Raw genomic sequence first — 57,671 nt, 5'->3', positions numbered from 1 at the left:
CCTTTTTGAAGTGGGATACTGCCAATCCCTATCGCCAATGGTTTACAATTAACAATAGCCATCCGCTAATGGGCGATCGCATCGAACGCCTCTGCCAAATAGCCCGTCACTGGCATCTAGACACCGAACTACATTTTCCTAGTGAACCATCAAAGGTTAAGCGTCAGTCTTTCTTATTACAAATCGCTCCCTGGTTAGGAATTCCTCTAGGGGTTGTGTTTGCAGCTTTGGTCTGGCTAACGTGGCAACTAGCATTCGCACTCAAGTTTTTAAATCTAAAGTGGATATATGAAGATTGGTCTTTCATTACAGGCTGCCTTCTAATTGGCTTTAGCATCGGTACAGTGATGCGGATTAATTCTTTTTTCCCCGATATTAAACCTGCCACGGTGCAAACTGACTGCCTGCCCAACCTGTTAGCTGACCCTTGTGCCTTACCGATTGACAGTATCAGTGTGCGGATTGCGGGTAAACTATTAGGTCGTCAAGGCACTAGCAACTCTCTAGCACAAGATTTAATCCTCCAGTCCAGTGCAGGTTTAGTGAAATTACATCACGTTTCTTGGCTAGGACAGTCAGTCAATCACCAGGATCTGATTGGTCGGCAAATTATCGTCACAGGTTGGTTCCGACGAGGAGCAACACCTTGGATCGATATCCAAACCCTGGAAACTCAAAGTGGTAAAACCATTCATAGCCCTCATCCCATTTGGTCTATTTTTTTGGCAGTTGCAGCACAGGCTTGGGGCGCATACGTTTTTCTCAGTGGTTAGTCATTGGTCAGAAGAAAATAAACAACTGACAAAGGACAAACCGAAATGTAAACAAAAATTGCAGGTTTTCTGGAAAAGTGTTACATTTATTTACACAAACAATAGCAACGGACATAACTCAGCATTACAGCTTAGTTATGAACTCGGATGCTTTTCCCCACTCCATACCTTTTTATCCTCCCAACACAGCAGGAAATTAACCAGCCACTGGCTGGTTTTTGTTTCAAAATATTCTCCCTTGAATAAAAAAATGGGTTTTATGTTATGTTACGATGCAATAATACTAACGTCGCAAAAGTATGCGCTAAACTAGCTACCTAGAAAATACCGTGGTAATGTAAGGAATGGTATTTGATTCTGCAAAAAAGGCATGGAAGAAAGCGTGTACTTTAGCAGGCACTAGGCTATTAAATTTACAATTCTTAGAATTAAGGTGTTATTAGCTCACAATAGTGTGAGCCTTTGGATTAAACAAGCTTGATCCCGACGAAAAACTGTATTGTATAAGTTGACAGTTTCGAGCAAAAAAATTGGTTGATGGCAGTCTTTGTCAATAGCATCTATTTAAAAGCCAAAGCCAAGTGATTGTTTTCTCCCCTTGCCATGTTCATTTAACTCTGGAGGTATAGTTCATGCCCGTTCGCCTATATATAGGTAATTTGCCTAAAGAAGAAATAGATCGTCAAGATCTGCAAGCAGTTTTTGCAGCAGAAGGTGATGCTGTAACTACTAAATTAATTAAAGACCGCAAAACTGGCAAATGCCGTGGTTTCGGTTTTCTTACCGTCAACAACGACGAGCAAGCTGACGAAATCATTGAAAAGTACAATGGTCAGATGTTTAAAGACACTCCTATTAAGCTAGAAAAGGCATTACCTCGGACAAAGGGTGAGGAGAGCGAGGAGCAAGCTCCTAAAGCAGCTACTGTTGCTACTACGAGTACCCCCATTCCTAGCGTTAATAGAGAAGGTAGAGAAGGTAGCCGTCGTGAGAAAGGTTCTAAGAAGCCTCGTCGTGGCGGGGGTGGCGGAGCTTCTCGTGAAAGTACCACTACGACTACAGATTCAGACGCTATTCGTCCAGATCCTCGTTGGGCTTCAGAATTAGAAAAGCTGAAGCAGATGTTAGCTGCACAAACTACAAATTAATCCCTAAGGGAGAGAAATTAAAAATTAAAAATCAGAATTTTTTTTGATTTTTAATTTTTAATTATAGATTATTACCTAGCTGCTTAGTTAAAAACTACTTGCAGCTAATTTTGTAAGTATGATCGCATAGTTAAATCAAACGACACATAAATTTCACTTATTTCCCAGACTTACGTAATAGCAATAAGTCTATACTGATACAACAGTAACTTCTATAGAGTTACTGTCAAAACTTGCTTATAAAAAAATTAAGTTTTTGTGATTAGGCGCATTCAAAAACCTGACCGAAGTGAATGCGATGCCTACGGCGGGCTGCGCCTACGCAGTAATTATCTGGATTTGACAAGTTATAGTCAGTAATAGCTAGCTTCATACTGCCAAGTGAACGGTCGGCGCAATCGCTCTAAAGATAATTTACACTCAAAGTGATACCGATCATTTGCAGCTTCTGTTATGTCCTCAACTCTAGATTCTTTGCCACCTGCGCTCGCTAAAATTGTCCAGCGCTTTCAACGCGCTTCCGAACCGAAGCGACGCTATGAACAGCTAATCTGGTATGCTCAGAAGCTCAATGAGTTTCCAGAAGCTGAAAAATTACCCGAAAATAAAGTTCCTGGTTGCGTGTCTCAAGTTTATATCACAGCAGCCTTGAATGATGGGAAAGTTGTGTTTCAGGGCGATTCCGATTCCCAGTTAACCAAAGGATTAGTAGGGCTTCTGGTTGAAGGATTGGATGGACTAACGCCAACTGAGATTGTCCAACTTACTCCAGATTTTATTCAAGCAACAGGTTTAAACGTTAGTCTGACACCTTCCCGTGCTAATGGGTTTTACAACATTTTTAAAACCATGCAAAAAAAAGCATTGGAATGTAAGTTAGATTTGCCCAACTAAACAGATAAGTGCAAATAAATCTCAAAAGTGAAGAGTTATAAGTTAAGAGTGATAAGTTTTGAATTCCTAACTCTTATACAGACGCGATTAATCACGTCTTTACTCCTAACTCCTCACTCCTAACTCTGTATAATAAATTTAATCAAATGTCAACAAATTTATTATCTACCTCTGCTGCTATTGGCTTTGGTGGAGTAGTTCAAGAATATCTCTGGAATTGGGAAAATCAGCAATTGCGCGTTGTTTATGAAACCCTCGGAAAAGGTTCACCGCTATTGCTACTACCAGCTTTCAGCACTGTTTCGACGCGTTTGGAAATGGGCGAACTCGCCAGGCTACTAGCTCCCCATTTTCAAGTTGTAGCCATAGATTGGCCTGGATTTGGACAATCTTCTCGCCCTAGTTTGAATTACCGACCGGAAATATATCAGCAATTTCTGGAAGATTTTGTCAAAGCTATTTTTAATACCCCAATTACTGTGGTAGCGGCTGGTCATGCTGCTAGTTACGTTTTACAATTAGCTGTGAAGCAGGCTGCTTTCTCACGGATTGTGTTGTTAGCTCCTACTTGGCGTGGGCCTTTGCCGACCATGGGAGCAAGTCAACAGATAGCTGGTATGGTGAGAGAATTGGTGCGATCGCCTATACTTGGTCAAACTCTCTACAAACTCAACACTACCCAATCTTTCTTAAGTTTTATGTATCGCCGCCATGTGTTTACTGACGTGGCGAAAATTACACCCAGTTTCATTGAGAAGAAGTGGCACACGACTCAACAACCAGGAGCGCGATTTGCATCTGCTGCTTTTGTAACTGGTAATCTTGATGCTGTACACGAACAATCTGATTTTTTGGAACTTGTGCAGTCTTTAACCGTACCGCTCATGGTAGTAATTGGAGAATCCAGCCCCCCGAAATCACGAGAAGAAATGAACGCTTTGGTAGCCTTACCAAGAGTGAGAAGCGTTGTCATTCCTGGTTCTTTGGGACTACATGAAGAATATCCAGCAGTTGTTTTAGAAGCAGTTCAAGATTTTTTGTTCTCCCCAGAAAATTAAATTTTCACACCAAGACGCAAAGAATCATTTTGCACCTTGGTGCGAAATTAAGATTTAAGATTAGTTCAAGCTACTGCAAGTAAGTTTTTGCAAGCAAGAAAAAACGCTAAACCTGCTATAAAAAGAGTATTAATTAAATCCGGTAAGAAGATAATGAAACAGTGGTATGAAGAATTATTTGATAATTATGCAGATAACTATGATCAGGAGGGGTATACCTCTGGAACCTTGGGTGAAGTTGATTTTATTGAAAAAGAACTTGATTATGATAAAAATAAGTTAATCCTTGATGTTGGCTGTGGAACCGGAAGACATTCACTAGAGTTGGCCAGGCGTGGTTACAGTGTTACGGGGATCGATTTATCAGAATCTATGCTCGAAAAAGCCATAAAAACTGCTGCTGAAGAAAAACTAAAAATTGATTTTATCAAAAAAGATGCCCGTAATTTTTATTTTGAAACACAATTTTATCTTTCAATTATGCTTTGTGAGGGAGCTTTTCCTTTAATGGAAACAGATGAAATGAATTTTTGTATTTTAAAAAATATTTATGCCTCCTTAAAATCTCCAGGTAAGCTGATATTGACTACCTGCAATGGTTTATATCCTCTGTTTAATTCTATTAAGGATTTTCTTAACTCCAATCCTGGTGAAGCAAAAAGCCTGGAAGGTTATTTTGATTTGATGACTTTCCGCGATAATTCCGTTTATGAAATAACTGATGATTCAGGTAATAAAAAACTTCTTAAATGTAATGAAAGATATTATACTCCCCCGGAAATTAACTGGCTGCTGAAATCGATTGGTTTTACCAAAACAGAAATTGTTGGCTGCCATTTAGGGGCTTTCAGCCGTAATAATAAACTAACTACTGAAGATTACGAAATGCTTGTTATTGCAGAAAAGTAGCTAGAATAAAATAATGAAAATCGCTAATAGATAGACTATATCAAAGCCAAGAACAGTTGAGGTTTCAGCGGCTTGGATGCAATATTTATACTAGGCTACGCCAATTTGCGAATATTTATTACTTATTAAAGATGCATAAAAATAAAATATTTCTTAATGAAATTATGTGATGATTTTGCTGAAACCCAAAATAACAGCAAGTTCGCACAAAAATATAAAAAGATTTATCATAGGCGATAATGATTATCTACAAAGTGAGACAAGGGGAATTTAAAGTATGGTGGACGTAATCAACAATTCAGTTCCCGTTACTGTTCTTACAGGCTATTTGGGAGCAGGTAAAACGACTCTACTCAATCACATCCTCACCTATGAACACGGCAAAAAAGTTGCTGTGATTGTCAATGAATTTGGAGAAGTGGGTATTGATAATCAATTGATTATCGATGCAGATGAAGAAATTTTTGAAATGAACAATGGCTGTATCTGTTGTACAGTCCGCGGCGATTTAATTCGGATTATCGGCAATTTGATGAAGCGGCGCGATAAATTTGACCATTTAGTAATTGAAACGACTGGATTAGCCGATCCAGCACCAGTGATTCAGACATTTTTTGTTGATGAAGATTTGCAAAGTCAACTGTCTCTAGATGCAGTGGTGACAGTCGTAGATGCCAAGCATATCTCGCAGCATTGGGATGCAGACGAAGCACAAGAACAGATTGCTTTTGCCGATGTAATTTTACTTAATAAAACAGATTTGGTAGCACCAGAAGAATTAGATAAATTAGAAAAACGGATTCGGGCGATGAATGCGATCGCAAAAATCTACCGTACCCAAAATTCTGAACTAGGAATGGATGCTTTATTAGGTGTAAAAGCCTTTGATTTAAACCGAGCATTAGAAATTGATCCAGATTTCTTAGGCGAAGATGCTCATGTACACGATGAAACTGTCTTTTCTGTGGCTTTAGTAGAAGCAGGCGCAGTCGATGGAGAAAAATTAAACGCTTGGATTTCCGAGTTACTACGTACCCAAGGCCCAGATATCTTTCGGATGAAAGGCATTTTAAATATTGCTGGAGAAGATAATCGATTTGTGTTTCAAGGAGTGCATATGATATTTGATGGCAAACCTGATCGCCCCTGGAAACCAAGTGAAACTCCCAAAAACGAACTGGTCTTTATCGGTCGCAATCTGGATGCAGGCCAACTCAAGCAAGATTTTCTCGCGTGTCTTGTATAAAAGCGAGTTAGGAGTTATCAGTTAAAAATTCAAAACTCCTAACTTCTAACTTCTAACTTCTGTAGAAAATATGAACTCCACAACCAGCAAATCCAAGGAATTTGAACAACATTATTCGGGGACACTTTCAGACTATGTAACTGCGATCGCTTGGTCGCCACAAGGTAAGACTTTAGCAGCAACTTCCGCCGCTGGAGAAGTCGTTCTGTGGAATGATGGCGAACTCACAACCTTACAAACTGGTAACAGTAAATCAGTAGACTGTCTTGCCTTTTCGCCAGATGGAAAATTTTTAGCTGTTGGTGGACAGAATGGACAAGTAAAAATTTGGCAGAATAGTGAATTAATCGCCACTTTAGAAAATGCCCCCGCATGGGTTGACAAGCTAGCTTGGAATTACACTAGTAACCAACTGGCTTTTAGTTTAGGGCGTTACGTCCAAGTCTGGGATGCAGATACTGATGAAATTGTCGTGACGCTGAATTTCGACAACTCTTCAGTATTGGGTATAGATTGGCGCATTGACGGACAATACTTAGCTATTAGTGGTTATAAAGGAGTCAAGATTTGGCATAGTCAAAACTGGGATGAAGAACCATACAGCCTGGATACGACTACTGTTAGTCTAGCGATGGCTTGGTCGCCCGATGGCAAATTCCTGGCTTCTGGCAACATGGATCGTAGTGTCACCGTTTTGGAATGGAACAACCCTGACCCTTGGGTAATGCGTGGCTTCCCTGGTAAAATTCGCCAATTGGCATGGTCAGAAGCTACAACCAAAGTGGGTGCCCCGATACTGGCATCTTCTAGTGTTGAAGGTATTGTGGTGTGGGAAAAGCTAGAGGATGATTCCTTAGGTTGGGAAGCGCGAGTCTTAACTAATCATGTAGATGTGATCAATGCGATCGCCTTTGCACCCAAAAGCTTCCTTCTCGCTTCTGCTGCTGCTGACGGCTGGTTGTGCTTGTGGAACCAAGCCAAGGAAGTATCCCAAATTATCACAGGTGTCTCAGGAGGCTTTTCTAGCCTAGCTTGGCATCCCCAAGGTAAGTTATTAGCCGCAGGTGGTGAGAAGGGCGAATTAGTTGTTTGGTCGAAGGTTTTGCGGGGTCAAGGATTCGGGCGTAGTTAAGCAATACTCACTACTTGTTGAAGTTGAACCCCGGTAATTTATTAGCTATCCTGTATCAGCAAAGGTATCTTTGTGAGAATTATGAACATAGTCAAACTGATTTTACTTGCCTGTCCTGCCCTTCTGGCATTTATGCTGCTGGTAGTCAATCCAGCACATGCATCCAGCCTGAAATCTGCATATGCTACACAAATTATTACGGTAGCATCTACACAACAAATTCCTGATTTAGTAACACCAAAATTGACTCAAATATCTAATCCGATTATTGATCAACTTGGTTGCAATTGTGCAAACTGTGTTCAAGCTAAATTTCAGTCGCTACAAGGCAAACTGCCATCTGTCGATTTTTAGTTAGGAGTTATGAATACTGTAGGGGCACAGCATTGCTGTGCCCTGATTAATTTTAATGAGCTTTTTGTCCGTGGCGATTGCGCTGGCTGTGGCATGATTATTTATGTAATCAAGATATTCACTGAAGGTCACACCTTAAAAAGAAGTAGGGAAGCTGTTCAGTGAATTCCTAGATACTGAGAAAGGCACTGAAGTTGGTGCAATCGCGTATCTCTACCCAAGCTGTTAAGCTCTTGAATAAAAGAGCTAGTCCCGGAATTGGAAAACTTGCTAGAGTGAACAGAGTTAGCCTTAATGTCTAATCGCCAAAACCTATACATCTCATGGATTTTGCTAATATTGCATCCCAGTTAAATGCTGGAACGATTTTGCCAGAGGGGATTGTTATTCTCACCCTCTTGGGGGTTTTGATTGTTGATTTGATTTTGGGGCGTACATCCGCACGCTGGATTGGATATCTAGCGATCGCAGGTTTGCTGACTTCGATCATCGCCCTATACTTCCAATGGGATGCGCCAAATCCCATCTCTTTTACTGGTGCTTTCATTGGTGATGACCTCAGTATCGTCTTCCGCGGCATCATTGCTTTGTCTGCCGCTACCACTATACTGATGTCAATCAGCTACATTGAACAGAGTGGCGCTGCTTTAGCAGAATTCATTGCTATTTTGTTGAGCGCTACTCTAGGAGGAATGTTTTTATCCGGGGCTAGTGAGTTGGTAATGATTTTCATCTCCCTAGAAACCCTGAGTATCTCCTCTTATTTATTGACAGGTTATACCAAGCGTGACCCTCGCTCCAATGAAGCGGCGCTGAAATACTTGTTAATAGGAGCTTCCAGTACGGCAATATTTTTGTATGGCGTATCACTGCTGTATGGACTATCTGGAGGACAAACGGAACTGAGTGCGATCGCTAATGGTATTGCCACAGCTAAAGTCGGTCAATCTTTAGCTTTAGTGATTGCCCTGGTTTTTGCGATCGCAGGTATTGGCTTCAAAATCTCTGCTGCACCCTTCCACCAGTGGACACCAGACGTTTACGAAGGCGCTCCCACCCCAGTAATTGCCTTTTTATCAGTTGGTTCCAAAGCAGCTGGGTTTGCCCTAGCCATCCGCTTACTGACAACAGCCTTCCCCCTTGTTGCTGACGAGTGGAGGTTTGTCTTTACTGCTCTAGCCGTTCTCAGCATGATCTTGGGTAACGTAGTCGCCTTAGCCCAAACCAGCATGAAACGGATGCTAGCTTATTCATCCATTGCCCAAGCCGGGTTTGTGATGATTGGTTTGATTGCTAGTACACAGGCAGGGTATGCCAGTATGATATTTTACCTACTGGTTTACCTGTTCATGAACCTATGCGGCTTTACCTGCATCATTCTGTTCTCACTACGGACAGGAACCGACCAGATTGCCGAATATTCTGGTTTATACCAAAAAGACCCACTCTTAACATTGGGGTTGAGTATCGCCCTGCTTTCCTTGGGTGGTATTCCACCATTGGCTGGGTTTTTCGGCAAGATTTACTTATTTTGGGCTGGTTGGCAAGCAGGACTTTATTGGTTAGTCTTACTGGGCTTAGTTACCAGCGTCGTCTCCATCTACTACTATATTCGCGTAGTCAAGATGATGGTAGTCAAAGAACCCCATGAAATGTCCGACGCGGTGAAGAATTATCCACAAGTGCGTTGGGACTTGCCTGGGCTGAAACCTTTGCAAGTTGGGTTGGTGGTAACATTAATTGCTACTTCCATAGCAGGAATTTTGTCAAATCCACTGTTTACATTGGCTAACAATTCCATCTCCCATACCCCAATTTTGCAAGCAACAATCAACAGTAATCTAAAAGCACAAAATCTGCTGCTTTTACCAAAGTTAGATTCGGTTAGTCAGTCTCAACCCTCAGTTGATTCTACTACCAAGATTTAACCGAGTCTCACTCAATAGAACTTTGTGCTACAGGACACGCCTGTTCGCTAATTAGCAGACAGGCGTTTGTTATATCTTTTAACTTAATATTGAGAAAAGCTTGAAACGACCAATTTTCGTTAATTCATATTCCTGGAGTAGAAAAACACCTAAGTTGTTTTTTTGGCTAAAATAGAGCGAACTTGCTGCCGTAACTGCTGAGGGAATAGCCACATAGTTAAGTACAAGTATATGTCAATCGGTCGGAGCTTGCCCCATCGTATAGCTTCCCCCAACAAAGGAAAGAAGGCTTTCCAATCACCTACAAAGGAGGCAGAAGGAGCGATAATTGTTGCAATGAAGCCTGAATAAGCCTTTGGTGTTACTAAATTGCGGTTGTAACGAATCCAATCCAAAGAATATTGCCAGTCCTTGATGTTGCTTAAGCGCTTGATTCCCATTTCTGAATGCCAGATTGACATAGGCTCAGGCACAAACTCTATTCCTACACCTTCGATAGCACTAACCCGAAGCAACCACTCCCAATCCTCATGTCTGTAAAATTTTTCTTCTAGAGGCATTTTTTGCATTAACTCTTTTTTCACGAAAAGAGTTGAGGTTTGTATGCAGCCCTCTCCTTTAAAAAAGGAGTTACGCGCAAAAAGATATTCACTTAAATGTTCCGAGAGGTTAGGTAGCCTTCTCGGACAAACAAACTTACCTTTATGAGTATGGGAAATGAAACGACTGGCGACAACTGGAAAATCATAATTGGAATTATTTGCTACTTCAAGTTGACGCTCCAATTTTTCTGGAAGCCATTCATCATCGTCATCTAAAAAGGCTATCCAAGTGCCTTTAGCCTCTCTCACGCCAGTATTTCTAGCCCCTGATGGCCCAACATTTTTTGGTAGTTCTATTACTCTCAATCTTGGATCAGCTATCTGAGATAGTCCATTGACTGTTTCCTGATCGGGACCGTCTATGATCACAATCACTTCAATTGATTCCAGCGTTTGAGTTAGTGCAGTCATGACACTCTTTGCAACAATTTGTGGTCTATTGCGTGTAGGAATCACGACACTGACTATTATTTGGTTAGTTTCATTTACCATTGCTAATTTTTTGGGTAGTGATTAAGATGTAATGATAGATAGAGTAGAAGTGATTGCTATTACTCTTTACCCATGCCTGTCTGCCCAAACTGTGCTTCTTGTAAAACAGTTAAGAATGGTCGCATCCACAACGGGAAACAACGATTCAAGTGTCATGAATGCGGACGGCAATTCCTTGAGCATTCGCCAAAGAAAGTCATTGATTTGGGGACACGAGAATTGATTGACCAACTGCTGCTCTCACGCATCTCACTTGCAGGAATTGCTCGTGCCACACAGCTTTACGAGCCAGGGCTGGAAACTACGTGAATGAGAAATATGCGTTAATCCCCCGAAGCGTACAAGTGGCATCCAAAAAAAAGGGGAGTTTAACGATTCAATGCGATGAATTGCGGTCATTTGTGGACAATTTGAGTAACAAGCAATGGGTTTAGTTAGCGCTCGATGCAGACACGCGCGAAATTGTTGGTATTTATATTGGCGCGGAACCAAGCCTCTGCCCGTCAGTTATGAAATACCTTACTATACGGTCTATCGCCAGTGTGCGATATTACATCGATTTTTGTTTTGTGTATGCGGCAGTGTTACCGAGCAAGCGGCATTGAACAGTGAGAAAAAAGACGGGAAAAACGAGCTACATTGAGCGATTTAACAATGCAACATTGAGACAATGTGTGTTCCAATTAGTCCGAAAAACCCTGTCCAATTCTTACGTCGTTAGAGAATCACATTGGTGCCATTTAGTATTTCATTTATTACTACAATACATCATTACTTGTTTAGTAATTTCACAGTCCTAATCCTGATGTGATTCGGATTGTTAGAGGTTGTTTGAAAAGTGTTTTACTGTAACTTTAGGCACTTTTATATCCCCTATACCTCCTAAAAAAGAGGTTACCGGAATCAAAATTCCCCTTTTTAAGGGGGATTTAGAGATAACTAGAACTTTTGATACCGACAAGAGGACTTTTCAAACATCCTCTTATACGGTCGTCTTTTTTACTTATAAAATAAACTTAGCATATTGTCAGACATTCACTAACATCTTGATAAATTAAATATTAATTGACTGAAATGGGTGATTCACACCCGAAAATTCCCGAATCGGGAAAGAGCAAGTCACGCCAGGGGATACCTGCTCGGTAACAATATAAAACTGCTTCGATAAACAATCGATTGTCCTTTATCGGTAACTCCCACATCGCTCTCTCGCCCAGGTAGCAGGTCTTTGATTCTCTCCCACAGGTCATCTCGTAATGCGTATCGGCGTGTTATCGTTTTTTTGTTGTCTATTCTTCTTTAGCAGTTCTAATTTCAGTTTAAGTAATTGATGACACGCCCTAGCGCTGTTTTATTACTCTCGTTAGAGAATATTATAAGCCTTATTTTTTCATGCTTGGTTACAAGCAAAGATTTTTTTTGGTTGATAAAACAAGGCTTTGAACAAGATTCTAGGTCAGCATCTTCTTTCTCTTGGCAGAGACATAAAAGAGCGCTAGTTACGATATTTACCGTCTGTCGATGTTGTTTGAGTAATTTTTCAATAAAACTTAACGCGACTCAAAATTGCTTGGCTAGCAGTCTTTGAGAACTCTTCCCTTCAGCGTATGTCTCAACAATTTTCTGGCGTCAACTGTCGCGTCTTTAATTTTCAAGAGTGTTCTCATTGCAATAAGGGTTCCAGACCATAAAAGGTGCAAGTTATACTTTATACACGCGACAGCTTAGGTCAAGCGAGTATGCTTTTATTTCTACTGAAGGAAATACGATTGAGATATTCTCTATCTGTAACTCACTGGATCGGGAAACTCCATATGTAAATTTTTGTAACGATAATTAAACTTTTGATGCATTTTCTTATATTATATATTTGCAAGTTTTGTTAATCAGTAATTATGCGTAAATAAACAAAGAACTTTTAAGCAAGACTGAATTAGTCTAGCTAAACATGCTAAAGTTGGAATTCAATTAGGAATTACTAGCTGTCCAAGGTATTTATCGAGAAAGTCAAAAACGCTATGACTATTTCAATATTATCAAATCACTAACTTTTGCTCATGGATTAATACTTCTTACTTGTTTATTGTATAAACCAGTTGTTGATATTACATATCCCAGATTAATATTATCTTGGATGCTAAGTATATTATTTATACTGGAATATATGCTGCAAATATTACTCTTGAATATCTGCACAAGCAGAAAAAATAGTTTGTTCTTCTGTATTCATTATTTGTGAACTTTAAGATCATGAGCAGATTGCTTACTTTATAAAAAAAGAAAAGTATTATATTGTATTTGGAACGGCGAATGCTAATTCATTAGACAGATATCAACTTCAGCAAACCTTGAGTCAACTTAATCAATTAACTGTAACAAAAGTTTTTATACCTTGGAATGCTCTAAAAAATAGAATACTTTTCTGCTTGATAGTTTTGGGAGAAATAGTACTCGAGAAAACAGACCCTGGTTGAGGTGAGTAGCTCCACTATTAGTCGTGTACTGAAACGTTTGGGATTAACTCGAAAAAAACATTCCATGCCACTCAAAGGCAGATAAAGCGAGCTTAAAACTTACGAAGAAATTACAGGAAACAAATAACCACCCTGCTAATAGAGGATTTGGTATTTGTGGATGAAGTTGTAGTCAATTTAGGAATGACTCGTCAATTTAGACGGGCATTATCAGGACAAAGAGCTTATGGGACACGTCCTCAACAACGAGGTAAGAATGTGAGTCTTATAGCGATTATCGATTGCATGAGAACACCAGAATCCTTGCTGTCAAATCATTTAAGCAAAATTTTTGTATATCACTCAACTGCACATCCCTATATAAGTGCAATCGCATTGCGAGATGTTATTGCTTCGACAGCTATTCTGGGAGCAACAGTACCTTACTGAATATTTCGAGCCAGTAAGCAAGTATTATATAACTCTTAATTTCAGCAAATTAACTTCATAGTACACACGTTCGTATTTGAGCCAAATGTTTACTGCTATAAGTAATTCGCTCTCAATGATGGTCAATCGGTTAGCGCAAAGCATTACAGCCTTTGTATTAACCGCTGCTATCGCTAAGACTCTAGGAGTTGAGGCTTTAGGGCAGTATCTACTAGCGTATAGCTTCTACTATATGTTTATGGGCATTGCTTCACAAGGGCTAAAAGTATTGTTTACCAGAGAACTAGCCCGTGAACCAGAAAAAACACCTGTTTGTTTAATAAGTGGTAGCTGGTTGCAATTAATATTTAGTTTTTTCAGTTATGGGGCTTTGGTGATTGTAGTGTTTTTACTTCCCTATAGCTCTAAAACCTCGACTATTTGCTACATCATGGGCTTCACGATCATTCCTTTTGCACTTTCCAATATCACTGAGGCAATTTTTCAAGCTCAAGAAAAGATGCATCTGATTGCTATCGCTACAGTGCCAGTGTACATTGGACGCGTAATCATAATGATTTGGGCGATGCAACTGAAATATGGAATTGAATCTGTGGGGGCAATCCTATTTTTTTCAGAAACACTAATTCTGATAATTGAATGGATTTTTATCACACAGTCAGTCAAAATCCAATGGCAGATTGATAGAATTTTTGTATGGGATACAATTAAAAATGTACGGACATTTGTTGCTATTGAAGCAATGGCTGTAGTCAGTAGTAGAATGCAAATCTTAATTCTTTCATTGTTAGGAAATGAATTTTTAGTTGGTCTTTTTGGTGGAATAGGACAAGTGCTACAACCCTTTTTGATTATTGCCAACAGTATCAGTGTAGGAATGTTCCCGACACTCTCAAAAGCAGCAAATCAAGGACAGGAAAAGCAGCAGCAGATCGCTGAAAACTTTATTGAAATTATACTAACTATGGGATTACCCTTATTCCTTGGATTGTTATTTTTTGGTAAAGATTTACTGGTTTTTATCTATACCCCTAGTTTTGCTCAAGGAAGTTTAGCTCTGAGTATAACTGCTGTATCACTACTTTTATTGCCCTTCATACGCACACTGTGCAATCTACTTGTAGCCAATCATTTTGAGATAGTGAACCTGCGTGAAGTGTTTATTACAACTATATTAGCAAGCTTGGTAGGTGTGGCATTAGTTCCGCAATATCATTTACTAGGTGCAGCTATAATGACATTAGTAATGACTGTTCTTGGCTTTAGCCAGTATGTTTACTTTACTTATACTCTCTTATTTCCATTAAATTTTTGGCGAATTATTCGCCGTCCAGTTATAATCGGCACTTTGATGCTAGTTATATTTCTAATTTTAAAAAATATTAATTTAGACTTTTTCTTAACTTTGATTATTGCGACTTCCTTTTATATTTTATTTGTTGTTTTGATGAGTATTCATGTTTTAGGTGGAATTAATATTATCTGGGAAAAGTTTGTAAAAAAGGTAAAAAAGGGATGAAGTTTCAATGCTTGACCCTGCTTATAAAATAGCAATTTTGCAAAATATTAAAATAACTAAACTAATGAATATTGAATATCTTCAACCAGAAAAAAAAGCACCAAAAAATTAGTAACGGTAAATGAAACTAACCAAACTATTTAGGGTAAACGCATCTAAAGTATAAAAATCATTTTTCTGCATGAGTTCCAATCTTGAGCATCAAAGACTATTTTTTAATCAAGATTTTTATCCACCAGTAAGCATTTCAGAAATCACGTGCGTTTATCCTGACGGATAAATCCGCTGCTCACAATAAGGATAAAAAATCCCTGTTTTCCCTAAATAAACTTAGCAACTCTGAAACCGTAATTAATTACAAATTGCTAACTATTCGGTCACTATGACCTTATAAGCTAATGAGCATTTAAGTTGTATAAAAGCAGGGCTGAAGCCGCTTACTACAAGCAAATCATTATAGAGACACCACTAGTTGTAAGACTCTCTGGATGAGTTAAGCATAGCTTTGGGGTTGCGGTACTTTTTGCTTTAGCTTGCTCCACAGCTTGTTTAGTTACAGTAACTGAATCACCTGAAACTTTGCGTCCTACTCCTGCATGAATTTAAACTTCGTCTGAGCAAAATAACATTAAGGTGATTGAGTCCTGCTGAAACTCTAAGACGGAAGAAATTTCCCCATCTGTTGTTCCACCAATCAACTCAATCCCCGGAAAAGGCTGATGAATTTGCTGCAAAATGAGGGAATGTTCAAAGTCAATTGCAGCAAAAATAATCCCAGCTTTTGGTATATCTCCTGCAAGAGAATTGGTATATTGCTGAAGAACTTCTTCAACTGCTGATAGAGAATCTGGATCGTTACTGTGACCTACTACTGCTTTGAACATAAATTTACCTATTATATTGATGAACGTGATTTGCTATGATTTTTTAATGGGAAGCTTGATAATAAACTCTGAACCTTGTCCTATTGCTGAATTTACCTCTAGAGTTCCTCCATGTTTTTCGGCAATAATTTGACGGGCAATTGATAATCCTAATCCTGTACCTTTACCCACAGGCTTAGTGGTGAATAAATGGTCAAAGATTTTTTGTTGGACATCAGCAGACATTCCTATGCCATTATCTTTAATGCGAATCAAAATATGATTTTTGTTTTCATTGAGGGTAGTCTGAATCAAAACTTGGTTGGGATTTGCTTCAATTTCAATATAGGTGCGTCCTACATTAGACTCCTCTAAAGCATCAATAGCATTAGCTAACAAATTCATAAATACCTGATTTAATTGTCCGAGAAAGCATTCTAATTCTGGCAAATTATCGTAATCTCTAATTACTTGAATATCGGGTCGATCCTTAGATGCTTTTAAGCGGTATTTGAGGATCATGATTGTGCTGTCTATGCCATCATGAATGTTGCAAGAAACTTTGCGATCGCTATCTGCTCGAGAAAAGGTTCTCAGACTAGTACTAATGTTGCGAATACGCTGAACACCCTCTTTCATTGAGGAAATTAAATTAGGTAGATCAGAAAGCATATAATTCAAATCTATAGCTGCAATTTCCTCTTGAATTTCTGGAACCGGATTAGGATAGTGCTGCTGATAGAGATCAATGAGGTTAATCATGTCTTGGAAATATACTGAAGCGTGTCTGAGATTGCCATGAATGAAACCAACGGGATTATTAATTTCATGAGCAACTCCTGCTACTAATTGACCAAGAGCAGACATTTTTTCCGTCTGTACAAGCTGAAGTTGAGACTCTTGTAGGTCTTTTAATGCCCTAGACAACGCTGTTGTCCTTTCTGTAACTCGTTTTTCTAAAGTTTTTGTGAGATTTCGTAATTGAAGATGGGTTTTGATTCTAGCTAATAACTCTTCTTCATGAAAGGGTTTTGTAATGTAATCAACTGCCCCGATACTTAGACCCGTTACCTTACTATCTGTATCAGAATTGGCTGTCATAAAAATTACTGGAATATCACAAGTTGCTGAATTTTGTTTCAACTTTTTACAGGTTTCAAATCCATCTATTCCTGGCATGATTACATCTAATAAAATCAAATCAGGCAGTATAGATTCAGCCTGTTGAAGTGCTCTTTTACCATCCATCTCTGTAGCAACTTCAAAACCTACATTAGTCAATATCTCAAAGACAATTTCTAAATTTGTAGTAGTATCATCTACCACTAAAATTAAACTATCTTCTAGGACATTCGGCATTTTTATAACTTTCTTATAATTCATGTATTGAAATTAATTTAACTCCTTGTTACTTGTTCACTATTCACCCTGCGATCGCAGCTAAGTCACCTGTATTTTATTGGCAGACTGATTGATAAATTTCTAGTCTGACAATCCTATAGTTCCCAAAAACTCTGATAACAGCAACATTCTCACACTAAATTGCCCTATGCAACCACGGAGGCGATCGCTACAGTGACCCACGTTTAAAAACGTGGGATTAAAATGAACTATTACTATTAAATTTATCTGGTAAATCTTTGTTCTTGCTACTTTTGACCTGTGGACTAGCTATCAAGTTTTGATGCAAATTTTGGATGTAAAAGACTAAACAATAAAAAACCCTGCCGTTATCCTTAGCTTAAGAGCAAACTGCGGCAGGTTTAGTGGGTTTAGAACTGCTTTGCTAAACTGTCAACCTCTTCTCCTGCGAAGACGCTGCATAATCGGTAAATTCTAAATTCAAAAATAATTATAGAGGTGCAGATAATTGCTAGTACAGCATGGCGTCAATCCACTTACTATCTCAATTAACAATACTTGGAGCTTAATAAGTGGTAAAATCCCTTGTTAAAGGTAATCAAACTTCCGCCACAATGTACTAGTTATTTTTCCCTATTTTTGAATTTTGTTGTCAACCATGATTTGTCAAGATAAGTGTTTTTGAACTAACCATTTTTACCCGCTTTTAATGGGACACCCATTACTAGAGACGAGGTATTTTGGCTGTGATAATAATAACGAACACAAATGCTACTTGATTTTTTGTTTAATAAAAGTCACAACCTGAGTCAGCTGTTTCTTCAAACCATCAATTTCTGCTTGCATTTTGACAATTTTCTCGTTCAACGCATTAATTTCTGTGTCAGAGACTCCTCGATCGCTAGGAGTTGCGATCGCAGTATTTGCAGCAGTAGGAGTTGCGATCGCAGTATTTGCAGCAGTAGGAGTTGTGATCGTAGTATTTGCAGCAGTAGGAGTTGCGATCGCACTATTTACGACGCTAGGGGCTGCTACCATACCATTGGTGACACCAGAAGTTGTATTTGTGCCATTTTTGACAGCAATTCCTGCTGCTACTGGGACTAATTCGGGGCGTGGCTGTTTCGCCTTTGTCATAGCTAACTTAATCGCACTAATTAGTTGCTTCTGATCAAAAGGCTTGCCTAGAAATTCAAAATATTCAAAAGGTTCTGTGATTTTCTCGGTCACCTCTTCTTTGCGACCAGACATGATCACCAAAGGAATTTTTCTTAACTCCGGGTGGGCTTGAACTTGCTGGAAAACCTCCCAGCCACTCATTTTAGGCAACAGGAAATCTAGCATAATCAGGCTAAGTTTTTCCTGAAGGATGAAATTTAGTCCTTCCACACCGTCTTTTGCTTCCAGTACCTCAAAATTGCCCGGAGGCAACATTTCTCGTACTTTTACCCTGACAACTGTAGTGTCATCGATAACTAAAATCTTGTTGCTTGCCACGACTGTTTGCTCTAACAGAAACTTTAAGTGTAAATAGCGGTTTTGCTGATTGTCCTTGAGAATTCTCCCACTATATACAAAATTTCTATGAATTGGGGGATAGTATATTTCGGTATAAATGACATTGCTAGAGGTGTTTTGCAAAACTTTTGCTTGCGCTCTTTTCAATTTGTGTCATGGTGATGTTTAAGGCTTTAGCTTTGATCTAGGGCATAAGAGACATGAGGACATGAGCACACAAAGACATGGTGACTTCATTAAGAGCGTCCCCGCGTCTGGCGCTTCCTGCGTCTATTCTTATTTATCATTTGTTAATTGACATACCACTACTCTATATCCGCATCTTGCTTAGATGTCTATGATTTCGTCACAACAAGCCAAACTAAAGTCTGAAATTATGGCAATGCCTAGCTGGTTACGTCGCCCTATTGGCAAAGCCAGTGAAATCTCTACCGTACAACGCATTATTAAGCAGCGCCAAATTCACACGATTTGTGAAGAAGGACGCTGTCCCAACCGGGGAGAGTGCTATGCCCAAAAAACTGCAACTTTCTTACTAATGGGGCCTACTTGCACACGCTCTTGTGCTTTCTGTCAAGTAGATAAAGGTCATGCACCAATGCCTGTTGATTTAGAGGAACCCCAAAAGGTAGCACAGGCGGTGCAGCTTTTGGGATTGCGCTATGTGGTGCTGACTTCTGTAGCCCGTGATGACTTGCCCGATCAGGGCGCAGTCCACTTTGTGAAGACGATCGCGACTATCCGCCAGTTGAACCCAGAGACTCAAATTGAAGTGCTGACCCCAGATTTTTGGGGTGGTGCTGGTGTTGGGGAGTCAGGTCAACGCCAGCGGATAGCCATGATTGTAAAAGCCAAACCAGCTTGTTTCAATCACAATATCGAGACAGTGCGACGGTTAACTGGGCCAGTGCGCCGGGGAGCCAAGTATGATCGATCGCTTTTGGTATTGGCTGTGGTCAAAGAAATTGATCCGACAATTCCCACTAAATCAGGTTTGATGCTGGGACACGGAGAAACTACCGATGAAGTCGTCGAAGCAATGGCTGATCTAAGGGCTGTGGGGTGCGATCGCTTAACTATCGGACAGTATATGCGTCCTTCTCTAGAACATCTGCCAGTTCAAAAATATTGGACTCCAGAGGAATTCGAGCAACTCGGCAGATTAGCATGGGAAATGGGATTCAACCACGTTCGTTCTGGACCTCTGGTTCGCAGTTCCTATCATCCTGGAGAGGAGGGAGTAGGGAGTGGGGAGTAGGGAAAGAAGAGGCGGGGAGCAGGGAGCAGAGGGAAAAGAGGTAATTTTAATTCTCCCCTTGCCCCTAGCAAGAACTGCCCCTGTGCCTCTTCCCATGCCCAATTCCCAACTTCACACAAATATTCTTAAAGAATTTGGATATTTGGTACACCAGTTTGGTATTTCTTAAAAAGTCCTGACATTAGGAGAACCGCATTATGACTGCTAAAGCTAAGAATTCCCCAGTTGCCGACAGTGGAGCTAAACCTCCTTACGCCTTTCGCACAGGCTGGGCACTGTTATTGTTAGTTATCAATTTCTTGGTAGCAGCCTACTACTTCCACATTATTCAATAGTTAGAAGTGGAGTGGTGCTGCTCAAATCGTTCCTTTGAATAAACCTTTGGGACGAATGAGCAGCACCAAAATCATGATCAACAGTGCTACACCTTGTTTGTACTGTGAACCCAGCCAAGGGGTGCTGACTTCTTGGACGATACCAATGATAAAAGCTGCTGCGATCGCACCGTAAGGGTTGCCAATGCCACCAAGAATCACTGAGGCAAATAAAGGTAAAATTAAAAACCATCCCATATTCGGGCGCACGGCTGTAATTAACCCATACATACTGCCACCTAATGACGTAAGAGTGCCGGCAATTAGCCAGGTCCAGAAAATTACTCGGTCAACATTGATACCTGAAACCCTGGCTAAATCCAGATCGTCAGCAACTGCTCGCATCGCCTTACCAATTTTGGTATTTTGCAGCAGGTAATGCAGCGCCAAAATTGCTAGCACCGCCAACCCCAATACCAATAATTGATTTTGCGCTATCTTTAAACCCAAAATATCTAAAGCTGGGGTAACAGGTAAATCATAATTTTGGTTCTTGCCACCCCAAATAAAAATAATGCCATTGCGAAGAAATAAGGCAAGCCCGATAGAAATAATAATCAGCGTAGTGGAAGTAGCACGGATAGAGCGCATCTTTGACCAGAGTAACTTTTCCGATAACAGCATTGCTGCTACAGTTCCCGCCGCGGCCAGGATCATCGATAGCCAAATATTGACTCCAATAGTGTTTATCAGCCAGGTTAGATAGGCTCCCAAAGTTAGAAAGTCACCATGAGCAAAGTTAGATAGCCGTAAAATTCCATAGGTAAGAGTGAGTCCAACTGCGGCTAGAGCAATAATGCTCCCTACCGCAATCCCATTGACGATTAGTTGGGCGAATTGTGTATCCATAAGCCTTAAGTTGCTTTAAAAAATTTTAGGTCAGTGATTCATATAATAATTTTTTGGTCTAGCTGCTAAATTCGACATCGTTCGACATCATAAGTTATGGTTGATAACAACATAAGTTATGGTTTATAAATAAAAAAGAATTGTCCGCTAATATACAAAGAATCCTATTCGGATTTTTATGCGAAGCTAAACTTGTTCAGCGGTCTAGTTGACCATGCAGCAGTATTCAAGCTTACCAGACCAGAACTCACAGATAGATGCAAGGCCAAAACTTTTGACAATAATTCAGCAACTTTGCGCAAAGTTGTGGCTGGAGAGCAGCCTGAACCAGTTGCAAAGTTGCCTTAACAATTGCCTGCTTTCTACTTGTAACACTGTCCGATCGGCAGGAGCAGCAGAAGCAGAAATTTTTCAAACTGTGGTTCAAGAGATTAACATTGCTCTGGACAGCAGTAATGTGGCTTTCACACATTGTGCCGTAGGCATTGCTCTATTTCAAGGACAAGAAACTGTTGCCACAGTTTGCTATATTTCTTGTTCTCCATCACCAAACTCACAACCTCCATTTCTAGAAGTGCTAACAGCAGAGAGAAAGCTGCCGTTGAGGTTGCAAGAGGTTATAGAACTCGAAGATTTGCAGCAGCTTGAGAATCAACAACCACCGAGCGCTTGGCGGTTAGCTGATGATTCTGACAACCTCATGGGCTGGCTAATTATCGCCGCAGCGCCCCTAAGCTCTGATCGTGAGTCGCTTATAGAATTACAAGCGAAACTCAGATCACAATTGATGGCAAGGTCTGCCAAGCATTGTACTACAGCCTTGGTACAACTTAGACACATTTTATCTTGGCAGCAACGGTATCAACAGTTCAGTAACTCTAATCAAGAATTGGAGCGCACCAATCAACTCAAAAATCAGTTTCTGGCAAACACCAGCCACGAAATTCGCACACCGCTTGGTTCTATTATTGGGTTTACCCACCTGCTTTTAGCCCAAGGGTACCAACCAACCAAAGAACGTCAGCAAGAGTATTTAAATATCATTCAGTCTAGCGGCAAGCACTTGCTAGCTCTGATTAATGATATTTTGGATCTGTCTAAAATTGAAGCAAATCAGATGGAAGTGGTATGGGAAACGGTAGATGTACCACTGTTGTGTATCAATGTTTTGGCACTGGTAAAAGAGAAAGCCGCTAATAAGGGTTTGAGACTGTGCCTAGAACTTGAACCTGATATTACAACCCTAGTAGCCGACTCCTTACGACTCAAGCAAATGCTGTTGAATTTACTCTTTAACGCCCTAAAGTTTACTAGTAAAGGAAGTGTTGGCTTACAAGTTGCTCCCAAAGGTGTATTTGTGCATTTTACAGTTTGGGATACTGGCACTGGCATTTCCCAACAAGACCAGGCTCAACTGTTTGAACCCTATTTCCAAATTGCCAAGGCTGTTGCTGGTGGTGTTGAAGGTACAGGTTTGGGTTTAGCAGTGACTCGCAAACTTGCCGAAATTCATGGTGGTTCCGTAAAAGTGGAATCTGAAGTAGATCGCGGCTCCCGTTTTACCCTCATACTTCCCCTTAACCAAGAGGCGGGAGTGGGAGATGAGGGAGATGAGGGAGCAGAAGGAGCAGAGGGAGCAGGGGGAGCAGAAGGAGCAAAATACTCCTCATCTCCTTTGTTTTTCACCCCTAGTTCCTCTGTATACATTTTGCTGGTAGAAAATGACTTACCTAACGCTGATTTAATCCAAATTTATCTACATCAATTGGGATATCAGGTGACTTGGGTTAAGAATGCTGCCCAGATGTGGGAAGCTCTAACACAGTTAGACCCAGCAGTGATTTTAATGGATGTTTATCTGGCAGATGCAAATGGTCTTAACTTGGTACAGCAACTGCGAGAAAATCTGCAATATCGGACGATTCCGATAATTGTTCAAACAGCAATGGCGATGAAAGGCGATCGCGAAACTTGTCTAGCAGCTGGAGTAAATGACTATATTTCTAAACCGATTGATTTACCACTTTTAGCCAGTCTGGTGGCCAAGTACAGTAAACCGCCAATAGCAACTGAAGGGGAGATGGAGTAGAGAACATCTCAGTAAATATATTTATAAATTAGAAAGCACGGCTATACAAACGTAGGCGTTCGCGTAGCGTCTCGTAGTTTGCTTACCGTACTCCTACGGGGAAGCAAGCTACGCATAGCGTGGGTAATCCGTTTCCTAGACTCCAGGAATTTGAAACCCGCCTACGCGGGTTTTGTCTGTATAGCCGCGAATCTCATGACTCTGTTGGTGAATTCATGGAACCCACATTTTAGCCAGTGAGTTAGTACGAAATTTCAAGACTTTCTAAAGATTAAGCAAATTTACGTATAATAATGTAAGTTAGCACCAGATAGCAAGTCATGAATAATGCTGATCTTCAAGCAAGAGCAAAAGAAATTGAAAACCTAGTCGCCTCAAATGAACTGAATCAAGCAACAAAGCGATTAATGGATCTTGTAACAGACTTTTCCGATAGCAAAAGCCGTAAGCGAGACGTTATTAATATTCGAGCTTCATACACTGACTTAAATGACGAACAACGTCGTTTCGGAAAAACAGATGATATGAAGATTGAAATGAGGAAACTTAGAGAACAAATTTTGGAGTTTGCTGAATTAATTGTAGAGGAATATCAACTAATAAAGGAAGACATTCCTAACCGAGAAGATAGCGATTACTGTCAGCCAGAGCCTTTTACAGTTCCAACTGATATTGATGTTCTAGAAAAGGTGGATAAGATAGACGAAACTAAAACTGAATATGAATTGGATAAAGATAGGTTTATAAACGAGCGAAAATCAGTTATAAATTCTACTTATTCAACCGTATTTTAAGGTTATGGAATTTATAAGAGCTATAAAAGCAGTACTGTCAAATTTAAGCTGTCTAACATTGATATCAATTTAAAATTAGGTCAAATAACGGCTATTGTTGGTGAAAACGGAAATGGAAAAACAACTATTTTGAAAATAATAGCGGCAGAAGTGGCAACAAATGCAGGAAAAATAAGTTATCCATGTTTGTATTTAAATAGTAAACCAGATTTATATTATATTAAACAAAAAATCGCCTATATTCCTCAAGAATTACCAAAATGGTATGGTTGGCTGATAATCTACATTTTGCAGCATCGATTCATGGCATTACAGGACAAGATAATCAAGATATAGTGGATTTTACTATTAGTCGGTTGGGATTAGAGCAGTATAAAAAAGCGTCATGGAATGAAATATCTGGTGGTTTTAAAATGCGATTTGTACTAGCAAAGGCAATAATCTGTAATCCTAAACTAATTATTTTAGATGAACCTTTGGCAAATCTTGATATTAATACTCAAGCTCTTTTATTGAAAGATTTAATAGATTTTGCTCAGTCTAAAAAGAATCCTATATCAATTATTATTAGTTCACAAAATATATATGAAGTGGAGAACATTGCTGATAATATTATTTTTATTAAAAATGGACAAGCTAAATATAATGGCTTAGTTAAAAACTTGGGAGAAAATAGAAATAATAACTCTTATGAAATAAATTGCAATCTTTCAAAAAAAGAAATCACAGATTTTCTGAAAGAAGTGAATTTAAATTATGAAAGAGTTGAGCAAGCAGGAAATAACTTTATTATTCACACATATAAAAATGTAACTAATAATGACTTGCTAAGAGTTTTTATAGAAAACAATATTTCGTTGAAATACTTTAGAGATATTAGCCAATCTACTCGCAAATTATTTGAAAAGCAATTATGAGAAGAAAAATAATTGATAGAATTAAAAAATCGTTTGGCAAGATATTATTCCCTGATTTTCTGGATAGAATAGACAATTTCTGTTTGCTTCACCAACCAAGACTATGGACACTCAAACTACATTATGTCTTTTATTATGCACTGCTAATAAATATTTTTTTGTTTGGTTTTATTTTTACAATTCAAGTATATAATTTACCTACTTTTTTCAACGTAGTAATCCTTATTATTACTATTAGTGAAGTCATAGCGCTTGTTTATTGGTTATACAAGCAATCTATTTATAATATTGAAAAAGAATATGGTAATACTTATAAGAGTAATGGGTTTTTAGAGTTCCTTGGTTATATTGCTTGTGTAATGCTGATTCTATCAGCAACATCAATATTCTATTTATCAGTAGCCTTGAAAAGTCCCATAATTATTCCTCAAGCTAAGTTAAGCATTGATTTATTAATACTAAATTCAATTAATATTTATATAGATTCAAAAAATTCAAAGGATACATATTTGTCTTCTGCAAAAACTTTCAAATTAAATGAATATTTAAAAAATTTCATAGTTTATAATAATCAAGTTATACAAAAGCATATAAATGAGAGCATTTTTTCTAAAAAATATGATAATGAGCAAGAGAGAATAAAATGGATTTCAAATTTTAAAGAGCTAAAAGAAAAACAAGGTATTTCATCGAATCAATATTTGCAATATTTTTTGTTAAAAAATAAATTGCGAGATTCTTTAAAGGATACAATCAAGAACGAAAAAGATTTGATATTTCTAGAATATAATAATGACAATAATAGTATATATACATATTCTAGTTCTAATCCTTATCCTCTCCCTTACCCTTATGATGACAAAAGAATAAAAATATTTAAATATTTACTAAATAAAAATAAAGAGGATATTAAAAATAGTATTCTTCCAAATTTCTTAGAATTAATAGAAAAAGGCAATCCACAAAAAATTTTTGAGATAATAAAATATTACACGGGACAAAATATATCTAATCAGCAATCAGATACAGACATATATACTATAGGAAAAGCTCAAAAGAACGCCAATGATATTTATGAAATTTTTGACAATAATAATTTAATTATACGAATTTTATCAATTAACTATTATACTTTAGATTTAATTGTTCTCCTTTTGTTTTTATTTAAAAATACCTATTGGCTTGACTTTATATTCGCTTTGATTTATCTTTTTGTTATTGTAGTAATATTTACGTCTATTGCATCATGCTTCGACGATCTACCAACAGACATAAAAGTTATTTTTTCGTCTTTTTGCCAACTCTATTTTCTTCTTTTAAAACACTAAACTTTATAAAGCCAAATAAAGATTCACGGTTTAAGACACTTAATATTATAATTTTTCCCTTGGCATTAATTATTTGTGCTAATTTTACTCTATTAATTTTATACAATAAAAAAATACTTGTAAGTCAAGAAAGTAATTATATATTCAACTTAATGAAAAATGCAATTGTAAGTTTAATATATCTTCCGTTTATCCCTAGTATAAAAGGTCAGTTAACTAGACAATTATTTTTACCTAAAAATTAAACTATGAATAGTAAGTTTATTAGCATTAGAAACCTAATTCAATCAGGTGATTTACAAAATGCTATTTCACATATAACTGAAATCACTAATGCATATTCATCTCGCTATCGTAATGAAGTGATTTTACATACAGCTAATTTAAAGGAATTACTAGAAAATGAACGTAAAGGTATCCTCAGCATAGAAGAAATTAGACGTGAGAAGAATCGAATCGTGTATGCACTACTAAATTTAATTAACGAAATTGAGCAAGAAATTGCTACAAAAAAAGATAATCAAAATAAGATAGCTAATACTATAAATCAAGATAAAATTATTAAGATTATTTTTCTAGCTGCCAATCCTTTAAAGACTACTCATCTAAAATTAGATCAAGAGAGTCGCTCAATAGATCAAGCATTGCGTCAATCAGAATTCCGCGATAAATTTGAAGTTACCCAACATTGGGCTGTTCGTGTCAGTGAGTTACAGGAAATTTTATTACGTCATAAGCCTGATATCGTACATTTTAGTGGTCATGGAAGTCAATCGAGTGAAATTATTTTACAAGATAACTCTGATAACAGCCATCCTGTTTCAGTTAGAGCATTAAGTCAACTATTTTCTATATTAAAAGATAATATTCGGTGTGTTGTTATGAATGCCTGTTATTCTGAAGCACAAGCAAAAGCGATCGCACAACATATTGATAGCGTGGTTGGGATGTCTAAAGCAATTAAAGACGATTCAGCTATTAGTTTTGCAACCTCATTTTATCAAGCCTTGGGCTACGGGCGCGATGTAAAAACAGCCTTTGACTTAGGTTGTGTGCAAATCGATATGGAAAACTTAGACGAGCAACACACGCCACAACTACTCGCTTTAAAATGCAGCCCGACTACCATTTTTTTTAAAAACGATATTTGAATACTACAATCTATATTTTGATATCTTGCACCATTCTCAATAACTGTAGGATGGCACTGCCCACAATGTAAAAACAAGAGTTTGAGCGAACGGTAAGTAGTACCCACGCTACAAAAATTGTTTAGCCGCCTACAATAGTATTTGTTGGGTGCTATAGGGTTTCGGCAGGATTGGGAAATGATGCTGACAGAAAAATTTGAGCAATTAAGAGCCTTATTTATAGAAATGGAGCAGGCGTTGATTGCTTACTCAGGGGGCGTTGATAGCACTTTGGTTGCCAAAATTGCTTATGATGCGCTGGGCGATCGCGCTTTGGCTGTCACGGCTGTTTCTCCTTCGCTATTGCCAGAGGAGTTGGAAGATGCCAAAATTCAAGCTGCAACTATTGGGATTCCTCATAAAATTGTCCAGACTCACGAGATGGAAAATCCCAATTACACTTCTAACCCGGTCAACCGCTGTTATTTTTGCAAAAGTGAGTTGCACGACACTCTCAAACCTTTAGCTTTAGAGTTGGGTTATCCCTATGTGGTGGATGGGGTAAATGCCGATGATTTGCATGATTATCGCCCAGGAATTCAGGCAGCGAAAGAAAGAGGGGCGCGATCGCCTTTAGCAGAAGTGGGTGTTACCAAAGTTGAAATTCGGCAACTTTCGCAACAACTCGGTTTACCTTGGTGGGATAAACCTGCTCAACCTTGCCTCAGTTCTCGCTTTCCTTATGGTGAAGAGATTACTGTAGCTAAGTTACAACGAGTTGGTAGAGCAGAAATTTTCCTGCGAAAGCTAGGTTGGCAGAATTTGCGCGTGCGATCACAAGGGGATACAGCACGGATTGAATTACCAGCAGAACAAATTAAAGAGTTTGTGTTGACTAACGATTTACAGAAAGTAGTTTCGGCATTTCAGGATTTTGGATTTATCTACGTAACCCTGGATTTAGAAGGTTATCGCAGTGGTAAGTTGAATCAGGTTTTGAATCGGGAAGCCTTGAGCGTTAAATTATAAGATTTTGGTTCTATAGAGATAGAGTTTATTTTATTTACCTTCTAGAGACACTATAAAGCAACCGTTAATTCTCCAGGTATTATCTGGCTGTTTTTCCATTAAATATAAAGCTCTCAAGGGAACTCCATCAGGAGCAAGTAGCAACACTGGTTGAGTTATGTTTCCCTGGATGGTTGTTATCTTCTCAAAAAAGACAGAACGAGGACGGTATACTGCTGGGTAGCTTATCTTCACCATCTGCATAAAATTTTCTGGGGTTCCAAATTGCGCCTGAATTGCCGGACTGGCGAAGGCAAAAGCGCCTTGTGCATCATCCTTTTTAAAGGCTGCCAATTGGTGTTCAATTAGAGAACGGATGGTGATGGCATCGTTGTCGGTAACTTCCATAAAAATCTAAAATTGCGTAGGCGCAGCCCGTCGTAGACATCGCTCAATTTTCGCGCTGAGTAAGCTTGTATTCTATCTGCTGTAGTGCCGAGCGCCACACATCATAACCCTCTTGAGACAGGTGCAACCCATCTGTAGTCAACTCTGGGCGCAAATTGCCTTCTATATCCGTAAACCAGCTATAAATATTTAGATAATTAGCGCCTTCTTGTTTGGCAATCTGGGTTAGTTGTATATTAATGTGACGAATGCGGCTATTGGAAAGTTTTGCTAGGCGAGTAGGCAAAATTGATTGGACAATAATTTGAGCTTTTGGGTGAGTCTGCCGTAAACGACGAATAATCCGGCGATAATTACGCAAAATTGTGTCATCACTAGCGCCTTTTCGTAAGTCGTTAATCCCAGCCATGACGTAAATCATATCTGGCCGCGTTGCCGAAAATGCCCCCAATCTTTTTAAAACGCCACTGGAAGTATCTCCAGATATGCCTTGATTCAGCCACAATTTCCCAGCAGGTAGTTTTTCTCTAGGAAACCACATGCTCAAAGAATCACCCACTAAGATACTTAGATGATTTGCACCTTGACCTTGAGCGAGCGCTCTAGCTTCTAAAGCTAGTAAACTTTTCCAGTCATCATAAGTTAGTTGACGCTTCTTGATCGACTCCCACAATGATTGCAAATTATCACTATCCACGCGTGTATAAATCTGACCTGTTTTCAGAGCCGCCAATCTTTGGTAGTAAAGTTGATTACCAGATGTCAGTGAGATACCCGTTGCTTGGGCGCTGGGGTTAACTAATGATTCTGTTGGGACTGGTAATCCCTGACTACTCAGTTCTGGTAAGGAGAGATCAAAGCTCTTGATATTTTTCTCACCTGGTGTTGGCTGCGAACTTTTTAGGGGTTGGAACGTTTGGCCACTGAGTTCTGGTAAGGGTAGATCAACACTGGGGATGATTTGTCTACTTACTATTGTCTGCGAGCCTTGTTTTAAATCCCACAGGAATCCAGAATTTTCTGGCAGGACAATCGACAAATGTGGAAGAGCCGATGCTGGTATTGCTAATCCTGTTAACAAGCCTATTGCCAACAGATAAGGGTCCCTCATCGCTTTGTCTCTCCTCTACTCACTGCTTTTCCCTATGACAGCATTAGTTGCCTGTATTCAGGAAAATTTTACTTCGGTTAAGTATTATTCTTATTTACACTGTATAGTTCTGTAAAGCCTATTAACGAGATTATATTAGACAATTCACGATCTCTTTAAAGTATGGTTTTTTCGGTGGTATACAAATCTTATTTTTGAGGATACTTTTCCTGAAAGCACTATTTTCACAAGCCGACCATTTTTTATAACTAGTGGTCACAAATATTGCAAGTGGATGTAAACTCTGTCATTAGTGGATAATTTTTGATTATCTCAGGACAGAGTCTTTTGCTTTTTATGTTGCTACTATAGGAAATAACCATTTGATTTCAGGTTTCCATATCTCCGGAAATTGTGGCGATCGCATGATAGTTTGCTAAACTGCTAGGCGATGTCTGATCACAAAGCGCTTCTCGTCTACGCTTTTTAATTTCTCATATTAAATTGAGCGGTGCAAATGCATCAGTTATCAAATATTAAATTATTAAAGATTCCAGAATTAGCAGAAGAGAAAGCATGGAGACTAAAACAAGTTTATGACCGTTCTGGGGTAATTTACAGCACAGTTAGAAGTTATGCCCGTTGTTCAGGAATGACAACAGTTGACTTTACTGCTATCCCCAAATTAGCTCACACCTTTGATGTGACGATTGAAGACTTAGTGGAAATTCTAGAGGAATAGGCAAAAGTTTAACTGTTGAGGATGTTCATAAGCTAATGGGCATTTAAGTAGCATAAAACCCAGGCTGTAGCCGCTTACTACAAGCGAATCAGTCTGGAAAAATGAATGACGATTAGCTTATCATACGATGATCTGCCCTTAATGAGCAAGCAAAAGGTTAGTCCTACTGAGAGTTCGAGAACTTGCTCAAAAAAAGGTTAGACTCTCAAATTTGTTTGGGAGAATTCTGGAGTAATCTACAGCGCTGTTAAACACTATACACGTTACGCTGAGATGAAAAAAGTTAAATTTATTTTCATCCGAAAGTTGCCTCTTACCTTTGATGCGATGATTAAGGGTTTGATGCAGATTGTCCAGTAGTAGAAAAATTCACTGTATTTCTGTTGTAGTTATATATTTACATAATTAAAAATTTATGTTTACTCATTGAAGTATGAGTTTAAACACATTTAAATTAAGTTTTAACTATAGAAAATAACTTCATTGGAAGTGCTAAGATTTAGGCTGAATCATTAGTGTTTTCCTTTTCTTCCGTGGCTAGAGCTAGTACAGCGATTGGTGTCAGTCCCATTATTAAAGAGATTGTGCAAAAACAGGCACATTCAACACGTTTGACCCTGAAAGAAGTTATTCTCATGGGGATGTTAGCAATTGACAAACTAGATGATCAAGGTCGTCAAGAGCTTGCGGATCAAGTTCATCAAATGCAGGTGAATGGAGAAATTTGAGTAAGTAGTTATGATTTAAGAGTTATAAATTATATATTTTAACTCCTCAGTCCTAACTCTTTACTTAATTTACTTATTGGCTAAATCGATAACGACTTCCCGTTACATAATCTTCATTAATTTCAAAAGATATCCATCGGCATTGCAGAGTTTCAGCAACAAATCCGGTTGTGTTAGAACCTGCAAATGGATCTAAAACCATATCATCTTCATCAGTTAAGAATTTGATGAAGAACTCGGCGAACCCTTGAGGAAAATGTGCTGGATGGGGTCTAATTTCTGCTGCTTTGCAGCGTTGTAAATAAGCGCTATTAGATTCAGTATTAGCAATTTCTAGCGAATTTGGTGGAATTGCACCTTGGTTATCCTTGGAAAGCGCAAAGTTACGCAGAGGAATATATTAACTTTCGGCACGCTTTGCGATCGCGTAGCGTCTCCGACACATAACATATATTTGGGTTTTGAGTAATGCGTTCTTGCCAGTTTGTCATGGTTAGGCGATCGCTCTTTAGATTAGCCTGGTAATTAGATTGTGCTAAATATTTTCTCCACTGTAATTGTTTTTTCAAAATACAGGCAACCTCACCATAACCAGGATTTCCAGTTAGCCCTTGTAAATTATTATGCTCTATATCTTCAAGTGATCCAAGCTTACTTGTCCATTTACCAGTCGGTAATTGTCTCGCAACGCGGGTTGGTACTTTATTGTAATTAGTATATATAGCTATTTTTTGAAATCCCTCTTCTAAAACATCACCTTGACAGACTTCATAGCCAAGCATTTTATATACTTCTTGAAAGGCTTCAAGCGTTTCTTCTTTAGGAATACCTGGTGGCCAGTAGTATTGATGTTGAATATCTGGCCACCACCATGTTTCATCATCTTCTGCTGCCCAAGCAATACAGTTGTAATCAATTGTATCTGGACTGATAAGTTTGTATCCATAGACAGTGAGGTTAGGATAATCACGCTCAATTTTTTCTGTGACAAACTTAACCCAAGCGTTATTACCTACCACCTGTAACCTCTTTGCTTACCCCACTCTAGCCAAGCTTTAGTCATCTCCTTTACCTTTCCCCTATATTCTAGAGGAACAGGATCTTCTCTGCTGATGGATTTTAATGCCCAAAACCAGTGTCCAGATTTCTTTTCCAGTTCCCTAAGTAAAAGTGGGATTACAGGTTTTACCATACCAATAATTTGCTGGTATGCAGGGTGCATCGACATTTGGTTAGTAGATGATATCCCAAAAGTTTCTTCACGCCATTGCTTAACAAGCGCTGTAAAAGTAGTTTCTATTTCTGAGATTTGCAGTTCTTCCATATTGCTGCTGATCACTAAGTTAATTTTAGGCGAACGCTTTCTTTTTAACAGGACTTACGCAACTGTCACAAGTAATGGCGCGGCTACACCGCGCCGCGCACCAAACAACTAGGCGATAAACATGGGAACATCGGGACGTTTTAGTTGCTGAACTAAATAATTTGATAGCAATCCATACTTAAACAGTTTTTCTTCCAATAGCGATCACTCCTCATCAGAGAGAGATAGGATAACTTGCAACAATGATTCAACAAGTTTAGTGTTCATTTCGTATTTCGGTTTGTTTTACATACATTTTTTCTATTAATTCCCTTTCGTTTTTTCCTTTTGGTATCTGTATGAGACACAACGGCATATCGAGTTCTTGTTCATCTTCTTCATCAAGTGATTCAAATTGTGTGTATTCATCCTCCATTAAGGAGTAACGTGCTTCTTCTTCATTAGAAAATGTGTATTTAGAACCATCACAATCTAATATTTCAGCGGATAAATCATCGTAAGTTCTTAACCTTGCCCAATTTAAGTTAGGAAAAGTACACCACATCAGCCACCAATTTTCTTTGAGAATAGATTTTTGTTGGAATTGCATTTTATTTCCATTTATTTTTATAGTATCTTTAACTTTTATTACTGTAATTTTAAACTTAACTAATTGCACAAAAAATCCCCTACCTTTTGGCAGGGGATTTTTATTACTTATCTACAAAACTAGCAGCCGAATTAACCGAACTTACCAGCAGTAGAAGCAATCAAGAACGCTGCGTAAGTCACGATGTAGCCAACAGTGAAGTGAGCTAGACCAACTACACGAGCTTGAACAATTGACAGAGCCACGGGCTTATCTTTCCAGCGAACTAGGTTAGCCAGAGGAGTACGTTCGTGTGCCCAGACAAGGGTTTCAATCAACTCTTGCCAGTAACCTCTCCAGGAGATTAAGAACATGAAGCCAGTAGCCCAAACTAGGTGTCCAAACAGGAACATCCAAGCCCAGACAGACAGGTTATTCACGCCGTAGGGGTTGTAACCGTTAATCAATTGAGCAGAGTTAGCCCAGAGGTAATCGCGGAACCAGCCCATGAGGTATGTAGAGTTCTCATTGAACTGAGCCACGTTGCCTTGCCAAATACCTAGATGCTTCCAATGCCAGTAGAATGTCAACCAACCAATGGTGTTGAGCATCCAGAATGTAGCGAGGTAGAAGGAATCCCAAGCTGAGATGTCGCAAGTACCGCCACGACCGGGGCCATCGCAAGGGAAGGCATAGCCGAAGTCCTTTTTATCAGGCATCAGCTTAGAACCACGGGCATCCAAAGCACCTTTGACCAAGATCAAGGTGGTGGTGTGCAGACCTAAGGCGATCGCATGGTGTACCAAGAAGTCGCCAGGGCCAATTGTTAAGAACAGGGAGTTTGTACCAGCATTGATCGCATCTAGCCAGCCTGGTAACCAGACGTTAGCGTAGTTGGGCCATGCTGTGTAAGCAATACTATCTGGGTTAGATAGCAAGGTGTCTAAACCGTACAGTACTTTACCGTTAGCAGCTTGGACAAATTGAGCAAATACTGGCTCAATCAAGATTTGCTTTTCCGGAGTACCGAAAGCAACTACTACATCGTTGTGTACGTACAGACCAAGAGTATGGAAGCCCAAGAAAAGGGATACCCAGCTAAGGTGGGAAATAATCGCTTCTTTGTGCTTCAACACGCGCTCAAGGACGTTGCCCTTATTTTGCTCTGGGTCGTAATCACGTACCCAGAATATTGCTCCGTGAGCAAAAGCACCAAGGATCAAGAAACCAGCAATGTATTGATGGTGCGTGTATAGCGCTGCCTGAGTCGTGTAGTCCTTCGCAATAAATGCGTAGGAAGGCATGGCGTACATGTGCTGCGCTACCAAAGAGGTGACAGTTCCCAAAGCAGCTAGGTGAATACCCAACTGGAAGTGCAGCGAATTGTTATAAGTGTCGTACAACCCTTGGTGAGGCAGGTTGAACTGACCTTCACTATTGGTACCAGGTACTAAACCGGATTTGGAGTTCAGCATTTCTTTCATGCTGTGACCAATTCCGAAGTTAGTGCGGTACATATGACCGGCAACGATGAACAAGACTGCGATCGCCAGGTGGTGGTGAGCTATGTCAGTCAGCCACAAAGCTTCTGTCTGGGGATGGAAACCGCCCAAGAAACTCAGAATCGCAGTCCCTGCACCTTGCGATGTCCCAAATATATGTCCAGGAGTGTCAGGGTTTTGAGAGTAAACACCCCAGTTGCCTGTAAAGAATGGTGTCAAACCTGCTGGGTGGGGTGGGGTAGATAGGAAGTTATCCCAACCTACGTGCTGACCGCGAGATTCGGGGACAGCAACGTGAATTAAGTGACCAGCCCACGCCAAAGAACTAACACCAAACAAACCTGCTAAGTGGTGGTTTAGGCGATGTTCAGCGCTCTTAAACCATGCCAAGCTTGGACGGTATTTGGGTTGCAAGTGCAGCCAACCAGCGAACAAGAGTACAGCCGCGAATAACAGCAAGAACACTGAACCATTGTACAGTTCGCCGTTCGTCCGCATTCCGATGGTATACCACCAATGGTAGAGACCAGAGTAGGTAATGTTTACCGGATTGCTAGCGCCAGCTTGGGTAAAAGCTTCGATCGCTGGTTTACCAAAGTGGGGGTCCCAAATCGCGTGGGCGATAGGACGGATGTGAAGGGGATCTTTAATCCACTGTTCAAAGTTACCTTGCCAGGCTACGTGGAACAGGAGGCTGGATGCCCACAGGAAGATGATTGCCAAGTGACCGAAGTGAGTTGCGAAAATCTTTTGGTAAAGATTTTCTTCCGTCATGCCATCATGGGTTTCAAAGTCGTTGCCTGTAGCGATCGCATACCATATCCGACGAGTCGTCGGGTCCTGTGCGAGATCCTGGCTAAATTTGGGAAATTTTGTCGCCATAGGTTTAATAAATCCTCTGACCTTTAGCCATCAAGTATCAGTTCAATTTCGGATTTTGGATTAAATCTAAAATCCCTTTGGGTTTGGCAGTCGCTCATGGGGAGCCACTCCGTTGCGGGGTTCCCCCCGTTGAAGTGGCGTGGAAACCCCCAAGACCGCGCTGCCTCACCAGAACCCAAAATTTTGCTGATTGCTACCCTACTGAAAGGATGTGTGCATGGAAGAATGCCCAAGTTGTGGCAATCCCTCCTAAAAGGTAGTGAGCTACCCCTACAGCCCGACCCTGAATAATACTCAGAGCGCGAGGCTGAATTGCTGGTGCTACCTTCAGTTTATTATGCGCCCAAACTATGGACTCAATTAGTTCTTGCCAGTAGCCGCGACCACTGAACAGGAACATCAAGCTGAATGCCCAGACAAAGTGAGCGCCTAAGAAGAGTAGACCATAGGCAGACAGCGCACTGCCATAGGAATTGATGACTTGTGTAGCTTGTGCCCACAGGAAGTCCCGTAACCAACCGTTGATGGTGATGGCGCTTTGGGCAAAGTTACCACCAGTAATGTGAGTCACAGTTCCATCTGCATCTACGGTTCCCCACACATCTGATTGCATCTTCCAGCTGAAGTGGAAGATTACAATAGACAGGGAGTTGTACATCCAGAAAAGTCCGAGGAATACGTGATCCCAACCAGACACTTGACAGGTACCACCACGACCAGGACCGTCGCAGGGGAAGCGGAAGCCCAGGTTTGCCTTGTCTGGAATCAGACGAGAACTACGGGCATATAGCACACCTTTGAGCAGAATTAGGACGGTGACGTGAATGGTGAAGGCGTGAATGTGGTGAATTAGGAAGTCCGCTGTACCCAAAATAATCGGTGCAGCTGCCACTTTACCGCCAACAGCCAAGATACCGCCGCCAAAGACATAGCTAACTGGTTCTAGGGCATTGGGTGCAGTTGTACCAGGAGCCAAGGCGTGGATATTTTGTATCCACTGGGCAAATACTGGCTGCAACTGAATTCCTGTATCAGAGAACATGTCTTGAGGACGACCCAATGCACGCATTGTGTCGTTGTGGATGTAAAGTCCAAAGCTATGGAAGCCGAGGAAAATGCACACCCAGTTCAGGTGAGAAATAATCGCGTCACGGTGACGAATCACCCGATCCAGCAAGTTGTTTTGGTTCACAACTGGATCGTAATCTCGCACCATGAAGATAGCAGCGTGAGCCGCTCCACCAACGATCAAGAAGCCACCGATCCAAATATGGTGAGTGAATATGCACAACTGCGTGGCGTAGTCAGTTGCCAAATATGGATAAGGGGGCATCGCGTACATGTGATGCGCGATGATAATGGTCAACGAACCCAAGAAGGCCAGGTTAGTAGCCAACTGAGCGTGCCAGGATGTGGTCAGATTTTCGTAGAGACCTTTGTGACCTTCACCGGTGAAAGGACCTTTGTGATTTTCTAGGATCTCTTTAATGCTGTGACCAATACCCCAGTTGGTACGGTATTGATGACCAGCAACGATAAAGACAACTGCGATCGCTAAGTGGTGATGGGAAATATCAGTCATCCACAAGCCGCCTGTTACCGGGTTCAGACCGCCCTTGAAGGTAAGGAAGTCAGCATATTGACCCCAGTTCAAGGTGAAGAAAGGTGCTAAACCAGCAGCAAAGCTAGGGTACAGCTCGGTCAACAAGTCTTTGTTCAAGATGAACTCGTGGGGCAAGGGTATGTCTTTGAGAGCAACGCCTGCATCCAAAAGCTTGTTGGTCGGTGCGGACACGTGGATTAAGTGACCTGCCCATCCTAAGGAACCACAACCTAGCAATACTTGCAAGTGGTGATTCAGCATCGACTCCACATTCTGGAACCATTCCAGTTTGGGAGCGCGTTTGTGGTAATGGAACCAGCCTGCAAATAGGAATAAGCCTGCTAATACCAAGCCACCAATCGCAGTTACGTAAAGCTGGAAGGAGTTTGTAATCCCCCAACCACGCCATACTTGGAACAAACCGGAGGTGATTTGAATACCGTGGAAACCACCGCCAACATCACCGTTTAATATGTCTTGTCCCACAATGGGCCAAACGACCTGGGCACTAGGCTTAACATTTAACGGGTCGGTTAACCAAGCTTCGTAGTTAGAAAACTTCGCACCGTGGAAAATCATCCCGCTTAACCAAACCATCACTACGGCTAAATGGCCGAAGTGGGCTGAGAATATCTTGCGGGATATGTCTTCTAAATCGCTTGTATGTGTATCAAAATCATGGGCGAGTGCGTGCAGGTTCCAAATCCAGGTGGTGGTTTTGGGACCTCTGGCTAAGGATTTGTCGAAGTGTCCAGGTTGTGCCCATCTCTCGAATGAGGTACGAACCGGATCGTTATCGACGATTACTCTTGCCTTTTTTTCCTCTCGCTCCGGAGGACTTATTGTCATTCGACCTCCTCTCTTGATAAGGAATGAGGATTTATGGATACCACAAAATGAACCATTACCACATACTCCAGAATTTTACTGAAGCCGCGATGAAGACCCGATGTGGATAGTTGTTTCTGGTTGAATTATAGAGTCTTCACTTGTACATTGTTAGAGATATTTTAACAATAATTCAAACTTGTGGAAATATTGCTGGAATTCCTACCTGATCTGGCTTTTAACTGCAAACTAGTTGTACAAAAGTCAATAGCTTATCTATTTAATTTACAAAGAATAACAATTCGTAAAATTTATAGTTCGGCTGTATATAGAGAATGTTCCAGCTTTTACTGCTGTTACTCGTGAATATTTGTGTCATGTTTCAATGATTACAAGTAAAAAGCTGTAAAGAATATGACTTGTTTTAAAATTTCCTGAGATACGTAGGAAAACTTCTGGGAGGTGAGGCAGATTTCACCTTTTGGGCTATAGTTCCCTATGGACAGTTTGAGCCAAAATAATCTGTCAATCAATTTTGGATTTTGGATTTTGGATTGACACTTCGGCTTCTCTACGAGACGCTGCGCGAACGCTCAGTGCTGACCCCGACCAGTGTCTTCTCTAGAAGACGCTTTGCCAACGTAGCGGGACGAAGTACGGGTACGGGGCTCGAGCATTTTGGATTTCCAATCTTGGTAAGCGTTAGCTAGTCATACGCTCCTACGGACGCTCGTTCCTCGCTAACGCTAAAGCTATGCTATCGAGCGAATAAGTGGATTTGTTCCGCCCACTAGGGATAGGGCATGAACCAAAATAATCTAAAATCTAAAATCTAAAATTGATATGGTCAATTGTCAAAGACTATCACTGGGTGCAACGCATGAACTCGTGGCAGAAAAGGGTGTTAGAAAAGCTCCTCCCTAAGAGGTTCCCGATTTTCAGGTGGGTAATTACATTAGTGCTGGTATTAAGCTTGACCAGTTGTGGCGAAAAAGTCAAAAGCCAGGAAGTATCTACTGGCTATAAAGAAAACCCTGCACAGATTTCTCAAATTTCAAAGCAATTTTCGGAAGTTTCCCCACCAGCTGTTATCCAAGAACTGCGGACAATTTTGGAAGTTTATCAGCCACAAGTGACAATTGTTACTCCAAAACCTGATGAAGTTTTTCAAGACAATAAAATCACAGCCAGTTTCCAGGTTAAGGATCTACCAATATTTAAAGACCCAGAATTACAACTAGGTTCCCATCTACACGTAATTCTGGATAACCAACCTTATATACCTATTTACGACCTGAATCAGCCCTTGCTTTTGCCAGACTTGTCTCCAGGGACTCATACCCTGCGCGTCTTTGCCTCCCGTCCTTGGCATGAAAGCTTTAAGAATGAAGGCGCTTATGCCCAGACAAGATTTCACGTCTTCACCAAAACCGACGACAACAACTCAGATCCTAAATTACCGCTGCTAACTTACAGCCGTCCTCAAAGCAGCTACGGAGCAGAACCAATCTTACTGGACTTTTACCTAACTAACGCTCCTTTGCACCTTGTCGGCAAGGAAAACGCCAATGATGAATTCAGTGATTGGCGCATCCGCTCCACAATTAATGGTGAAAGCTTTATTTTTGATCGCTGGCAAGCAGTTTATCTTAAAGGCTTCCGTCCAGGAAAAAACTGGGTAAAACTGGAATTTCTCGATAACCAGGGAAATCCTGTCAAAAACGCTTTCAATACCACAGTTAGATTGATTGATTACCAGCCAAAAGGTAAAGATACTCTGTCGAGAATTGTTAGAGGAGAACTCACAGCAGATGAGGTGCGCGGTATTGTAGACCCGAATTATAGACTTGCACCTAAACCTACACCCTCCATTGAAAAAACACCCCAAATACAACCGGAGGTAGAAAAACAGCCCATTCCTGAAACTGAAATTCCAAAAGAATCTAAAACACAGCCAGAACAACCAAAATTAGAAGTTCCAACGGCTGCACCATCTCCCAGCTTCTCCCCAACACCACCAGAAATAATTACGCCAACACCAGAACCACAGCCAGAGGTGATACCAACTCCTGAATCAACGCCGTTACCTGAAAAAGTTATACCTCAGCCAACAAAACCGAGATTTGGCGGATTTTTTAACCGTCAGACGCGCAAGACGCCCATTCCACAAGTAATAATTGCACCATCTCCTAATTTGCCACCCATGCTGCCAGAGATTATCGAGTCTCCTGCACCAGAAACAATTACGCCAAAACCAGAAGCACAGCCAGAGGTAACACCAACTCCTGAATCAACGCCGTTACCCGAAAAGGTTATACCTCAGCCAACAAAACCGAGATTTGGCGGATTTTTTAACCGTCGGACGGGCAAGACGCCTATTCCACAAGAAACAGTTGCACCATCTCCTAGTGTGCCACCCACGCTGCCAGAGATTATAGAGTCTCCTGCACCAGAAACAATTACGCCGTCACTAGAAGCACAGCCAGAGGTAACACCAACACCTGAATCAACCCTGTTACCCAAAAAAATCGCTCCTGATTCAGAAAAACCAGAATTAAAAAGATATTTCAACCCGCATCAGTTCCCAAATGCAACACCATCTCCGGGTTTACCAGCTACACCTACCCCAGCAGTTCCCGAAACTACACCAGAAGAGAAGTAAAAAAATAATGACTAGCTTAACTAAAGACACTCAACTGTAACTCTTGCGCTAAACCCTCAACAAATGCGATCGCTGCTACAGGATTACCGATATTATCCAACCCAGGACTATAGCAAGCGATCGCACCCTCACCTGGTACTATTGCTATAAGTCCACCACCAATCCCTGATTTCATCGGTAGACCAATCTTGACTGCAAACTGAGCAGAAGCTTCGTACAGTCCACAAGTTAACATCACAGCATTCACAATTCGGCGGTTTTGTACTGAGAAACAGCTATTTTCATCAGCTAGGAGTTTTCCCAAAAGGGCTAAATCTTCAACTTGCCCAGATATACAGCATATTTGCTCGTAAGTGTCAAGTGCTGTTTCCAGATTTTCTAGATAACCTGTTTCGGCGAGATAGTTTGCGATCGCTTGATTGGCTTTTGAGCGAGTTGATCGCACTGAAGCCAGCATTACCTCATCTAACCTGAGTTGACAACCTGCTAATTGATTGAGCCATTGACAAAATAAAAGAGTGCGATCGCTTGCGTCCTTTCCTGGTAATTTATCAGCGAGGGTAATTGCCCCACTATTAATCATCGGGTTGCGGGGGCGGCCGCGATCGGCAATGAGTTGTTCTAAAGAATTGAAGGGTGTATCCGATGGTTCAACCCCAACCCATCCAAAAACTGTTTTTGCTCCTAGATGTTCTAGTAGATAAAGTAGAGAAAATGTCTTAATAACGCTCATTAGCGGGAAGATACAAGCTGTATCACCAAAGCTGATAGCTTGTCCTGATTCGCAGCAGATGTGAACTGCAAACCAACCAGGATCAGCCAAAGCTAACTGCGGAATGCGATCGGCAACTTGTCCTGGTTCAGCTTGGGTTTTGGCTAGTTGCACCCACGCTGATAACTTCGTATTAGTTAGTTTGTCAAGTCCTTTCAAATTGTAAATTTTCTAAAAGTTTATTTATCAAATAGCAATTATCTTAGCTTTAACCGGGCAGGTAAAAATAAGAGTTGGAGAGGTATTTTGCGTAAGTCCTGTATCTAACTCTCCTGCAATTAAACTTAGATGGTTTTGTCTAAGTCTCTAGTAGCAACACACGGTAATATATGATTATTTTTCATTGGCCTATTTCAGAAAATTACTATAAACATCCTCTAAGAGCAAAGTAGACTTTATGATTCCCCGTGTCAGAGCGCCAGAATTAACGCAAAATTACTCTTGGCTCAACACCGATAAACCCTTGTCTCTCAAACAACTTAAGGGTAGAGTCATAATTTTAGACTTTTGGACATATTGTTGCATTAATTGTCTGCATATTCTGCCAAACCTAAAATATTTAGAACAAAAATATAAAGATAGCCTTACCATTATCGGCGTTCACTCCGCCAAATTTGATAACGAAAAGGAAACAGAAAATATTCGCCAAGCTATCCTGCGCTACGACATTGAACATGCAGTTATAGTTGACAGAGGTTTTCAGATTTGGCAAGAGTATGCTGTGCGTGCTTGGCCTACGTTAATAATTATTGATCCAGAAGGTTATGTGATTGGCCAGATTTCTGGTGAGGGAAATCGTGACACTTTAGACGAGTTGATTCAAAAGTTAATTCAGCAACACCACGAGAAAGGCACAATTAATTTCCAAGAAATTAGCTTGACTTTAGAAAAACAGCGCCAACCATTAATCACACCCCTAGCCTTTCCTGGTAAAGTTCTGGCTACCCAAGCGGGTTTATTCATTGCTGACTCTGGACATCACCGCCTGATTATAAGTAGCTTTGACGGAGAAATTTTGCACTTGATTGGTACTGGAAAATCTGGCTTAACCGATGGTTCGTTCAGCGAAGCGCAGTTTTTTGCACCACAGGGAATGGCATTTGATGCAGAAAATCAGATTCTTTATGTTGCTGATACAGAAAATCATGCCCTGCGGCGAGTTGACTTGAAGCGCCAAGTAGTCGAAACTATAGCCGGAACTGGTGAACAAAGCCGCAATATCCGTCCTCATGGCGGTGCTGGTTTAGAAACTGCGCTGAATTCCCCTTGGGATTTAGTGAAAGTGGGACATACCCTGTTTATTGCAATGGCTGGACCCCATCAGATTTGGGAAATGGATTTAGAAACTAGCATCATTAAAACTTATGCTGGTACTGGTGCAGAAGCTTGCATCGATGGTTCACTTGCTGAATCTGCCTTTGCTCAACCCAGTGGGATCAGCACAGATGGGCAAGAATTATATATTGCTGACAGTGAAGTTAGTTCAATTCGTAGTATTGGAATTGTAGAACCGTACCAAGTCCGAACCGTTTGTGGTAACGGAAGTTTATTTGGTTTTGGCGATGTTGATGGACAAGGTGAAGATGTCCGTTTACAACACTGTCTAGGGGTAGAATACGTCCAGAATTACCTGTGGGTAGCAGATACCTACAATCACAAAATTAAATTAGTGAGTCCTAGTGGGAATTGTCAAACAGTTTTAGGAGATGGTACTAGTGGCTTACAAGATGGCAAGGGTAAGAATAGCCGCTTTTTTGAACCTTCGGGATTGAGTGCGATCGCTTCTTTTTTATATATTGCCGATACCAATAATCATGCCATCCGCCGTGTAGATTTGAATACTCTTGAGGTGACGACGTTACAATTTCCTGGTTTATGTGCGCCAGATGTTTGTATTCCGCCTAATTTATAGAATGATAATATCACGCAAAGACCCAAACTTTTCATTGCGCCTTTACGTTATATTTTAAAGAGAATAAATTAAATAGTGCTACTGTCAATTAAAGTTTGAAAGGGATAGATTTAAATTTTTCATCCTCAATTATAAAATTATCTGCCTTGATCCCTTTGGGTGTATCAAACAGGAAATCTATAGAACGAGCTTCATCTTGAGAGAAGGGTTTACTTAACAATTCAGTATCATATTTGTACTCTCTCTCTTTAACATCGTATTTGTTGCCTTTTGAGTCAACTAATTTTGAGAATGCAAGACTGAACCATGCATTATCCTCTCGTTGTCTTTTGCCACTTGTATTTTTAACAGTTACAGAAACCACTGTCCAAACTTCAGCTGCTTCATATGTACTGTACTTCCCTTGAATTTTCTGTCCTGCATATTTAACGCCTGTGACGCTAACTTCCCAACCTTTGCGATTAATTTTGCCGTTAACTGCTTTTGAAACTGGTTCAATCTTAGTAGTATCGGCGGCATTTGCTTGAGATGATGAAGGCTCTAATTTGGCTTGTTGCGGAGGTGTACAGGCAGAAATGATAAGTAACAATACTGCAATAGATAGATATCTTAATTTATTCATGGTTGCACTCTAGTTATATATCGAAACCTCTTTAACCCTTTTGAGAGGTTTGTTATTATAATTCCCAAAAATTGATCAACGTTAACAAATGATAAAATTTCAGAAGCAGAACCACCTCTAATTTTTGAGAATAAGCCAAGGCAGTCAGAGGTTACAGCCGAACTATAACAATCTTATTTGATTTGCTTTTCACCGAGAGGTTCAGATCCCCGACTTATTGAAGAAGTCGGGGATCTTTTTGTTCGTAACTTATTTATGACTGCTATACAAACTATCTTTAATAGCTTGAATATCAATATTTTCACTAAATTGATGTTGAGAACTTGATTCTAAAAACAAAAATCCTCTGGTTTAAGCCAGAGGATTGTCAATTGCACCACTAATAACTTTAGTCTCATCACATCTAAGTTTTAACTTTTATTCAGGGCAGCCCTTAATTGCTTAAGCAGCTTACCAACTTCTAAAAATTGTGGATCTTTTGCAAGTTTTTGAATAACTTTAGGACTGCTTTCCATCACAATCTTGTTGTAAGCAGTAATAGCATCATTTAGCTTTTTTATATCCACATTTGGTGTTTCTCCATTCTGGGCTATTACTAAATCTGCCATTAATCCTTTATTGCTGGCAACTTGCTGCACTGGTTGTAATTGTCCTACAGGAACGCCTAATACAGATGCTGATTTATTTCTGGCTAGAGCCAATAAAGCATTTACCAGTGATGCTACAGATGGTGATGATACTCCTAAACTAACTATAGAAACCTGTAGCTGATTAGCTGCTGCTTCCGCATTCACCCCACCCAGTAAGATAACTAAAATGATAGCAGCCGGGCTATTTGCATCCGGATTTTGATTGAGTATATTAATGACAGTTTCATTCAAATTATTCTGAACTTCTGTTGCTACGTTAATACTACCATCACTACTAAATTCAACTTCAACCCCAGGTGCAGGTTCAACAAATGGCTCTGAAGATCCTGGGTTAAAATTATCCCCTGATGAGGAAGTAGAATCTTCACTAGTTCCCGTGACGCCAGCACTACCAGCATTTACTTTAGTAGACCCACCTACTAGATAAGTAAATAAGATTAACGTGAAAGTAAGAATGAGAGAGAATTTTTGTTTCTTCATTGTTTTTATTGTTAATGAAACTCCAAAATAACTCAGTAGTTAAAACTGAAAACTGTACCCTGCACTCAGGGAGAAACCTAGACCAGTATTAAGATTGCTACTAACATCCGTGAAAATAGTATTGATAATTATAGGTGTCTTCTTGAAAGGAGCAAAAGATGCACCCATATTGAGACGATTTCCAGTCCAGCTACTTACTAAAGATATTTCAGGTATAACTCTCAAACCTAAACCAGCAAAAAGATTCGCAGGATTTTCATCTGCTGCTATTGCACCTTTAGAACGAAAAGCGCCACTGCCAAGTCCTACAGAAACAGTCAAAGGTAATTTGTTATTAGGGTTATTTGATTGCAGTGTAAATGACTTGCTAACTACTCCATAAATGGTATCTTTAGCTTTGTTAACATCTCCCCATTTAATAGGATTTGACCAACCAATAGCTACAGCTGTACCATCACCCAAATATTTGTGTAGCTTAAAACCTACACCGCCACTATCACCAAAATCAAAACTCTCACCACCACCTACACTAGTAATATTGACATTAACTTCCAATCCTACAGATTTAACTGCATCTCCCAAACCAAAACCAACAGACAAAGAACCATCTACCCTATCTTTATCCTCATCTAAAGGGAAAAATAAACCACCGCCAATATAGGCTTGGCCAAAACTTGCACCATAGGCAGAAGGAGTACCAGCTGTTGAACCAGGGGCAGCTTTTGGCGATTTACCTAGCCTCACGATGGGATCAATTAAAAGTTCTTGGCGTAATTTATTAGTCTCACCAAAAGTATCACCCGAAAATTCTGAAGAGTCTATTTGTACGAAAAGTTGAGGTTGTTTCTGCTTTAATACATTAGTCTGTTTTAAATACAAATCAGTATTACTAATTGGATAAGCAGATAACTGTTTTGCTAAACTATCATTAATCTTTATCTTTGTTTGAGATTTAAGCCAAAAGTTTTTTCTAGAAAAAGAATTGCTGAATGTTTCAGACTTAAGGTTACCAATAAAACTATTACTAATTCTTACAGTCTCTAATTTAGTCACACGATTACTTTTTTTAAATGCCAACAACCTTTGCCGCAATCTGATCTTTTTTTGCTGTGAATTAGGTTCCGATACTATGGAAGATGCTTTAATATTTTGATACACACTCAATTTAGCCTCTTGATTTTCAGAAATAATATTATCTGCTGCAACTGCCGAGTTTGTAAAAATAGCTGTCAACAGTAGAATAAAAGTTATCAAGATTGTCCTTATGTTCCAATAAGTATAGTTAATACTAATAATTTGATAAGAATTACTACCATTGATAATTTTTTGTATTTTATCCATCAAAATATTCCTTCTATAAAAGTATTTACGGTAATACAAAAGAAATTTATACGCAAAGCATCCTAATTGAAACTAGTAATATTACTGAAATGTAACCAATTAACCCGGATTTCTTACAAGAGAAATCCGGGCGTAGCTGTTCTGATTTCATACATCCCAGGCGTAAAGCTCTCCAGTAGTTCACATAAAGTTAAATCTGGCTGCTGCTGCGGCTTGCTCATCGTCAGAGCGTAGTTTACCGCACTTCTCTACGAGACACTGCGCGTAGCTTGCTTTCCCGTAGGGGTACGACAGGCTCAGTGACCACCGTAGGTAGGCATCGTCTGTCATTCAACTTTTTGTCAAATCAATGTCAAAATCTTTATTTGACAAGCATTACAGCCTTGATTCATTCTCACGGCTCATTTAAAACTGCTATATAAGTATCAATGCTGCAAATGTTAGAATTTTATCTTGATAATCCTAATCAACCCGAATCACTTTTAGATGATATTTGTAAAATGATACAAACAACATGAGGACTATTTTCCACATCACCAAATACCAACAATGGGAACAAGCAAAAAATATCGGTAGCTATCACGCTGATTCGCTAGAGAGTGAAGGCTTTATCCACTGTTCAAAATCAACGCAAATACTCAAAGTTACAAAGAGATTTTTTAATAATCAACAAGAATTAGTGCTACTTTTTATTGATTCTGAAAAAGTGGAAGCTGAAATTCGTTATGAACCTGCTGAAATAGGGGAATTATTTCCTCATGTTTATGGTGAGTTAAATATTGATGCTGTGTATCAGGTGATTGATTTTGAAGCTGGGGAAGATGGTTTATTTGAGTTGCCGCAAGAAGTGATAAATTTAGAATAATGAACCGCAGAGCCGCAGAGGACGCAAAGGAGGCGAGATAAGAAGTCAGGGGTTTTATATGGGTGTGTATATTGATAAAATGGCCTTATTGTTGGATTTGCAGCAGCCAGGGCGAATAGAATTTGCAGCTATACCAAACAAAGTTCGCCTCCGCGGAATAAGGGCAAATTAAGATTTTGAAACCTACGTTCGCGCAGCTCCGTAGGGAAGGTGAGTAAAGTCTCGTGTAGACGCAGTTTCTAATCGCCCAACTATAAGCATTCCGCGCTTTACTTAAAGAATGGGAATTAATCTAGACCAATTGTGACTGAATTTCATTTACAAATCCAAGAAAATAGCGATCGCTTGCCAACTCCAGTGGAGAATGATGCACCTAGCTTACTTCCCTCCAGAAATACCATACACTGCATCAACGCCAAAGGTGATCGCCTTGACCGTTACCTTTGTCAAGAATTACCAGATTTATCCCGTTCCCGCATCCAACAGTTAATCGAACAGGGTAATGTCCAACTTAACGACAAAGTTTGCACATCAAAGAAGATCAATGTCAAGGTAGGCGATCGCATCGCTCTCGAAATACCACAAGCCCAACCCTTAGAACTGCTTGCAGAAAATATCCCTCTAGATATCCTCTACGAAGACGACCAGTTACTTATTCTCAACAAACCCGCAGGCTTAGTTGTCCATCCTGCGCCCGGTCATCCAGATGGCACCTTAGTAAATGCCCTGTTGGCACATTGTCCCAATTTACCAGGAATTGGTGGAGTCCAACGTCCAGGAATCGTCCATCGATTGGATAAGGATACAACGGGGGCGATCGCGATCGCAAAAACAGAAATTGCCCATCATCACCTACAAGCGCAACTCAAAGCAAAAACAGCACGGCGAGAATACTTGGGCGTAGTTTACGGTGCGCCAAAAGCTGAAAGTGGCACAATTGACTTACCCATTGGTCGCCATCCCCAAGACCGAAAGAAAATGGCTATCATGTCTGTTGAACAAGGTGGACGATCTGCCGTCACTCATTGGCAAATACTAGAACGCCTCGGTAACTATACATTAATTCACTTCCAACTAGAAACCGGACGCACCCATCAAATTCGTGTCCATAGCGCCAAAATGGGTCATCCCATTGTCGGCGACCCAGTTTATAGTTCTGGTCATTCAGTAGGTGTAAATTTGCCCGGTCAAGCACTGCACGCTTGGCGACTAAAATTACAGCATCCCCTATCTGGCGAGATGATTGAGGTGACAGCTACCCCTCCCACCCAATTTACAAAACTTTTGGAGATGCTAAAAAGACGAATTGCATCTTAACCTTTTTTATTCAAAAGCGATTTTCTATATGCTCCTTAGCTATTTTCCCCATCCAGCCCCAGCATGAGAATCTTTTGGTGCTATTTGATTCTACTCAAATCTTGACTTTATCTAGTTTTAAATCTACTAAGCGACGACCGGGCAAGGTAGTTAGGCAAAGTGCCTAAAGTCACAGCAAAACACTTTTCAAACAACCTCTAAGACGTGCATCTAAAAAACGACTAGCGTGCATCAGACATGGGATAGAGTCTGTTTCACTAGTAATACCTAAATGAAACTCCCACGTAACCCAAGGCTTATGCACGCTATAAAATTATCAAATGGATGTATTAGCCAGCCACCGACCAAAAATCGTTATTTAATTCCTGACAGTTGCCGATAAGGTACAGACTTTTCGATATCGATGTTGTATGGCGAGATCCGTTGTGGAGCATTGCCAGTTGCATTGATACTTTGTGCCATATTTAAGAAGAGAGATGGATCTCCAGCCTTGGGTTTTTGCTCTTGTGGGAGGAATCTGCGTACTTCTACCTGCCAAATGATTTGGGGGAAGCCCAGTTTAGCACGGTGGTAATCTTCGTATCGCGGAGACTTGATGTTGAATGGCAACTCACCCTCAGATTGGGATGGCAGTATCCGACGCCGCTGATAGGGCACTGTGGAGTATCCAAAATTGCTTAGGTACTCTTCAGTATTCAAAACTTCATCAATGAAGCCTACAATCCCCTTGGTAGCAACTACAATTGACCAAGCGATTTTTTCGCGCTCGTTGTATGGGTCGCGTCCTAGAACCCGCTGGATCACTTGCTCAACAAAGCGATAATTATTGTTGAGGTCGTAGAAGCTTTTCTTAAAGGTATTGGAAAGCACTAACCCACGAATAAAGTCCCGCACTGTAATTTGTCCATTACGGAGTTGGGATTCTAGGAATGTTTCGCGATCGGCAGAAAAGGCATAAAAGAAAAGTTGACGATACGCTGCTTCGATCAGATCACCTAAATCTGACGGGGACAGTATATTGTCTGTAGTAAAAATCCTGGGCTGTTCATCACCCGGTACTTCATATGCAGCTACACGCTGATTTTGACTTGAAGGGTCATATGTTAACAGAGGAATTGCCACTCTAAAGCCTCCATGTTCTTAATTAAAGTTAACAACTTTAAATCATATATTAAGGGAGTAGTTAGATCAGAACCTGAGATTCTGATAAAATTTCACGAAACTTAACTAAGGGTAATTTAAGTATTCGTAGGAAAAACAATTAGCCTGTTGGATTCAAGCCATAGCTAATTAATAAAGGGAGTGAGGCTTGCGGCTTAATGACTATGTAAATGACTAAAAATTTTCTGCACATATTTCAGATTAGGAGATTCAGTTTCACCTTTTTGAACTCAAGCAATAATTTTTAACATTTAGCAAAAGAAATTAATCGGGTATGGAGTATTGCATTAGTTATTCTCCCTGATCTATATCCCCTACCTGCTTCGGTGACCTATCCAAAATTCTAAGGGATCTATAGTTGACTTACAGTAAGGCCAGCTACGCAAAGTTGCTTCCATCCCTACCTCCCAGTAGGGTGGTTCCAATCCCAGTCCTAAACATAGATGAGATAGGATGCTAGCAAACTGCTGATTATGACCAAAGTCTCCTAGATGGGCATGGGCGTATTCATGGACGACTACACCAAACCAGTCTCTAGGTGCAACTCGACCGACATCTACCAGAATAGTGATTGGGTTTGTGAAAATGTTGCACAGCCCGTCTATGCCGAAGGATTGAGCTATGGGGACTGCAAAAACTTGGATGTGGCGACGCTCTTGGGGATGAAAGCACTCATGACAAACTTCTAAGTAAGTGTTGATCTGAGCGTTAACGCTGTTAATATTTTCACCGATCCAAGTGCAAATGGGGATGCGATCGCGCAAGTTATCAAAGACATCCACCATACCCGGTTCTAGAGCAAGTCCCTGTACCCGATGCAGATAATCTCGCCCACGAGTAAAAGCATCAGTTCCTTTAAGAATCATTCACCAGCCCAAAACTGAATAAAACTCTCTTTTTTCCAGAACATCCTCCCCAAGTCTTTCTATTACCTGTTCTGTGTTGGAAACCTCAACAGAAGTTTCAATGCGGGTTTCAGTACAAAACGATGCAGTGCTGAAGCCGCCAAACCGTTTTACTGTACTGGTTCGCATCCGCATATTTGGGCTGGCGAACCAGAATCTCTCAATGGAACTCATTGTTTCGTATTCGGTTGTCAACACTAGTCCATCTTCATCATCCATGTGAAAAAGACCGACTACAGGCATAATTTCGGCGTAGCCTCTTTCGCGAAGTAATTTGCCAATCCTTGGGTTATCGCCATCAGGCACGATCGCAAATATGGTTTTTCCCTGATGGTTCTCCTCATCCTCTCTATCCCAAGCCATTGTGCCTAGCCAACGCACCCGTGACCCCCCTACTGATAGGCTGGGGTCAATCTGATGATACTGGCACAGTTCAATGATTTCTGGATGATTGGCATCCAGAGTTTCTACCTGTATATCCGATTCTCCCGTCTCTGAACGCTTGAAGGCCAGGTGATGAGTTGCCCGTTGCGATCGCCACTTACCAGCACTTAGCTGAAAAAATTCCATTGCGTCTATCAATCTTCTGACTCCTACTTATTACTCCTGCGGATGATATTTTACAGGTTTTTTCTTTTTAAAGTTGTTGCTATATAAACATTCTAAACTTTACAGCGATTAGTGGTCAGCTTGAATAAACTCCCTATAAAAGGAGAGGTAGACATCTTGTTATCTAATTGTAAATTTTTATGAGCTTCATTTGTTATGGCTTGACAATATGGAAATTTTAATATCTCAGTGCTAAAATAGTGGAAAGCGATGTTTACGACGGCCTACGCGTTCACACTAGCAGTAACAACAAATACCCTTCGATTCAGTAAATCAGAGGAATGGCTCATGGACTTCCCAGTCGAATTAACCTTAGAGCAACAGTTTCGCTTACAAAATTTGAAAGACCAGGTAAAGAATTTGAATCAAGAAGAGGCTCAGGAATTTTTGTTAGAAGTTTTACGGCAGATGATGGTGAAAGATAATTTGGTCAAACATCTGTTAAAACAAGCTTGATCAAGTAAAAAACAAGATTTTTTCCTCAAGACTTACGCAATGGTAGAGTTCCATTAAAATGCGTAAGTCTTATTTTATTGCCCAATGACGCTTAATGACTCGCTCTAAGCGTTCACGTAGCGTCTCGTAGAGAAGCCATGCCGCATTTACGCTGCGCTATCGCTACCACGACGCTAAAACCACGGCGCTGGCTCCCCAATACTTCTCTACCAGAGGCTGCGCCAACGACGCCGCTGGTTACTGAGCGTAGCCGAAGTATCAGTACAAGTGCCCAATGCCCATTTGGCTAAATTTGATTTTTTTGTCAGACTAGCCGAATTACAGGTAAATATTACAGATTATTACTTTGTCTCTCATAGTAAAGACTAGGGTACTATTGATCCCCTATGTTTTTCATTGGCTACTCGCAGTTAATCTGATCGAGAACAGGCCAGAAATAATATCCGCCATTTGTGAATATTAAGGAGAACTCATGGTTCTTGATGCTTTTTCTAAAGCTGTAATTACAGCAGACGCCAAAACTGCTCCTATCGGTGGTGCTGATTTAGCAGCCCTCAAGTCTTTCATTGCTGATGGCAACAAGCGCCTTGATGCTGTAAATGCGATCGCCAGCAACTCTAGCTGTGCTGTTTCTGATGCCATTGCTGGGATTGCCTGTGAAAACCAAGGTTTAATTCAAGCTGGTGGTAACCTGTACCCAACTCGTCGTCATGCTGCTTGCCTACGTGATGCCGAAATCATGCTGCGCTACGTGACCTATGCGCTATTAGCTGGTGATTCTTCTGTTTTGGATGATCGTGCTTTGAATGGGCTGAAAGAAACCTACGCAGCTTTGGGCGTCCCCACCGGCTCTTCTGTTCGTGCTGTACAGCTTCTGAAGGCTATTAGCGTTGCCCACATCACCAATACCAACACTGAAGCTAACGCTGGTAAAAGGTTCCGCAAGCAAGAAGTAATTCAAGGCGACTGCTCTGCTCTAGCTGCTGAAGCTGCTAGCTACTTTGATCGCATTATTTCTGCTCTGAGCTAATAGCTCATGGCTAACGGCTATTAGCCAAACGAACTGAAATTCAAACCCGATCAAATCCAATTTGGAGTATAAAAAATAATGAAATCAGTTATCACCACAGTTATTACATCTGCTGATGCAGCAGGTCGTTTCCCATCTACCTCTGACCTAGAATCCGTCCAAGGTAGTATTCAACGTGCTAATGCTCGTCTAGAAGCTGCTGAAAAGCTGGCTTCTGGGATCGATGCTGTAGCTAAAGAAGGTTATGATGCAGCCTTCAAGAAGTATCCTTACTTGAACCAAGACGGTGAAGCTGGCGACACCCAAGGTAAGAAAGATAAGTGCCTCCGCGACATCAAGCACTACCTGCGCCTAATCAACTACAGCTTAGTTGTGGGTGGTACTGGGCCTTTGGATGAGTGGGGTATTGCAGGCGCTCGTGAAGTCTATCGCTCTTTGAATCTGCCTACTGCTCCCTATGTTACCGCAATGACTTATACCCGCGATCGCGCTTGCGCTCCTCGTGATTTGTCTCCTCAAGCGTTGGTTGAGTTCCGCAATCTCCTCGATTACGTAATCAACTCCCTGTCATAGTGACACGGATTGACTAGACTTAGACGAGCGATTGTCATACTCTAGAACTAGGGACTCTCAGTCTGTTGCTTTGCCTAAATTAGGTTGAGTAATCTACTTGGAGTCCCTCAATTGTGATTAACAGGGAACAGTTATCAGTTAACATTTATTTCAGCTAATTCCCATGTATTGAACTCATTGTCATTAGCTACATCTTTTAAGTCTCTGGCTTCATTCCTATCCCCCTTGAAAATAAATTCCAAAGCTAATAGCTCAAGTCAGTTTCAACGGACTAATTAGAGTAAGTTTGAACTGACGTTGACTATGCATTCCCAGATTTTAATTGTAGATAAACTACGGGTTTTGTGACTATTTTACTATTATCAAATGTGAGTAATGACAGGGATTGAACTTGGGGAATTTAAACAGGAAAATTTTATTTTATGACAATAGATTCTCTATTTGAACAGTTAAAACACCCCAACCCCAATCTGCGGGAACGAGCCATGTGGGAACTGGCTGATGTCCGTGATGAAAATACTATTCCTCGGCTGATGAGTATTTTGGATGAAGAAGATGTAACCTACCGTCGAGCTGCGGTAAAGGCGCTAGGTGCGATTGGGATAGATGCTGTACCATCACTAGTAGAGTCATTAGTGAATAGCGATAATGCGACCATTCGGGGCAGTTGTGCTAAGTCCCTGGCACAGGTCGCCGCCAACCATCCAGACGTACCCTTCCCAACTGAGGGCTTACAGGGATTAAAAACAGCGCTTAATGACCCAAATGGTGTTGTTTATATTGCATCTGTGATGGCTCTGGGTGAAATTGGTTCCCCTGCCTTTGAAATTTTAACTGAGGCTCTAAAAACAACGGATAATGTTGCGGTGGCTGTGGCGATCGTCAATGCACTCGGTTCGATGGGTGATATCCGGGGAGTGGAAGTGCTGACGGCATTGACTAATGATGAATCTGCCGATCCATATGTTCGAGAGTCAGCAGTGAGTGCCTTGCCCAGATTAGATCAGGTGATTAATTATAAGAGAGGGTAGCGATCGCTTTTAAATATAATTACTTTAATCAATCCCAGTAGGGTAAATACATAAAATGGACAGACTGAATGTCACCTTGAAGTAATGGTAGTACTAAACAAGTAATGATGCATTGGAGTAATGTACAAAATACGAAATAGCACCAATGTGATTCTCCAAATTGACGACTAGCTCTCACCAAAACAGGACTTACGCAAAAATTACTAAAAAGCTTAATTTATCAGAACCGCCATCTCTGCAAGAGGCTTCCACCAACGCGCAGCGTCTCCAAGAGTTGACGTAAAGAGCGCCTTTGTGTTGCCAAAGTGATCGCTCAATTTCACCAAATCAAATCGATGTACTGTAAAGTACAGCGGCAAGAGTTTATTACAAGTAGATGCTCCTGGGGAGCTTGCACCCTTTGGTTGAAGTTAGGGGAGGAAAAATCGAAGGCACAACCAAACAAATCTTTAGTATTTGCTTTAATAATTAGTGATAGTAAATGTGCATAGCTCTATTCCCAAGCATCTTCCTCTAACTGTCTCTCAATTTGAGAAATCGCCAACTTGAACACTGCCTGAACTCCCGCTTCCCCTTCCTTGGTCAATGCGGCTTGCAGGGGTTCTAAGGAAGTGCGATCGCCAATCTTCATCAATGCCAGGGCTGCCGCTTTTCGAGTTTCCCAATCGGCATGATCCAGTAACTCAATCAGGTTAGGAATCGCTGGTCGATAGGTTAGGCTACCCAAAGCAGCAGCTGCTTCACACCGGACAATTGCAGATTGATCAGTGAGGGCATTAACTAAAATATTAAATGCTCCTTCTTGGGTACCTTCTTCAGCTATTTTAGCGATCGCACCCACCACCGCAGCGCGAACCTCAGCCGAGTCAGAGTTAATCTCTTGATATAAATATTCCTTCGCCTCTGCTCCAATAAATCCCAACGCCCATACTGCATATCCTTTGGCACTTTCTGGATACTCGCTTGACGCTAAGATTTTTAGTAATGCTGGCACAGCGGCCTTACCTATCTTGGCCAGCGCTCCCACCGACGAGGCTTTAACCACCATATCTTCATCATTTAACAGAGCCTTCACCAAGGTTGGAATTGCGATCGGGTCAGCGATCAGTGTCAAGGTTTTGGTGCTAGCTCTGCGTACAACTGGGTTTGGGTGATTTGCTACAGCTTCCATCAATAAAGGGGCCGCTGGTTTACCGATTTTACCCAATGCCTCTGCAAAACTCAACCTAACCATCCCCCGTGAGTCTCCCATACTCTCAATCATCTGCTTGAGTAGGTCTTGGTTATCAGGGTTGAAGGTGTTTAAGCCTAATTGCTCACTCACCGCTGCAAATAAAGCATCAGTTTCTGCCTGAGACAGATTTAACGAATCCTCTCCGGATTGAGTTTTGGAGTTGAGCATATGACTTATAACTAAATTATCAAAATGGATTATTAGTTGCTGAGGTTTAGGGCAGCTTGCTGATTACGGAGTTCCTGGAGGGCAGAATCAATCTTGGCAAGCTCAGGCTCCAGTTTTGCCATCACATTTACTCTCATCAACTTAGCCCGTTTTGCTGTTTCCGTAGTTTCTTGAACTAGACGTTCCCGATACTGCTCAAGTTCTGCAATAACTTCTGCTACATCTTGAGCGTTTACGTTATAGGTTGTTGTGAGTTCTGAGGTTTCATCCATAACTTTTGTTTCCTAAATGCGTGTTTATATGAATGATGTGTAATCAGTGTTCGACTATCGTTTGTGTTTGGTTACTCACTAAAGACCAGCACTTAGCTGTTACATAGAACCGAACAATTGGCAAGAGGCAACTAACTAATAACTGACGAATGCATATATTCCGATCTTCTCAGATCGCGTTACCACTGGTAAAGCTTTTTAACGTAAATCTTTAAAAATCTAAGCAGACCACAGCCTTCTATGCAAGTTCGGATAAGTCTTTTAAGCTTTTTTGATTAAAAGTGCCGCAGCTACGCCCATCGTAGACATCGCACTAGCATGGTCTAGCACAGGGCAAAAACCCTTCAAGAGGTTTCCTCTAGTGGAAAAATATCTCCCCGCAAGTAAGACTCAAAGTTTTTCTTAAAGTATTGAATGCTCGTGACATTCGGTTCATCGCTTTCCGTTGGGGTGAATTCATAAATTGGTACTTTTTCTCTCACCAGCTTGACCAACCTAGGATGAAGCTGCTCAAAAGAATCTACTCTAAATATTGTGGTTTCAAATCTTAATTTAGCTGGATGAGCATATCCTAACTTCATCCAGGGTAACCAAGGACAGTCCCTCGCCCACTTAGCAGGAGGGACTTCAGTTGCATCGGGTCGGCAAGTATTTGATATAAAGTACTCAACTCCCTTAAACTTTTCTCCAGGGCAATAGTCTGAATATTTACTATCTCCTGCTAAGGGATGGGGGTATTCTAAAGGAATTTCCATGACAGAGGTAATATATCCGCTGCCTTTGGGTATGACAAATTTTTTTGGTTTAACTGAGCCTTGGACAATGCGGTTAGCAATGTGGACTACTGGTACTGCTTGACTTGCTGTTGGTGATTTCCAAAAGTGGAGAATCTCTTGCGTATCCGAGTTACAAAATAAACCTAACTCTCTATTGATACGATACCCAACTTCACCGTGTTCAGGATCAGGTTTGAGAAATACTTTGGTAGCATTCATCCCAATAATAGAGAACAATTTTTCCTTTGGTAAATCTGGTGTTTGTTGCCACAAAATTTCCCCAGACCAGTTGTAATAAAGCTGTAACCCATGATTTTTTCTGTAAAAATCGAGGTTATTAAATTCGTAGTCATATAAATAATCATTCATATAAAACTTTTATCATCCTCAAATGGCTTATTTATTTATTAAATTACACCCCATTAAGGCGGTGATAAGGTAATTGTTGGACTAGGCGAATTGTCTTTATCAGGATTACTTGTAAATGCTGAAAATAAGATAACAATGAAACCTAAAACAAAGTACAGCCCAACAAAAGTACCGATTACTTTCATAATACCTCCAGCTACACCTCCCGCTATGTCACTACTTGTAATCTGTTGTTTATTCTTAATTTCTTCGTAACTGCCCAGGTAGGAATGTCAGGAATATTCCCATGAGGGAAGAAAGATGGTAGTGTTCAAGCATGAATCCAGAAGAAAAAGATCAAAAA

53 protein-coding genes and 4 pseudogenes (1 of these 57 running past the window's edge) are annotated in these 57,671 nt (G+C 40.4%); 32 read left to right on the top strand and 25 right to left on the bottom strand.

Annotated elements, in window-relative coordinates:
• The 9 genes from V7K21_RS05710 to V7K21_RS05670 form a co-directional block, all read left to right on the top strand.
• On the top strand, positions 1 to 773 hold the final stretch of the coding sequence (locus tag V7K21_RS05710) for a M48 family metalloprotease (RefSeq protein WP_335172342.1). It extends 1,489 nt beyond the left edge of the window; 773 of the gene's 2,262 nt are visible here — the last part of the coding sequence; its start codon lies off the left edge, out of view; it ends in the stop codon at positions 771 to 773.
• A gap of 632 nt (positions 774 to 1,405) precedes the next feature.
• Positions 1,406 to 1,921 (top strand): RNA recognition motif domain-containing protein, encoded by a 516-nt coding sequence (locus V7K21_RS05705; RefSeq protein WP_335172340.1) that lies wholly within the window; start codon positions 1,406 to 1,408, stop codon positions 1,919 to 1,921.
• Between the two features lie 453 nt (positions 1,922 to 2,374).
• Positions 2,375 to 2,815, top strand: a complete 441-nt coding sequence (locus V7K21_RS05700) for a SufE family protein (RefSeq protein ID WP_335172338.1) — start codon at positions 2,375 to 2,377, stop codon at positions 2,813 to 2,815.
• Positions 2,816 to 2,961: 146 nt separating this feature from the next.
• Entirely contained in the window at positions 2,962 to 3,873 is a 912-nt protein-coding gene (locus tag V7K21_RS05695) for an alpha/beta fold hydrolase (RefSeq protein WP_335172336.1), read from the top strand.
• A gap of 87 nt (positions 3,874 to 3,960) precedes the next feature.
• Positions 3,961 to 4,782: a class I SAM-dependent methyltransferase gene (locus V7K21_RS05690; protein ID WP_335172334.1), complete on the top strand. Its 822-nt coding sequence runs from the start codon at positions 3,961 to 3,963 to the stop codon at positions 4,780 to 4,782.
• A 277-nt stretch (positions 4,783 to 5,059) separates the two neighbouring features.
• The gene (locus V7K21_RS05685; protein ID WP_335172332.1) at positions 5,060 to 6,028 is read left to right on the top strand and encodes a CobW family GTP-binding protein; all 969 of its coding nucleotides are present in this window, start codon (positions 5,060 to 5,062) and stop codon (positions 6,026 to 6,028) included.
• A gap of 70 nt (positions 6,029 to 6,098) precedes the next feature.
• Entirely contained in the window at positions 6,099 to 7,160 is a 1,062-nt protein-coding gene (locus V7K21_RS05680) for a WD40 repeat domain-containing protein (protein WP_335172330.1), read from the top strand.
• Between the two features lie 81 nt (positions 7,161 to 7,241).
• Positions 7,242 to 7,514 (top strand): hypothetical protein, encoded by a 273-nt coding sequence (locus V7K21_RS05675; protein ID WP_335172328.1) that lies wholly within the window; start codon positions 7,242 to 7,244, stop codon positions 7,512 to 7,514.
• Positions 7,515 to 7,837: 323 nt separating this feature from the next.
• On the top strand, positions 7,838 to 9,442 hold the full coding sequence (locus tag V7K21_RS05670; RefSeq protein WP_335172326.1) for an NAD(P)H-quinone oxidoreductase subunit N: 1,605 nt from the start codon (positions 7,838 to 7,840) through the stop codon (positions 9,440 to 9,442).
• Between the two features lie 149 nt (positions 9,443 to 9,591).
• Here V7K21_RS05670 and V7K21_RS05665 read toward each other — a convergent pair whose 3' ends face one another.
• Complete coding sequence (locus tag V7K21_RS05665; protein WP_335172324.1) at positions 9,592 to 10,536, bottom strand: glycosyltransferase family 2 protein; 945 nt, start codon at positions 10,534 to 10,536, stop codon at positions 9,592 to 9,594.
• 72 nt (positions 10,537 to 10,608) lie between these two features.
• Here V7K21_RS05665 and V7K21_RS05660 point away from each other — a divergent pair.
• Positions 10,609 to 11,280 (top strand): annotated as a pseudogene (locus V7K21_RS05660) (IS1 family transposase).
• 371 nt (positions 11,281 to 11,651) lie between these two features.
• Here V7K21_RS05660 and V7K21_RS05655 read toward each other — a convergent pair.
• Positions 11,652 to 11,811, bottom strand: a pseudogene (locus V7K21_RS05655) (transposase); the annotation flags it as partial.
• Positions 11,812 to 13,166: 1,355 nt separating this feature from the next.
• Here V7K21_RS05655 and V7K21_RS05650 point away from each other — a divergent pair.
• Both V7K21_RS05650 and V7K21_RS05645 read left to right on the top strand, forming a co-directional pair.
• Positions 13,167 to 13,439, top strand: coding sequence for a hypothetical protein (locus V7K21_RS05650; RefSeq protein ID WP_335172323.1), 273 nt, complete (start codon positions 13,167 to 13,169; stop codon positions 13,437 to 13,439).
• A gap of 85 nt (positions 13,440 to 13,524) precedes the next feature.
• A complete protein-coding gene (locus V7K21_RS05645) occupies positions 13,525 to 14,958 on the top strand; it encodes an oligosaccharide flippase family protein (RefSeq protein WP_335172321.1) in 1,434 nt (477 codons plus the stop codon).
• A gap of 452 nt (positions 14,959 to 15,410) precedes the next feature.
• On the opposite strand, the pseudogene V7K21_RS05640 reads toward V7K21_RS05645, so the two are convergent.
• The 3 genes and pseudogenes from V7K21_RS05640 to V7K21_RS05630 all read right to left on the bottom strand — a co-directional run.
• Positions 15,411 to 15,842 (bottom strand): annotated as a pseudogene (locus V7K21_RS05640) (FIST N-terminal domain-containing protein); the annotation flags it as partial.
• A gap of 33 nt (positions 15,843 to 15,875) precedes the next feature.
• Complete coding sequence (locus tag V7K21_RS05635) at positions 15,876 to 17,180, bottom strand: hybrid sensor histidine kinase/response regulator (protein ID WP_335172319.1); 1,305 nt, start codon at positions 17,178 to 17,180, stop codon at positions 15,876 to 15,878.
• Between the two features lie 774 nt (positions 17,181 to 17,954).
• Complete coding sequence (locus V7K21_RS05630; protein ID WP_335172457.1) at positions 17,955 to 18,680, bottom strand: response regulator; 726 nt, start codon at positions 18,678 to 18,680, stop codon at positions 17,955 to 17,957.
• Between the two features lie 358 nt (positions 18,681 to 19,038).
• Here V7K21_RS05630 and lipA point away from each other — a divergent pair, with 358 nt between their 5' ends.
• The 3 genes from lipA to V7K21_RS05615 are packed head-to-tail and all read left to right on the top strand — an operon-like array spanning position 19,039 to position 20,294.
• Positions 19,039 to 19,959, top strand: a complete 921-nt coding sequence (gene lipA / locus V7K21_RS05625; protein WP_335172317.1) for a lipoyl synthase — start codon at positions 19,039 to 19,041, stop codon at positions 19,957 to 19,959.
• A complete protein-coding gene (locus tag V7K21_RS05620; protein ID WP_335172315.1) occupies positions 19,949 to 20,128 on the top strand; it encodes a hypothetical protein in 180 nt (59 codons plus the stop codon). The genes lipA and V7K21_RS05620 overlap by 11 nt, the downstream gene beginning before the upstream one ends.
• A gap of 28 nt (positions 20,129 to 20,156) precedes the next feature.
• Positions 20,157 to 20,294: a photosystem I protein PsaX gene (locus tag V7K21_RS05615; protein WP_335172313.1), complete on the top strand. Its 138-nt coding sequence runs from the start codon at positions 20,157 to 20,159 to the stop codon at positions 20,292 to 20,294.
• Positions 20,295 to 20,315: 21 nt separating this feature from the next.
• Here the strand turns inward: V7K21_RS05615 and V7K21_RS05610 are convergent, their stop codons facing one another.
• On the bottom strand, positions 20,316 to 21,182 hold the full coding sequence (locus tag V7K21_RS05610) for a branched-chain amino acid ABC transporter permease (RefSeq protein WP_335172311.1): 867 nt from the start codon (positions 21,180 to 21,182) through the stop codon (positions 20,316 to 20,318).
• A gap of 214 nt (positions 21,183 to 21,396) precedes the next feature.
• On the opposite strand from V7K21_RS05610, the gene hrmK reads away from it, so the two are divergent.
• From hrmK to larE, 7 genes are all read left to right on the top strand, one after another.
• Positions 21,397 to 23,271 carry a hybrid histidine kinase/response regulator HrmK gene (gene hrmK, locus V7K21_RS05605; protein ID WP_335172309.1) on the top strand — a complete coding sequence of 625 codons (1,875 nt, stop codon included), beginning with the start codon at positions 21,397 to 21,399 and terminating at the stop codon, positions 23,269 to 23,271.
• Between the two features lie 320 nt (positions 23,272 to 23,591).
• Positions 23,592 to 24,065 carry a hypothetical protein gene (locus V7K21_RS05600; protein WP_335172306.1) on the top strand — a complete coding sequence of 158 codons (474 nt, stop codon included), beginning with the start codon at positions 23,592 to 23,594 and terminating at the stop codon, positions 24,063 to 24,065.
• 9 nt (positions 24,066 to 24,074) lie between these two features.
• Positions 24,075 to 24,401 (top strand): ATP-binding cassette domain-containing protein, encoded by a 327-nt coding sequence (locus V7K21_RS30605; RefSeq protein WP_442948850.1) that lies wholly within the window; start codon positions 24,075 to 24,077, stop codon positions 24,399 to 24,401.
• Positions 24,326 to 24,982: an ATP-binding cassette domain-containing protein gene (locus V7K21_RS05595; protein WP_335172304.1), complete on the top strand. Its 657-nt coding sequence runs from the start codon at positions 24,326 to 24,328 to the stop codon at positions 24,980 to 24,982. The genes V7K21_RS30605 and V7K21_RS05595 overlap by 76 nt, the downstream gene beginning before the upstream one ends.
• Positions 24,979 to 26,310 (top strand): hypothetical protein, encoded by a 1,332-nt coding sequence (locus V7K21_RS05590; RefSeq protein ID WP_335172302.1) that lies wholly within the window; start codon positions 24,979 to 24,981, stop codon positions 26,308 to 26,310. Before V7K21_RS05595 ends, V7K21_RS05590 begins: the two co-directional genes overlap by 4 nt.
• Positions 26,311 to 26,558: 248 nt before the next feature.
• Complete coding sequence (locus V7K21_RS05585) at positions 26,559 to 27,461, top strand: CHAT domain-containing protein (RefSeq protein WP_335172300.1); 903 nt, start codon at positions 26,559 to 26,561, stop codon at positions 27,459 to 27,461.
• Positions 27,462 to 27,641: 180 nt separating this feature from the next.
• Positions 27,642 to 28,469 carry an ATP-dependent sacrificial sulfur transferase LarE gene (larE, locus tag V7K21_RS05580; RefSeq protein ID WP_298919771.1) on the top strand — a complete coding sequence of 276 codons (828 nt, stop codon included), beginning with the start codon at positions 27,642 to 27,644 and terminating at the stop codon, positions 28,467 to 28,469.
• 30 nt (positions 28,470 to 28,499) lie between these two features.
• On the opposite strand, the gene V7K21_RS05575 is transcribed toward larE, so the two are convergent.
• Positions 28,500 to 28,856 (bottom strand): DUF4864 domain-containing protein, encoded by a 357-nt coding sequence (locus V7K21_RS05575; protein ID WP_335172298.1) that lies wholly within the window; start codon positions 28,854 to 28,856, stop codon positions 28,500 to 28,502.
• A 43-nt stretch (positions 28,857 to 28,899) separates the two neighbouring features.
• On the bottom strand, positions 28,900 to 29,967 hold the full coding sequence (locus tag V7K21_RS05570) for an SGNH/GDSL hydrolase family protein (RefSeq protein WP_335172296.1): 1,068 nt from the start codon (positions 29,965 to 29,967) through the stop codon (positions 28,900 to 28,902).
• Between the two features lie 496 nt (positions 29,968 to 30,463).
• On the opposite strand from V7K21_RS05570, the gene V7K21_RS05565 reads away from it, so the two are divergent.
• Both V7K21_RS05565 and V7K21_RS05560 read left to right on the top strand, forming a co-directional pair.
• Entirely contained in the window at positions 30,464 to 30,688 is a 225-nt protein-coding gene (locus tag V7K21_RS05565) for a helix-turn-helix transcriptional regulator (RefSeq protein ID WP_335172294.1), read from the top strand.
• 515 nt (positions 30,689 to 31,203) lie between these two features.
• On the top strand, positions 31,204 to 31,416 hold the full coding sequence (locus tag V7K21_RS05560) for a hypothetical protein (RefSeq protein ID WP_190728355.1): 213 nt from the start codon (positions 31,204 to 31,206) through the stop codon (positions 31,414 to 31,416).
• A gap of 73 nt (positions 31,417 to 31,489) precedes the next feature.
• On the opposite strand, the pseudogene V7K21_RS05555 reads toward V7K21_RS05560, so the two are convergent.
• From V7K21_RS05555 to psaA, 6 genes and pseudogenes are all read right to left on the bottom strand, one after another.
• Positions 31,490 to 31,786 (bottom strand): annotated as a pseudogene (locus V7K21_RS05555) (DNA methyltransferase); the annotation flags it as partial.
• Positions 31,787 to 31,799: 13 nt separating this feature from the next.
• On the bottom strand, positions 31,800 to 32,435 hold the full coding sequence (locus tag V7K21_RS05550; RefSeq protein WP_335172292.1) for a DUF7689 domain-containing protein: 636 nt from the start codon (positions 32,433 to 32,435) through the stop codon (positions 31,800 to 31,802).
• Positions 32,429 to 32,740 (bottom strand): hypothetical protein, encoded by a 312-nt coding sequence (locus V7K21_RS05545; protein ID WP_335172290.1) that lies wholly within the window; start codon positions 32,738 to 32,740, stop codon positions 32,429 to 32,431. The genes V7K21_RS05550 and V7K21_RS05545 overlap by 7 nt, the downstream gene beginning before the upstream one ends.
• Positions 32,741 to 32,996: 256 nt before the next feature.
• Complete coding sequence (locus V7K21_RS05540) at positions 32,997 to 33,398, bottom strand: hypothetical protein (protein ID WP_335172288.1); 402 nt, start codon at positions 33,396 to 33,398, stop codon at positions 32,997 to 32,999.
• Between the two features lie 62 nt (positions 33,399 to 33,460).
• Positions 33,461 to 35,692, bottom strand: a complete 2,232-nt coding sequence (psaB, locus tag V7K21_RS05535; RefSeq protein ID WP_335172286.1) for a photosystem I core protein PsaB — start codon at positions 35,690 to 35,692, stop codon at positions 33,461 to 33,463.
• Between the two features lie 193 nt (positions 35,693 to 35,885).
• Positions 35,886 to 38,144 carry a photosystem I core protein PsaA gene (gene psaA, locus V7K21_RS05530; protein WP_335172285.1) on the bottom strand — a complete coding sequence of 753 codons (2,259 nt, stop codon included), beginning with the start codon at positions 38,142 to 38,144 and terminating at the stop codon, positions 35,886 to 35,888.
• 859 nt (positions 38,145 to 39,003) lie between these two features.
• Between psaA and V7K21_RS05525 the strand changes: the two genes are divergently transcribed.
• Complete coding sequence (locus tag V7K21_RS05525; protein ID WP_335172455.1) at positions 39,004 to 40,785, top strand: hypothetical protein; 1,782 nt, start codon at positions 39,004 to 39,006, stop codon at positions 40,783 to 40,785.
• Positions 40,786 to 40,801: 16 nt separating this feature from the next.
• Here V7K21_RS05525 and glsA read toward each other — a convergent pair whose 3' ends face one another.
• Positions 40,802 to 41,716, bottom strand: coding sequence for a glutaminase A (gene glsA, locus V7K21_RS05520; RefSeq protein WP_335172282.1), 915 nt, complete (start codon positions 41,714 to 41,716; stop codon positions 40,802 to 40,804).
• 238 nt (positions 41,717 to 41,954) lie between these two features.
• Here glsA and V7K21_RS05515 point away from each other — a divergent pair, with 238 nt between their 5' ends.
• Positions 41,955 to 43,469 (top strand): thioredoxin-like domain-containing protein, encoded by a 1,515-nt coding sequence (locus V7K21_RS05515; protein WP_335172280.1) that lies wholly within the window; start codon positions 41,955 to 41,957, stop codon positions 43,467 to 43,469.
• An 88-nt stretch (positions 43,470 to 43,557) separates the two neighbouring features.
• Here the strand turns inward: V7K21_RS05515 and V7K21_RS05510 are convergent, their stop codons facing one another.
• From V7K21_RS05510 to V7K21_RS05495, 4 genes are all read right to left on the bottom strand, one after another.
• Positions 43,558 to 44,091 (bottom strand): DUF4352 domain-containing protein, encoded by a 534-nt coding sequence (locus V7K21_RS05510; protein WP_335172277.1) that lies wholly within the window; start codon positions 44,089 to 44,091, stop codon positions 43,558 to 43,560.
• Between the two features lie 410 nt (positions 44,092 to 44,501).
• A complete protein-coding gene (locus V7K21_RS05505; protein WP_335172275.1) occupies positions 44,502 to 45,221 on the bottom strand; it encodes a hypothetical protein in 720 nt (239 codons plus the stop codon).
• Positions 45,222 to 45,260: 39 nt separating this feature from the next.
• Entirely contained in the window at positions 45,261 to 46,562 is a 1,302-nt protein-coding gene (locus V7K21_RS05500) for a hypothetical protein (RefSeq protein ID WP_335172273.1), read from the bottom strand.
• A gap of 180 nt (positions 46,563 to 46,742) precedes the next feature.
• A complete protein-coding gene (locus tag V7K21_RS05495) occupies positions 46,743 to 46,892 on the bottom strand; it encodes a hypothetical protein (RefSeq protein WP_335172271.1) in 150 nt (49 codons plus the stop codon).
• A gap of 184 nt (positions 46,893 to 47,076) precedes the next feature.
• Between V7K21_RS05495 and V7K21_RS05490 the strand changes: the two genes are divergently transcribed.
• Both V7K21_RS05490 and V7K21_RS05485 read left to right on the top strand, forming a co-directional pair.
• A complete protein-coding gene (locus V7K21_RS05490; RefSeq protein WP_335172269.1) occupies positions 47,077 to 47,427 on the top strand; it encodes a DUF952 domain-containing protein in 351 nt (116 codons plus the stop codon).
• A 399-nt stretch (positions 47,428 to 47,826) separates the two neighbouring features.
• Positions 47,827 to 48,744 (top strand): RluA family pseudouridine synthase, encoded by a 918-nt coding sequence (locus V7K21_RS05485; RefSeq protein ID WP_335172453.1) that lies wholly within the window; start codon positions 47,827 to 47,829, stop codon positions 48,742 to 48,744.
• A gap of 354 nt (positions 48,745 to 49,098) precedes the next feature.
• Here V7K21_RS05485 and V7K21_RS05480 read toward each other — a convergent pair whose 3' ends face one another.
• From V7K21_RS05480 to V7K21_RS05470, 3 genes are all read right to left on the bottom strand, one after another.
• Positions 49,099 to 49,866 carry a phycobilisome rod-core linker polypeptide gene (locus V7K21_RS05480; RefSeq protein ID WP_335172267.1) on the bottom strand — a complete coding sequence of 256 codons (768 nt, stop codon included), beginning with the start codon at positions 49,864 to 49,866 and terminating at the stop codon, positions 49,099 to 49,101.
• A 353-nt stretch (positions 49,867 to 50,219) separates the two neighbouring features.
• Positions 50,220 to 50,771, bottom strand: coding sequence for a hypothetical protein (locus V7K21_RS05475; protein WP_335172265.1), 552 nt, complete (start codon positions 50,769 to 50,771; stop codon positions 50,220 to 50,222).
• Complete coding sequence (locus V7K21_RS05470; protein ID WP_335172451.1) at positions 50,772 to 51,389, bottom strand: phycobiliprotein lyase; 618 nt, start codon at positions 51,387 to 51,389, stop codon at positions 50,772 to 50,774.
• Positions 51,390 to 51,707: 318 nt separating this feature from the next.
• On the opposite strand from V7K21_RS05470, the gene V7K21_RS05465 reads away from it, so the two are divergent.
• From V7K21_RS05465 to V7K21_RS05450, 4 genes are all read left to right on the top strand, one after another.
• Positions 51,708 to 51,875: an NblA/ycf18 family protein gene (locus V7K21_RS05465; protein WP_298919627.1), complete on the top strand. Its 168-nt coding sequence runs from the start codon at positions 51,708 to 51,710 to the stop codon at positions 51,873 to 51,875.
• Between the two features lie 472 nt (positions 51,876 to 52,347).
• Complete coding sequence (locus tag V7K21_RS05460; protein ID WP_335172263.1) at positions 52,348 to 52,905, top strand: bleomycin hydrolase; 558 nt, start codon at positions 52,348 to 52,350, stop codon at positions 52,903 to 52,905.
• A 78-nt stretch (positions 52,906 to 52,983) separates the two neighbouring features.
• A complete protein-coding gene (locus V7K21_RS05455; RefSeq protein ID WP_334690180.1) occupies positions 52,984 to 53,478 on the top strand; it encodes a bleomycin hydrolase in 495 nt (164 codons plus the stop codon).
• A 422-nt stretch (positions 53,479 to 53,900) separates the two neighbouring features.
• Positions 53,901 to 54,509, top strand: a complete 609-nt coding sequence (locus tag V7K21_RS05450; RefSeq protein WP_334970180.1) for a HEAT repeat domain-containing protein — start codon at positions 53,901 to 53,903, stop codon at positions 54,507 to 54,509.
• Between the two features lie 493 nt (positions 54,510 to 55,002).
• Here the strand turns inward: V7K21_RS05450 and V7K21_RS05445 are convergent, their stop codons facing one another.
• From V7K21_RS05445 to V7K21_RS05435, 3 genes are all read right to left on the bottom strand, one after another.
• The gene (locus tag V7K21_RS05445; protein WP_335172261.1) at positions 55,003 to 55,911 is read right to left on the bottom strand and encodes a HEAT repeat domain-containing protein; all 909 of its coding nucleotides are present in this window, start codon (positions 55,909 to 55,911) and stop codon (positions 55,003 to 55,005) included.
• 32 nt (positions 55,912 to 55,943) lie between these two features.
• Complete coding sequence (locus tag V7K21_RS05440; RefSeq protein WP_335172259.1) at positions 55,944 to 56,183, bottom strand: hypothetical protein; 240 nt, start codon at positions 56,181 to 56,183, stop codon at positions 55,944 to 55,946.
• A gap of 344 nt (positions 56,184 to 56,527) precedes the next feature.
• Complete coding sequence (locus V7K21_RS05435) at positions 56,528 to 57,328, bottom strand: DUF1838 family protein (protein ID WP_335172257.1); 801 nt, start codon at positions 57,326 to 57,328, stop codon at positions 56,528 to 56,530.
• Positions 57,329 to 57,671: the final 343 nt, after the last annotated feature.

Source organism: Nostoc sp., from assembly GCF_036919595.1.
Lineage (GTDB): Bacteria > Cyanobacteriota > Cyanobacteriia > Cyanobacteriales > Nostocaceae > Nostoc.
Note: the sequence above shows the minus strand (reverse complement) of the source record. Positions and strands in the feature narration are given on the sequence as shown.

Excerpts from the sequence above, each read along its gene's own strand:
- V7K21_RS05705 (WP_335172340.1), top strand. The coding sequence starts at position 1,406 with ATGCCCGTTCGCCTATATATAGGTAATTTGCCTAAAGAAGAAATAGAT.
- V7K21_RS05700 (WP_335172338.1), top strand. The coding sequence starts at position 2,375 with ATGTCCTCAACTCTAGATTCTTTGCCACCTGCGCTCGCTAAAATTGTC.
- V7K21_RS05695 (WP_335172336.1), top strand. The coding sequence starts at position 2,962 with ATGTCAACAAATTTATTATCTACCTCTGCTGCTATTGGCTTTGGTGGA.
- V7K21_RS05685 (WP_335172332.1), top strand. The coding sequence starts at position 5,060 with ATGGTGGACGTAATCAACAATTCAGTTCCCGTTACTGTTCTTACAGGC.
- V7K21_RS05680 (WP_335172330.1), top strand. The coding sequence starts at position 6,099 with ATGAACTCCACAACCAGCAAATCCAAGGAATTTGAACAACATTATTCG.
- V7K21_RS05675 (WP_335172328.1), top strand. The coding sequence starts at position 7,242 with ATGAACATAGTCAAACTGATTTTACTTGCCTGTCCTGCCCTTCTGGCA.
- V7K21_RS05670 (WP_335172326.1), top strand. The coding sequence starts at position 7,838 with ATGGATTTTGCTAATATTGCATCCCAGTTAAATGCTGGAACGATTTTG.
- V7K21_RS05665 (WP_335172324.1), bottom strand. The coding sequence starts at position 10,536 with ATGGTAAATGAAACTAACCAAATAATAGTCAGTGTCGTGATTCCTACA.
- V7K21_RS05645 (WP_335172321.1), top strand. The coding sequence starts at position 13,525 with ATGTTTACTGCTATAAGTAATTCGCTCTCAATGATGGTCAATCGGTTA.
- V7K21_RS05635 (WP_335172319.1), bottom strand. The coding sequence starts at position 17,180 with ATGCCGAATGTCCTAGAAGATAGTTTAATTTTAGTGGTAGATGATACT.
- lipA (WP_335172317.1), top strand. The coding sequence starts at position 19,039 with ATGATTTCGTCACAACAAGCCAAACTAAAGTCTGAAATTATGGCAATG.
- V7K21_RS05615 (WP_335172313.1), top strand. The coding sequence starts at position 20,157 with ATGACTGCTAAAGCTAAGAATTCCCCAGTTGCCGACAGTGGAGCTAAA.
- V7K21_RS05610 (WP_335172311.1), bottom strand. The coding sequence starts at position 21,182 with ATGGATACACAATTCGCCCAACTAATCGTCAATGGGATTGCGGTAGGG.
- hrmK (WP_335172309.1), top strand. The coding sequence starts at position 21,397 with ATGCAGCAGTATTCAAGCTTACCAGACCAGAACTCACAGATAGATGCA.
- V7K21_RS05600 (WP_335172306.1), top strand. The coding sequence starts at position 23,592 with ATGAATAATGCTGATCTTCAAGCAAGAGCAAAAGAAATTGAAAACCTA.
- V7K21_RS05595 (WP_335172304.1), top strand. The coding sequence starts at position 24,326 with ATGGTATGGTTGGCTGATAATCTACATTTTGCAGCATCGATTCATGGC.
- V7K21_RS05590 (WP_335172302.1), top strand. The coding sequence starts at position 24,979 with ATGAGAAGAAAAATAATTGATAGAATTAAAAAATCGTTTGGCAAGATA.
- V7K21_RS05585 (WP_335172300.1), top strand. The coding sequence starts at position 26,559 with ATGAATAGTAAGTTTATTAGCATTAGAAACCTAATTCAATCAGGTGAT.
- larE (WP_298919771.1), top strand. The coding sequence starts at position 27,642 with ATGCTGACAGAAAAATTTGAGCAATTAAGAGCCTTATTTATAGAAATG.
- V7K21_RS05575 (WP_335172298.1), bottom strand. The coding sequence starts at position 28,856 with ATGGAAGTTACCGACAACGATGCCATCACCATCCGTTCTCTAATTGAA.
- V7K21_RS05570 (WP_335172296.1), bottom strand. The coding sequence starts at position 29,967 with ATGAGGGACCCTTATCTGTTGGCAATAGGCTTGTTAACAGGATTAGCA.
- V7K21_RS05565 (WP_335172294.1), top strand. The coding sequence starts at position 30,464 with ATGCATCAGTTATCAAATATTAAATTATTAAAGATTCCAGAATTAGCA.
- V7K21_RS05545 (WP_335172290.1), bottom strand. The coding sequence starts at position 32,740 with ATGGAAGAACTGCAAATCTCAGAAATAGAAACTACTTTTACAGCGCTT.
- psaB (WP_335172286.1), bottom strand. The coding sequence starts at position 35,692 with ATGGCGACAAAATTTCCCAAATTTAGCCAGGATCTCGCACAGGACCCG.
- psaA (WP_335172285.1), bottom strand. The coding sequence starts at position 38,144 with ATGACAATAAGTCCTCCGGAGCGAGAGGAAAAAAAGGCAAGAGTAATC.
- V7K21_RS05525 (WP_335172455.1), top strand. The coding sequence starts at position 39,004 with ATGAACTCGTGGCAGAAAAGGGTGTTAGAAAAGCTCCTCCCTAAGAGG.
- V7K21_RS05515 (WP_335172280.1), top strand. The coding sequence starts at position 41,955 with ATGATTCCCCGTGTCAGAGCGCCAGAATTAACGCAAAATTACTCTTGG.
- V7K21_RS05510 (WP_335172277.1), bottom strand. The coding sequence starts at position 44,091 with ATGAATAAATTAAGATATCTATCTATTGCAGTATTGTTACTTATCATT.
- V7K21_RS05505 (WP_335172275.1), bottom strand. The coding sequence starts at position 45,221 with ATGAAGAAACAAAAATTCTCTCTCATTCTTACTTTCACGTTAATCTTA.
- V7K21_RS05500 (WP_335172273.1), bottom strand. The coding sequence starts at position 46,562 with ATGGATAAAATACAAAAAATTATCAATGGTAGTAATTCTTATCAAATT.
- V7K21_RS05495 (WP_335172271.1), bottom strand. The coding sequence starts at position 46,892 with ATGACAGACGATGCCTACCTACGGTGGTCACTGAGCCTGTCGTACCCC.
- V7K21_RS05490 (WP_335172269.1), top strand. The coding sequence starts at position 47,077 with ATGAGGACTATTTTCCACATCACCAAATACCAACAATGGGAACAAGCA.
- V7K21_RS05475 (WP_335172265.1), bottom strand. The coding sequence starts at position 50,771 with ATGATTCTTAAAGGAACTGATGCTTTTACTCGTGGGCGAGATTATCTG.
- V7K21_RS05465 (WP_298919627.1), top strand. The coding sequence starts at position 51,708 with ATGGACTTCCCAGTCGAATTAACCTTAGAGCAACAGTTTCGCTTACAA.
- V7K21_RS05460 (WP_335172263.1), top strand. The coding sequence starts at position 52,348 with ATGGTTCTTGATGCTTTTTCTAAAGCTGTAATTACAGCAGACGCCAAA.
- V7K21_RS05455 (WP_334690180.1), top strand. The coding sequence starts at position 52,984 with ATGAAATCAGTTATCACCACAGTTATTACATCTGCTGATGCAGCAGGT.
- V7K21_RS05450 (WP_334970180.1), top strand. The coding sequence starts at position 53,901 with ATGACAATAGATTCTCTATTTGAACAGTTAAAACACCCCAACCCCAAT.
- V7K21_RS05445 (WP_335172261.1), bottom strand. The coding sequence starts at position 55,911 with ATGCTCAACTCCAAAACTCAATCCGGAGAGGATTCGTTAAATCTGTCT.
- V7K21_RS05440 (WP_335172259.1), bottom strand. The coding sequence starts at position 56,183 with ATGGATGAAACCTCAGAACTCACAACAACCTATAACGTAAACGCTCAA.
- V7K21_RS05435 (WP_335172257.1), bottom strand. The coding sequence starts at position 57,328 with ATGAATGATTATTTATATGACTACGAATTTAATAACCTCGATTTTTAC.